A 57,671-nucleotide genomic window follows, 5' to 3' on the forward strand; every position below is an offset into this window, starting at 1 on the left:
GCCGCAAGATAGCTGCGGGCGAAACCTGCGATGAGACTGGCCTTGTCGAGACGGTTGACGATGCGGCGGGCGTTGATCCAGTCGGTTTTTCCGGCGTTGAGGTAGTCGGCGAACGCCTTGCCGGTGAAGGTGCCGAGGCGCATGCCTTCGAAGAGGATGGCGGCGGCCACGGGGCCCTCGAGCGCGAGGTCGGGATTGCCTGCAAGGTCGATATCGAGCCTCGACGACCAATCCTCGTAGTTGCGCCGGCCGGTAAGCTGCACGAAGCCGCGCCCGCAGAAGCGCGCTCCGTCGCCGGGGTGGATGTTGCCGAGCAGGCGCGCCTTGCGGGGGTTGTCGCCCTCGATATCGTACATCTTTCTGAAATAGACCGCAGAGCCGCGCTCCCTGATGGGCTGCATGGTGCGGTCAACCTCGTAGTGCACGGTGGCCAGGGCGTAGGCCAGCCAGCGGGTATCTTCTTGAGGATGGCGGCATTCCCAGTAGTCGAGCAGCAGGTTCAGCCCGTCTACCTGACCCTGCCGGAATTTTCCGTCGAAGAGGGGGCTCCGGGCATGATCGAAAAAGAAATTGCGGTCGAGTTCCATCGCAAAACACGTTCAGTCCAAGGGTACCTCTATTTTGTTTTCCATTCCTCCGGATCCACGCTCAGAAGCCAGTCAAGCGTGCGCCGGAACCCTTCGTCGAGGGAAACCTTCGGCTTCCAGCCAAGCAGGTTGCGCGCTTTCGAGGTGTCGACCATCGCGCGCGAGGAAAGCAGGGTGACAGCCTGGGTGGTCAGGAGCGGACGTTTGTCGCTGCCGGAGATACGGGCGAACCCTTCCATTGCCATAGCGATCAGGAGGGTGAGTCCGTAGGGAAGGTAGATAAAGGGAGGCGGCGAGCCGATTCCTGCCGCCAGCCGCCTGCAGAACGCTTCGAAGGTGAGGTCGCTGCCGTCGCACCCGAGAAAGGCCTCGCCGGAGGCGGCAGGATGCGTCGCGGCAAGCATGAGCAGATCGACAAGGTTGTCGATATAGACCAGGCTCATGCGGGCGTGGAAGGCCCAGTAGAAAAGCTGCCCCTTTCGAATGCCATCAGCAAGCAGGGGAAAGAGGGTGCGATCGTCCGGACCGTAGACCCAGACCGGATAGACAACGGACACAGGAAGCCCTTTTGCGGCGAACTCGCGCACCACCTGGGTGGCCCGGATTTTCGTATCGGGGTAGAGCTGGCCGCGAAGAGAAAAGGGTATCGACTCATCGATGCGCTCGAGACCGACATGATCGAATATTTCGTAGCTGCTGATAAAGACGAACCTCTTCACTTTGCTTTCGAGGGCGGCTTCGGCAACGTTGCGCGTACCACCCACATTGATGTCGGCGAAATCCTGGGGGTTCCCCCAGTCGGAAGCAAGCGCCGCAGCATGAAAGACCAGATCGCAACCCTCCACCGCCCGAGCCACGGCCCGTGCATCGCGGATATCGCCTTCGACAATTGCCACCCCCTGTTGCTGCAGCATCCCGATCCGGGGATTGCCTTTACGGACAAGCGCCCTGACCCGGTATCCCTCACGGAGGGAGCGAATGACGAGATGCGAACCGATAAATCCGGATGCTCCGGTTACGAGAACCACCTTTGACATTGAGACGCTCCTTTTGTCAGCTTCTGTTGCTGTTCTTCCCTTTCGAAAGACGTTTTGAAGGAAACTGCGACGTTACTCCTGATCGCCGATCTTGTGCATGCAGTCCCTTGAAATATTGACGACCTGCCACACCACCGACTGTTCGAAATCCGCCTGGCGGACCGTGCAGGAGTGCTTCATGCAGATACTGCACGAAAAACGGAGACAGGCGTCGGTGTGCACAAAAAGCTCCACGCTCTCCGCGAAGTTCTGCCTTATCAGGTGATGAAGCTTGTTGATCTCCTTCTGGGCCTCTCGAACCGTGAGATACCAGGGTATGGTCAGATGGCAGTCGAGATGCAGCACGCTGCCGTACTTGATGATGCGGAGGTTGTGCAGGTCTATCCAGTTTTCGCGACGACTCTGCTGCAGGAGCGCCACGATTTTCTCGAGCATTTCGGTGTCGGCCTCGTCCATGATACCCCCGAGCGAACTGCGAAGTATGCGATAACCGGTAACCAGAATGACACCGGCGAAAACAAGCGCCACGGCACTGTCGAGCCAGGCCAGTCCGGTCAGAGCCAGCAGGCCGAGACCGGCAATGATGCCTATGGTTGACCAGGTGTCGGACTGAAGATGCCGGCCGCTTGCGATGAGGGCGAGCGAACTGTTCTTCCTGCCGTTGTGCACGGCCAGCGAACCGATAAGCCAGTTGACCGCCGCGGTTATGCCAACCAGCAGGATGCCATAATCGAGCCGGCCAACAACCCGTGGATGGAGCAGGTTCCTCACAGCTTCGTTGATGATGAGCAGACCCGCCACGGAGATGAGGGTTCCCTCTATCGCCGCCGAAATGAACTCCACCTTGCCGTGCCCGTATGGATGGCTGCTATCCCTGGGTTTTGCGGAAATGTAGAGGCTGTAGAGGCCTATGAAGCCGCTGGTGACGTTGACGATGCTTTCGAGCGCATCGGTAAGAATGGCGACCGAATGGGTCAGGTACCAGGCAATGAATTTCACCACCAGGAGAAGAACTCCCGTTGCGGCGATGACCTTCTGAAAATTATAGCTGTGCCTGGCTGCTGACATGTTCGGTTTGTGAAACTGCGGTATAGCGGAGCCTTTTACCCTGGATTGCCGGAAAACCCCGTCTTTCAGGAGTATACGAAATTATTGCCAGAGAGATGCCCTGTCCTGAAGGGAGACCCAATAAAAAAAGGTCCGCCATGCGCCTGTCTGCATGGCGGACCGCAAGGGAAAACCCCTGATGAACGCTGACCCCCGGCTTACAGCACGATGTCGGAGGAGAGAAGGGTGTTCACACCCGAGAGCTGGATGGCGAACTCGGCGTCAACATCGCCGTCAGTGTTCCCGTACAGAATCCCTTCGGCGCTGTCGAAGCGAAGCTGACCCGCAGCGGTAAAGTCGTCGGAACCACAGAGAATCCTGCGGCTGAACGCCTGGTCGCCCGACCGGGAGGAGTTGGCGTCGATACCGGAGAGGTCCAGCCTGTCGTGCCGCGAGGAGAAGTCGCTGATGACATCCATGGTTTCGGCATCCAGACCGCTGTCGCCTGCAGCCATGAAGCGAAAGGTGTCGTTGCCGCAACCGCCGGTGAGCAGGTCGACTCCGGCTCCGCCGAACAGCACGTCATTGCCGTCGCCGCCAAGCAGCGTATCGCTCCCCTCTGCGCCGAACAGCGTATCGCTGCCGCCGAGGCCGCTGAGCAGGTTGTCGCCGGCGTTGCCGGTAATGCGGTTACCGAGCGAGTTTCCGGTGCCGTCGATCGCCTCGTCTGCGCTGAACTCGAGGTTTTCGACGTTCGCACCAAGCGTCCAGTCGACCGTAGAAATCACTGTATCGGTACCGAACCAGAACAGCTCCCTGACGACGTCACCCTGGCTGTCCACATAGTACGTATCGTCGCCAAAGCCGCCATCGAGGGTGTCGTCGCCTGCCCCGCCGTCGAGGATGTCGTCGCCGAGATGGCCGGTGAGGATGTTGTCTCCCTCGTTGCCGACAAGCTCGTTATCGAGGCAGTTGCCGGTGCCGTCGATGTCGTCCGTTCCTTTCAGCACAAGGTTTTCGACATTCACGCCGAGTGTCCAGTCTACCGTGGAAATCACCGTATCGGTGCCTGAGGTGCAGACGCTGAAGAGACCCTCGCTGACCACGTCCCCCTGGCTGTCCACGTAGTAGGTGTCATCGCCCTTTCCACCCTGCATGGTATCGTTGCCGGTACCGCCGACAAGAATGTCGTTACCGTTGTTTCCGGTAAGCCGGTCGTTGCCGCCCGCGCCGTAGATCACGTCGTCGCTGCCTTTTCCGGCGAGCCGATCGTCTCCTTCGGTTTCGCCGTAATTAGAGTTCGTCACGGTGAGCATGAAGATGTCGCTGACCGAAGCGCCGGCTTCGTCCGTTGCGGTTACCTCGATTTCGTAGACACCTGCATCGGCTGCCGTCGGCGTGCCCTCAAGGGTCATTTCGACAGGGTACGGCGTGGCGCCGCCCTGCGACGGATCGTATCCGATGAGCGGATCGTAGGTCTCTTCGCTGTAGGCCGCAACACCGGCTTCAGCTGCATATTTATTGTACGTCGTCACGTCCCAGGTGCTCGCATAGCCCGACCAGCCGTCCTCGTCTTCGTTCCAGCTCTGCCAGGCCAGACCGAAATCGGTACCGTAAAGGTAGCGGCTTGCGGCGATTTCGTGCTCGATGTTCATACCATCGCCAATAAAGAGGATGACGTGTTCGGCTCCGGCCTCTTTGGCGGCCTGCATCATCACCTCGTAGATCTGCGTATTGTCGACGATGTTCGTTCCTTCATAGATGTCGCCGGCGTACTCCTCGAACAGCTCTGCTCCCGCTCCTTTGGCGCTGACGGTGACGAGCTCATTCGAGTGCCCGCCGGTACCGTAGGTCACCTCGCCATCGGGATAGGTCTTGCCGTTCTGTGCGGGAAGATCACCGATGCCGAGCTCTTCCTGAGCCCGCATGTAGCTGTTGGAGTGGTCGCTGGTAACGATGACGAGCGTGTTCGACCAGTCGATACCGAAGGAACCTGATTCGACATACGCTTCAGCTGCCCTGACGGCCTGGTCGAGGTCGTAGACTCCTCCCACCATGTTCTCGTAGTCGTTAGCGTGGTTGCTCCAGTCGATATCGCCCTGCTCGATCATGATGAAGAAGCCATCCTCGTCCTGATTGAGCACGGAGAGCGAGGAGAGGGTGACTTCGGCAAGCGTCGGGTCCTCGTCGACCGCCGGTGTGGCGTCACCGGTGCTGCGGGTGATGGAGGGCGAACCGGGAGAGTCGGCCACTTCATAGTATTCGAAGTTGCCGCCGGAGGTGCCGAACAGGCCGAAGAGCTTCTCCCCGGCTGAAAGATCAACGCCGGATGCCGCCTCGGCGAGCAGATCGCCGCCATCCACGCCGGTCTCGCGCTCGACAAAGAGGTAGGAGGTGCCGTCAGTGCCGTTTACGAAGGCGTCGTAGTCATCGTTATAGCCGTTGTTGTCGAGGTCGGTATCCTGTTTCGCCGCATTCGTCGTTGCTTTGGCGAAATAGCTGCTTTCATATCCGGCGCCAATAACCACCTCCGGCTCGATTTCGAGCAGAATTTCGTGAGCGATGTCCCAGTAATTGTTGCGGTTGACGTCGTGGCTTACGAAGGTGGCCGGCGTGGCGTGCGAGAATGCCACAGTGCTTGCGACGCCGATGGCGTAGCCCATATCATCCCTGAGGGTTTCGGCTATGGTTTCGATTTCGCCTCCGGCGCTGTCGGTCCTTTCCCAGGCGATGTTGCCATCGACAGTTTTTACTCCCGTGGCTATCGCCGTACCTGCGGAAGCCGAGTCCGTGGCGGGACCGGAACCGGAACCGTTGGCGGGATTGCCGGCAGGAAGAAAATAGTCCTCCATATCCTCGATATCGTGATGCGAGGCGATGAAGCCGAGCCACTCCGGAAGAACGGAACCGTCGGCCATGGCTGCCGAGTAGGTCAGGCTGTCGCCGGAATCGGCATCGCTGAAAATATCGGTGAGCAGCGTTTCATGAAGCTCGGCACCGGCGACCACCGACATGTCGGCAATCTCTTCGGCAACCTCGGGAGTTTCGTTGGTACGGTAGATGGTGACAGTTCCGGATACTTCGTTGGTTACGAAGAGCAGCCCCTGCCCGCTGGGACTCTCCGTTTCGCTTACGAAGGTCAGCCCTTCGGGCGATTCGTCTCCGGCGTTGCGCAGATACTGCACGAATTCTACCGAAGAGGGATCAGTGACGTCGTATACCATAACTCCGCCTCCGCCCCGTTCGAGACCGATGAAGGCCAGCGTTTTGCCGTCGACCTGCGCAACCGTGACCCCTTCGGGCTCCGCGCTTTTGTTGTCGGAACGGGAATCGTCGAACAGCCCTTCTCCGTCGGCGCCGGAATAGAGGCCGTTTGCTGCGATATACTGCTCGATATGCGAACCGCTGTCGAAAACGACGGTCCCGTTTTCGTCGAGAATGCTGAACGAGCGGCCGCCGTAGGCGAGAAGCTGGTCGATGTCGCCGTCACCATCAGTATCGCCGTTGTTGCCCGGAGCATTCGAGACCGTAAGACGACCGAGCTCGGCGCTGCTTTTCAGGGCGATTTCGTCGGGGTATGCACTGTTGTCGAGGTCGAGGTCCTTGACGCGAGCGGTCTCGGCGGTTTCAAGAAAGTCGTCGCGATCGTCACCCTCGTTGGCGATCACGTAATAGGTTTCGCCGTCTGCACCGGTGAAGGAAGCTATGGCGTCGGGCATATACTGTCCGTAGACATTCCGGCCTGTCTGGAGATCGATGCCGTCCTTGTCGCTGCCGTCGAAGGGCAGGCTTGCGAAGCTTTTCAGGCCGAGCGGCACAATGCCTGTAAACTCGCCGCTCTGCATGTCGAGCACGGCGACAGCGTTGTTTTCCTGCAGGGTGATGAATGCGGTTTTCCCGTCGGGAGAGATGCTGATGTATTCGGGTTCGAGATCCTGCGACACGCTGACATCCTCAAACCCCGCCTCTCCGGCGAAGAGGCGCACGCCGGAAGCCTTGAGGGAAGCGAGATCGTCGTTGAAGGAGGCAAACGAAGCGGTCCTGACCGTTGCCGAGGCAACTCCCGAAGAGATATCGATGATGCTTACCGAACCTTCCGGATTGTTGCCCTCCGTGTCCTGCTCGCCTTCATTTGCAACCAGCACGGTTTTTCCGTCGGCGCTGAAGGTAAGCATGTCGGGCAGCGCTCCGACCTCGACACTGCCGAGCACCGTTTCTGCAGCGGTTACGGATCCGTCCGCATCGAGAAAATAGACACTGCCCGGTTCGGTCTTGTCATCGGCAGCGACAGAGACCGCCACGATACCGTTTTTCACCGCAACACTGGTGATATCGTTATCCCCGAGAGAGATCACGCCGAGCAGTCTCATTTCGAGCTTCTCGTTGACGGCCACGACCTGCAGGCCCGAAGAAGAGGTAACGAACAGCCTGCCGCTTGTGGCGTCGAATGCGGATATTTCCGCTCCATCGAGAGAAATGGTGGCTGCGTAAGCGAAGGAGCCTTCTCCCGCCTCCGTCAGGGAGAGCCGGTCGGTGACTTCGAAGTCGCGAAACGAAGCCACATCGGTACCGTTCTGGTTCTGCAGAGTGACGGCATCGTTTTTCCGGGAGAGATCGGTGTAGGAGAGCGTAACCGGCGCTTCCGCGTCAAGGGGAGAGTCGAGGGTGAGGATCACCTGCTTGCCCAGAACCTCGACGCCGGTGACTTTGTGTGCAGAGCCATTGACGACGCTGAACTGGCTGGCGGAAGGAATATTGCCGGCATCCAGCTTCTGGTCGAAATAAAGGGTCACGACATCACCCAGACCATCGACGCTGGCATTGAGCAACGTTGCCCCCGAATAACTTTTTGCTGACATGTTTTGATTCCTGTCTTGATATTTTGGGAAAAGATTTCATTCCGGGCTGAAAAAGCTTCCCCAAGTATAAAACAGTCCTCAAACAGTTTTATTGCGACTCTGCTACAGTTCTGTTGCCGTTGTGAAAATTCGGCAGTTTGACAGAAAAAACACCCCCTGCGGCACAGGAAAAAAGAAGAGGTTCAGAGAAACTCCTCATAGTAATCGAGGTCCTTGTGGAAGGTTTCCTCGAGGGCCGCAAGCGAGAAAAAGGCGGCGATGCTGCAGAGCGCGCCGACCAGAAGCGCCCCCCAGCGCAGCCCGAGAAAACCCCGGCTGAACTGAAAGAGCATGGTGATGGGCACCACCATGCCGCGCACGAGATTCGGCACGGTGGTGGCGACGGTCGCGCGGAGGTTGGTGCCGAACTGCTCGGCGGCGACGGTGATGAAAATGGCCCAGTAGCCTCCCGCAAAGCCGAGCAGCATGCAGACGCCGTAAAAGAAGGAGGCGGAACTCTCGCCCTGCAGAAAATAGAGGGCGACAGCGGCGACGCTCATCACCATAAAGAGCAGCACCGCTTTTTTCCGGCTCTGGAGAATCTGGCTCAAGAGTCCGCTCGACAGATCTCCGAAGACCAGGCCGAGATAGCAGAACATCACGGCATTGCCGGCAGATACCGGTTCCCTGATACCAAAATCGAGGGCAAATTCAGGCGAAAAAGTGATCAGCACGCCCACCACGAACCAGATGGGTACGCCGATGAGAATGGAGTTCAGGTAACGGAAAAACCGGCTTCTGTCGGTAAAAAGCGCCAGCATGTTGCCGCGGCTGAGGGAGGCTTTCTGTTCCATGGTCCTGAACATGCCGGATTCGGCGACCCTGAATCGGGCCAGAAGCAGCAGCAGGCCCAACCCTCCCCCGATGAAGAAAGCGGTACGCCAGTTGTAGCTGTTGGCGACGATATTGGCCAGGATGGCTCCGGAGACGCCGATGGAGGCGACCAGCATGGTGCCGTATCCCCGTATGCGGGTGTGCAGCACTTCGGAGACCAGCGTGATGCCTGCGCCGAGCTCCCCGGCAAGCCCAACCCCTGCGATCAGGCGCAAAATGCCATAGGCTGGAAGCGTGGTGACGAACCCGTTGGCGATATTGGCGAGCGAATACATGATGATGGAGGCGAACATGATTTTCAGGCGACCTTTTTTGTCACCGAGCCACCCCCAGAGGATACCGCCCAGCAGCATGCCGATCATCTGCATGTTCAGGAGATAGACCCCGTTGTCAATGAGCGCATGCCCTTCGATACCGAGTTCCTTGAGACTGGGAACCCTCACGATGCTGAAAAGCACAAGGTCGTAGATATCGACAAAGTAACCGAGCGCGGCCACGATGACCGGCATACTGAAAACGGCACGAATCGACGGATGCTCTGAACTTGCCACAAAAACCTCCGGACTGGTGTTTTACGCACAAAGGGCGAAAACCCTTTTTCGTTGATGCAACTGATTGAAAACAGAAGAGATAAACTACAATATGCAAAATAAGGAATAAATGAATAGGTAAACCCGGCGATAAAAACTTCCACTCACGGCATTGATGCTGCGTGTATAATGCGGTACTCATCGAGCACCGGAAGGTCGGCTTCGGGAAAGTCGTAGGCATCGATCGCCGCCGGCGAGATCCAGGCAAGCGCACGATGTTCATGAAGCACAGGCTCACCCGAAAGAAGGGTGCAGAGAAAGGGAATGAGACGAAGCGAAAAGTCCTCGTAGGCATGAATCACCGGCGTAAGCGGCCGGGTGATGGCGACCTTCACACCGAGCTCTTCGCGAAGCTCCCGGTGCAGGGCTTCAGCAGGGGTTTCTCCCTTTTCGACCTTGCCGCCGGGAAATTCCCACTTGAGGGCGAGTCGGCGACCCTCGGCACGCTGCGTTATGAGAAAAGCGCCGTCGCGCTCGATGATGGCGCAGACCACGTCGCCGATATGGGGAAGCGGATTCATGGGGCGAATATGCGTACAATTGGGTTGCGGAACCGGGTGCGTTTCGTATACAAAAACGGATTCCGGAAAAAAGCCTGTTTTTTTTACCTTGCTCTGATGAATATAACTAAATAACCGGCGCTCCGGCTCCGGAACATCTTTTCCCTGCAGGCCCCACTGGACAACTATGGACGAAAACTCGACAACCGAGGCAACCGCATTCGCCCTGAAACTGCTCTCCCTGAGGAACCACAGCCGGTTCGAACTTGCCGGAAAGCTGAGGAAAAAAGGGTACAGCCACGAGACCGGCGAAGCAGCGCTGGACTACCTGAGCAAAAAAAAACTGATAGACGACGAGGCTTTCGCCCGCGAGCTGATCGAGAGCCGACAGAGACGCAAGCCGAGCGGACGCGGCAAACTGCGCTGCGATCTGCTGAAGAAGGGGGTTCCGGAAAGCGTGGCTTCGGAGCTGCTGAAGGATTACGACAGTCTTGAGGTGGCCCTGCGGGCTGGCCGCAAAAAACTGGCCGCGCTGAAAGGGCGCGACGAGAACGAAAAGAAAAAAAAGATCGAGGTATTTCTGCGAAACAGGGGATTCGAATGGCCGGTCATAAAGGAGACTCTTGAAAACCTTTTCAAGACCGGCCAGGAAGACGAAGTGGATCAGACCCCGTCGGCATGAACAAGCGAGCCCACCTCTTCACCGCGAAGCAGGCGGGTGAAGTTCCCCTCTTCGTTCATATTCATCACCACGATCGGCAGGACGTTTTCCCTGCACAGGGTTATGGCCGTCATGTCCATGACCCGAAGGTTCTTGCGGATGACATCGAGGTAGGAGATTTTCGGGAAGAATTCGGCATGCGGATTCTTTTCGGGATCGGAATCGTAGACTCCCTCGACCCTGGTGCCTTTGACGATGACGTCGGCCTGGATTTCGATAGCCCTGAGCGAAGCCGCCGTATCGGTGGTGAAGTAGGGGTTGCCGGTGCCCGCTCCGAAAATCACCACGCGACCCTTTTCGAGATGGCGGATCGCCCGGCGACGGATGAACGGTTCGGCCATCTGTTCCATCTTGATGGCGGTCTGCAGTCGGGTAAATATGCCCTTGCGCTCCAGGGCGTCCTGGAAGGCGATGGCGTTGATGACCGTGGCCAGCATGCCCATGTAATCGGCCTGAACACGATCCATATTGGCCGCGGCCTCAGAAACTCCTCTGAAAATATTGCCGCCGCCGATTACCAGAGCGATCTCGGCCCCCATCTCTCGCGCTTTGCGGATCTCTTCGGCATAGCGGTCGAGCATGGCGGCGTTGATGCCGTAACCGTCATCCCCGGCAAGCGATTCGCCGCTCAGTTTCAGCAGGATGCGCTTGTATTTCAGCATGGTCTCCCCCTCCGTGGCAATGGTGTTGATGGAACTGAACCCTCTTGAATATGGTCAAAAAAAAAGCCTCGTACAACGAGGCTTTTTTTCTTTTCTACTGACCTAACTGATAACGCACAAAGGCCTTAACATCGACCTGAGCCTGATGCTTCTTTCTGAAGTCCTCCAGTACGTCCGAAACCCTGGCGTTGCTGTCCTTGATGAAGGACTGCTCGGAAAGCACCACCTCCTGGTAGTATTTCTCGAGCCTGCCTGTAACGATCTTGTCGACGAACTGTTCGGGCTTGCCCTGTCCCAGAGCCTGCTGGCGGTAGATATCCATCTCCTTTTCGATGTAGTCGGCCGGAACCGCGGAACGGTCGGTGACAATCGGCGAAGAAGCGGCGACCTGCATGGCGAGATCCTTTGCAAGATCGGCTGCCTCCTGAGGCTTGTCGGTAGCCAGCTGGACGAGGGCTCCGAGCTGTGAACCGGGATGGACATACGATTCTACGACTCCGTCCGGAGCCGCAAGAAGCGCAAGGCGTTTGAGTTCAAGCTTTTCGCCGAGCCTGCCGGTCATGGTTTTCATGGCATCGTCAACCGTCTCTCCGCCGTAGGCTTCACCGAGCGAAAGGGCAAGCAGCGCTTCAGTCGAAGCGGCTCCTTTTTCGAGGGCGAGGGAGGCAAGGGCGCCGGCAAAACCGGAGAAAACGTCGCCACGGGCCACGAAGTCTGTTTCGCAGTTGAGTTCGAGAATAACGCCGACCTTGCGGCCATCGGCAATTTTGATGATAACCATACCCTCGCGTGCTTCCTTGTCGGCTCTTTTGGCTGCAAGGGCGGCACCTTTCTTGCGCAGATATTCGATGGCCTTCTGCATATCGCCGCCGGTCTCTTCGAGGGCTTTCTTGCAGTCCATCATACCTACGCCGGTAGTATCTCTCAGGTCTTTGACGTCTTTAGCTGAAATCTGGCTCATTGGATAGATTCGATCCTGTTATTTATAATGATGCTGATGCAATAGTTGACTGACCATCGGCCTTATTCGGCGACCTCTTCGGTCTCGACTTCGGACTCCTCGTCCTCTGCGTCCATACCGGCAAGTACTTCCTGCTCTACCTTCAGCGCCCGTGCGTTGACGACTGTTTCGGCTGCTGCCTTGACCATGAGCTGAATCGAACGGATAGCGTCGTCATTGGCCGGAATCACGTAATCGACGGTTTCAGGATCGCAGTTGGTATCGACCATGGCGAAAATAGGAATGCCGAGCGAACGGGCTTCCTTGATGGCGATATGCTCTTTCCTGATATCGACGACGAACAGCGCCGCAGGCAGTCTGGTCATATTGGCGATCCCGCCGAGAATCCTCATGAGCTTTTCGCGCTCGCGGGCAAGCATGAGGCGCTCTTTTTTGGTGATCATGTCGAAGGTGCCGTCGGTCTCCATTCGGTCGATGGCGTTCATGCGACGGATGCTCTGGCGGATGGTGGAGAAGTTGGTAAGCATGCCGCCGAGCCAGCGCTCGCAGACGTAAGGCATGCCTGCACGCTCAGCCTCTTCGGAAATGATGTGCTTGGCCTGTTTCTTGGTGCCGACGAACATGATCTCCCTGCCGGTGGAGGCGATGGCCTCGAGGGCTTTGAGTGCTTCGTTGGCGAGCACGAGGGTTTTCTGCAGATCGATGATGTGAACGCCGTTCTTCTCCATGAAGATGTACGGCTTCATTTTCGGACACCAGCGGCGTGCGAGGTGGCCGAAGTGCACTCCTGCGCGGAGCATCTCTTCAAGCTGGAATTCTTGTGACATTGGGACTCTTCCTGTTGTGTTTAGTTGGAACCTCTACCGTGCTGCTGCTTTTCGGGATCCGGTACCTCCAGGGGCACCGGACACTTCCTTAGGGCTTCATCCGGAACTGCTCCGGAATGGCACGATATGCGGGATGTTTGCTGAAAAAAAGAAAAGCAAAAGGCCACGATATCAACGTTTGGAGAACTGGAAACGTTTGCGGGCTTTTTTGCGGCCGAATTTTTTGCGCTCGACCATACGGGGATCCCTAGTCAGGAGCTTTTCGGTTTTGAGTACCGGGCGGACCGTTTCGTCGAATTCGGTAAGTGCGCGGGCGATACCGAGGCTGACTGCGCCGATCTGGCCGCTGACGCCTCCTCCCTGAACGTTGACTTTTATATCGAACTCTTCGGTTCTTTCGGTGAGAGCAAGCGGCCTGAGCGCCTTGCTGCGTTTGACTTCGTCTTTGAAATACTCTTCGATCGGCAGCTTGTTGATGATGACCCGGCCTTTGCCCGGAGTCATGAACACTCTTGCCACCGAGGTTTTACGGCGTCCTACGGTATCGATAACCTCTTTCATTCCCTCTTTGCTTATGGTTTATTTAACTTTCATTTCAACGGGGCACTGCGCTTCGTGCGGATGCTCCGTGCCGGCATAGACCTTGAGTTTCCTGAACAGCTGGCGTCCGAGATTGTTGTGCGGAAGCATTCCCCACACCGCATGCTCGATAACCTTTTCGGGTTTTTTCTTCAGGACATCCTTGACATGGTCGAACTTGCCGCCACCGGGATAGTTCGAGTGGTGGAAGTAGGTTTTGTACTCGATCTTCTTGCCGCTCAAGGCAACCTTCTCGGCGTTGGTGACGACGATGAAATCGCCGGTATCTATATGCGGAGTGAACTGCGCCTTGTGCTTGCCTCTGAGTACCCTGGCAATCTCGGCTGCCATTCTGCCTAAAACCTGACCTTCGGCATCGATGATATACCATTTACGCTCGACTTCCGCTGGCTTTGCCGAATATGTCTTGAAACTTAACGTCTTGCTCATGCTGTACAATAGGATTAACTGGACTTTTCCGAAAAATAAAGTTTAGCAATGTAAATTATTTCATTTAATTCTACAAATTATACCTGTATCTCTTCTGGAATTTCAGGCGGTCGCACGGGCTGCCATGCCTTACAATATCTTTATTGCCTTATGAAGCCTCTAATTGCTCTGGTGGGCCGTCCGAATGTCGGCAAATCGACCCTGTTCAACAGAATCCTCCGCCAGAAAAGCGCCATTGTCGACAGTATGCCGGGCGTTACGCGCGACCGGCACATCATGCCGGGCGAGTGGCAGGGAAAACAGTTCCTCCTGATGGATACGGGGGGCTACTGCTCGGCCAACGACGTCATCAGCGCCTCGATGATCGAGCAGACGCTGACGGCCATCCGCGACGCAGACTGCGTGATCTTTGTGACCGACGTGCGTTCGGGCCTGACCTACGACGACCTTGAAATAAGCAAGCTGCTCCAGCGCACCTTCCAGCACAAACAGATATTCTTTGCCGTCAACAAGGTGGAGAGCCCGCAGCTGACCATCGACGCCGAATCGTTTGTAAGCACCGGCTTCACCCGCCCCTATTTCCTCTCGGCCAAGGACGGCAGCGGAGTGGCCGACATGCTCGACGACATTCTGGAATCGCTGCCGTCCTCGGAAGGCTCGACCGATGATGACGACAGTACCGTAAAACTTGCCGTGGTGGGAAGGCCGAACGTCGGCAAGTCGAGCTTCGTCAACGCCCTGCTCGGCGTGAACCGCCACATCGTTTCGGACATACCGGGCACAACGCGGGACGCCATCGACAGCAGCTTCACCAGAAAAAAACAGGAGTTCCTGCTGATCGATACCGCGGGCCTGAGAAAACGCACCAAGATCGACGCCGGCGTGGAGTTCTACAGCTCGCTGCGCACCGAAAGGGCCATCGAACGCTGCCAGGTGGCCATGGTGCTGCTCGACGCGAGGGCGGGGCTCGAAAAACAGGATCTGAAAATCATCAACATGGCCGAAGAGCGCAAGAAAGGAGTGCTGCTGCTGGTCAACAAGTGGGATCTCATCGAGAAGGACTCGAAAACCAGCAAGCTCTACGAGGACAACCTCCGCTCGCATATGGGCAATCTCTCCTGGATACCGGTGGTGTTCGTTTCGGCCCTGACCAAAAAGAACCTCTACCGGGCCATCGACACCGCCGAGGAGATCTGCAGGAACCGGTCGCGCAAGATCAGCACCAGCGCCCTGAACCGCTTTCTCGAAGAGGCCCTTGCGGCAAAGCACCCCTCGACGAAATCGGGCCGGGAGCTGAAGATCAAGTATATGACGCAGATCGATTCGCACTGGCCGGTATTTGCTTTTTTCTGCAATAATCCTGAGCTTGTGCAGAACAATTTCAGAAAGTTCCTCGAAAAAAAGCTCCGCGAAGAGTTCAGCCTCGACGGCGTGCCTATTTCGCTCCGCTTCATGGAGAAGTAGCGCCGCCCCCGGGAGCCCCGGCACTTCAGTAAATCTCACGATCACTCAATACACTTCACCATGCACCATGTAGAAGAAGCCCATGTTCGGGCCGCCTTGCAAACCGTTATGGAGCCGGATCTGAAAAAGGATCTGGTAAGTCTCGGCATGATCGAAAATATCCATATCGACGACAGGAACCGGGTGTCATTCAGCGTGGTGCTCACCACGCCGGCCTGCCCGATGAAAAACCACATCCGCCAGGCGTGCATCGACGCCGTCAGAACCTATGTGCCGCTTGCAGACGAGATCGAGGTAAACATGACCGCGAAGGTCACCTCGGGCGGCTGCGGCCACCACCACGGAGAGGATGAGCGCCCGCTCAAGGGGGTAAAGAACATCGTCGCCGTGGCCTCCGGCAAGGGCGGAGTCGGCAAATCCACCGTAGCCGTCAATCTGGCCGTCAGCCTTGCCGCCACCGGAGCCAGAGTCGGCCTGGTAGACGCCGACCTCTACGGCCCGAGCATCCCGACCATGTTCGGCATAAACGACGCGAAACCGGAGGTGGTCGACAAAAACCTCGTGCCGGTCGAAAAATACGGCATCAAGCTGATGTCGATAGGCTTTCTCATCGAGACCGACACCGCAGTCATCTGGCGCGGCCCGATGGCCTCGAGCGCTATAAAACAGTTCATCACCGAGGTGGCGTGGGGCGAACTCGACTACCTGATTTTCGACCTGCCTCCAGGAACCGGCGACATTCAGCTCACCCTGGTCCATACCATCCCCCTTACCGGGGCGGTTATCGTGACCACCCCGCAGGATCTCGCGCTGGCCGACGTATCCAAGGCGGTCAGCATGTTCCGCAAGGTGCATGTGCCGATTCTCGGGCTTGTGGAAAACATGTGCTACTACGAACTGCCCGACGGAACGAAAGACTACATTTTCGGCAAAGCCGGCGGCGAGAAGTTCGCAAAGGCGCAGGGTATCGCCTTTCTGGGATCCATACCGATCGGACGCGAGGTCCGCGAGGGGGGCGACAGTGGCACTCCCTTCGTGCTGGGCGCCAAGGAGTCGGTGACCGCGACGGCCATGACCCGCGCAGCGCAGGAGGTGGCCCGGCAGATATCCATCACCAACGCCTGCGGCTGCGGGGAACCATCATGATTTTTGTATTGTTTTTTTGGGGCCGGAAGTGATATTATATCACCTTGTGAATTTCAGAGAGAGCATCCGTATTTCAATCATCATAACAGCATTTCATCATGAGCACCAAGGATTATCTGCCGAACAGCGACGGACTTTACGACCGGGTTATCGCCGCACTTGAAACCGTGCGTCCCTATCTGCAGGTTGACGGCGGCGACTGCCAGCTTGTCGGCATCACCAAGGATATGGTTGTGGACGTGAAACTTCTCGGCGCTTGCGGTTCATGCCCGATGAGCACCCTCACGCTCCGTGCAGGCGTCGAACAGGCCATCAAGAAAGCCATTCCCGAAATCGCCCGCGTCGAATCCGTATAAAACATCACTCCAGATTTCTCAGCAGAAGCTCTAGGGAGTCCTCGTTGTTGACGAGGACCTCCCGTGGCTTGCTGCCGTCGGCTTCGCCGACGATCCCACTGTACTCCAGCTGATCCATCACTCTTGCCGCCCGGCTGAACCCCAGCCGCAGACGCCGCTGCAGAAGCGATACACTTGCCTGCTGGTGCATGACCACAAGCCTCGCCGCATCCTCGAACATGCTGTCGCGCCCGTCGCGGTCCTGCATGCCGCCGGGAGAAGAGCCGTTATTTTTCTGCTGCTGATCGGGCACGGGAAGCACGAACATGTTCTTCAGGGCGTTCTGGGCGCCGATGAAGGTGGTTATCGACTCGACCTCTCCGGAAGAGACGAAGGGTCCCTGGATGCGCATGGCTTTCGGCTGGTCGGAGGGCTGATAGAGCATGTCGCCGTTTCCCAGCAGCTGTTCGGCTCCCGACCCGTCGAGAATGGTGCGCGAATCGACCCGGCTTGCCACCTGGAAGGCGATGCGGGAGGGAAAGTTTGCCTTGATGATACCGGTGATGACATCGACCGAAGGACGCTGGGTGGCCACAATGAGGTGAATGCCGACGGCGCGTGCGAGCTGGGCGATCCTTATGATGGGCTCTTCAACCTCCCTTCCTGCCGTGATCATGAGATCGGCAAGCTCGTCGATCACCACGACGAGATAGGGAATGGCCTCCTCCGGAAGACGGCGGTTGTAGTCGGCGATGTTCCGGACGCCGGCCTTTTCGAGACTCTCGTAGCGGAGTTCCATCTCCTTGACGACGCATTTGAGGGCATAGACCGCTTTCTGGGGGTCGGTGATGATCTGCTCTTCGATACCGGGAAAGCGCACAAGAAAATGGTTCCTGAGCTGCTGATAGTGGAAGAGCTCGACACGTTTCGGGTCGATCATGACGAACTTGACCTTGTCGGGACTGCAGGCGTACAGCAGGCTGGAAATGATGACGTTGATGCAGACCGACTTGCCCGCTCCGGTCGCTCCGGCGATCAGGAGATGGGGCATCGTGGCCAGATCGGCGATGAATACCTCGTTGGCGATAGTTTTGCCGAGCACGATCGGCAGCGTCAGCGTGCTGTTCTTGAACTTCTCGACCTGGAGTACCGAACGGAGCCAGACGGTTTTGGGTTTGCCGTTGGGAATTTCGACGCCGACGGCGTTCTTGCCGGGAATGGGGGCGATGATGCGGATACCCCTTGCGGCAAGCGCCATGGCCAGATCGTTTTCAAGCGATTTGACCCGGCTGACCTTCACATCGGGAGCGAGCTCCATTTCGAAAAGCGTAACGCGGGGGCCGACCGTAGTTGAAATCCTCACCACGTCGATCTTGTAGATGTTGAGTTTTTCAAGCAGCTTGCGCTTGCTTTCGGTAAGATGGTGCTCGTCGATGCGGTTGTCGTCGTCGGGAACCCGCTCGAGCAGATCAATCGATGGAAAACGGTAGGGCTCGCGGTCCTTGGTCTTCACTTTCAGCCGGCGCTCGTCGAGGTCGGCCTCTTTTTCCTGAACGCCTGCACTGATCGTCATTTCCGGTTCGCCGGCGGCGCTCTCCTGCTTCACCGGAGCGACAAGGTGCGGCGGTGCGCTCTCCACGGGAAGCTGTTCATCGAACAGGAGGGGTTCGTCACGAAACGCCGGGTAGGGATCGGAACCGGGCTCTGCGCTTTCGTGAGGTTCGGGGCTTTGGGGAGAGATGATCTGACGTTCGCGTTTCAGCCGCTTCTTTTCCTCTCTCTGCTGCTGGCGCGCATCCTTCAGCCGGGCGCGCTCGGCTCTCTTCAGGCGGCGCGACTTGCGCCACTCGGCGAAGATACCCAGCGGTCTTCCGAGCGTCTGGCGTACTGAACGGGAGATCTCGGAAAACATGGCGCCAATCCCGCGGCTCATGTAAAACGTGGTGATGACGCCGGCCGCCGCAAGCAGCACCCATGCGCCGGTGTAGCCGATTAGGGTGGAGAGCATGGCGGCAAGCATGCGGCCGATGGTACCCGCCAGGTAATCGCTGAACTCCATCGAGGTCAGACCGAACATGGCGGCAAGATCGATGGCCATGAAGAGCATGTAGAGAAAAAAAAGCAGCGCCGGTTTGAGACTTTTCTGGCGGAAAAGAGACCAGCCCCAGAAAAGCAGCGCGATACCGGGCAGTATTGCCGGATAACCGAAAAACGATCGGATGAAAAACGCCGAAAGCCTCGCACCAAGGAGGCCGAAAGGATTTCCGATGCTGCCGGCGACCTCTTTGGCCACAGAGCTGGAGATGTCGTTCCACGCAAGAGCGGCCAGGAGTGACTCGTCTTCGGGATGAAAACTCAGCAGCGCCCCGATAAAGAAAAGGGCGACCAGCATCAGCACGATGCCGGCGATCTCTCTTTTCTGCTCCTCATTGCCGACCGCAACCGTCCGGCTGTTTTTTGTATTTTTTTTCAATGCCACGCCGATCTTTCTCCCTGAACATGATTCCTGTGTATTCGTTTAAAGCGCCGGACGCTGCACAAAGGGAAGCGGCCTGACGACTCCCGGATGGAGTGTCCCGCGGATTTCAACGAAAATATGGGTTCCCGGCCGGCTGTACTCCTTGAGAATGGAGCAGGTACCTATGGGTTCCTGCAGTGTTGGAGACAGCGTGCCGCTGCACACCGTGCCGATCTCCTGCCGGTCGGAGTTGAAAATCCTGAAATGCTGACGCGCAAGCGCCCGCCCGTCGATACTGAATCCGGTTACCGAGCGGCGCGGTGCGAGCTCCACCTGCAGGCAGGCCTCCCTGCCGATGAAAGGACCTTTGGCAGGCTTGACCACCCATTTGAGACGGGCTTCGAGGGGATTGACGGTACTGTCGATCTCATGACCATAAAGGGAGTAACCCATTTCGAGCCGGAGGGTGTCACGCGCGCCGAGCCCGACCGGCATGATGCCAAACTCCTCCCCTGCCGCCATCAGCGCCGACCAGAGGGCCTGTGCGGCTTCATTGGGCAGGCAGATCTCCACACCCTGTTCGCCGGTGTAGCCGGTACGAGCAACCATGATCTCGCTGCCGTTCCAGGAAATCTTCCGGAACTGGAAGGAGTGGAGCAAGGCGAGGTCGTGACCCTTAAACACCTTCCTGAGCACCTGCCACGAACGGGGCCCCTGCAGGGCGATGAGGGAGAGGGTGCCGGTAAGGTCTTCGAGCCTGACGCCCTCGAAAGCGCCGATGTGCTCTTCGATCCATGCGTAGTCTTTCTCCGCGTTGCCGGCGTTGACGATCAGAAAAAAGTTTTCGGCACCGATGCGGTAGATGATGAGGTCGTCCACGATGCCTCCGTCGGTGTAGAGCATGAGGTTGTACTGCGCCTCGCCGTCGGATACCTTCGACAGATCATTGGTGGTGAGGTACTGCAGAAACTCCCCTGCACGGGCGCCCGTGATGGAGAAATTCCCCATATGGGATACATCGAACAGACCAGCGGCTTCACGTACCGCCTTGTGTTCGGCGATGATGCCGCTGTACTGTACCGGCATGAGATAACCGCCGAAATCGATAATTTTCGCTCCGGCCTGCTCGTGCCAGGAGTAAAGTGCTGTTTTTTTCATAACCACCTGATACCGAATAGTATTAACGTGAATGGCAATTGACTGTAAAAAAGCATTTTACAGGGAAGTTCAAAGCATTTTCCCCGATACGCTTCCGTTTTTTCGGATATCCGGAGTCCATGCCCCTCTTTCGCAACTGGAATATACGCATCAGGAGGGTAAGAACGTACATTGAGCGAAATGCGTCTGCAGGAAACGGACAGGCGGTGTCGGGGGACAGCGGGTCGTGATTCATTTGTGTTTACGCCGGTTTTTTCTCCGGATTTTCAGGGGCTTGCAGAGATCGCCGCGCTCCCGGGAAGCCCTGCCGCAGAGGGTGCAGACATACTTCGGCCTGCGGCCTTCGCCGGCAAGGAGCCGGGCATGATCGAGCAGCTCTTTGCGGTCGCGCTTGCAGAGATTCTTCACGGACGGTCCGCCCGTCCCATGACGACGGCGTCAGAAAGTTCGTTCCGGTCACCGGATTGCAGCGGGAAGTGGCTGGCAAGAATCTCCCCGCAACGGTCGACGGCACCGGCTATCGCCCTGCCCTGCTCTTTGCGGCGGATTCCCGTAATGATGGTATCGACTATCTCCTGCCAGAGCTGCGGCTCGACCCTGGAACTGATGCCCTGGTCGGCGATGACGCGCACCCGGTGTTCGAAAACGGAGATGTAGATAAGAATACCGGTGCGATTTCGGGTATTGTAGATTCCCCTGCGGAAAAACGCGCCAGCAGCCGCCTCCGCAACCTCTTCCTGCATGTCGGAGGAGGAAACAAAGGGGCGTTTGAAGGCAGGAACCCGCCTGAACAGCTCGTGGAGCACGATAAAGAAGGCTGCAAAAATACCGAGAAAGGTCCACATGTCGCGGTTGCCGCTGGCGAGCATGAAGAGCAGCGCACCGAGCAGGGAAAGCATGGAACTGCCGAGCGTTGCCGCAGCAGCATAGCTGTCGCTGGAGGTAACGACCTTGACGACGATTTCGCCGGAGGTGGTCCGCTCCGCCGCCCGTATACGTTCCTCGATGACCTGTTTGTCCTGTTCGTTAAGGAATCTGTTGACCGGATCTTTCATGGCTGTTCCCTTTATGGCCGCATATTGTTTTTCCTACCAGTCGCCCGACGCACCGCCCCCTCCGAAGCCGCCCCCTCCTCCGCTGAAGCCTCCTCCTCCGCCATCGCCGAAGCCCCCGCCTCCGCCATAAAAGCCTCCGCCCGGACCGCCTCCGAAAATCATCGGGCCTCCTCCCCGGCTACCCCGTGAAATCCGGCTGAAAAAGTAGATGAAGAGGATGATGAGCAGAATGAGGGCAACAGAGGGAGATCCGCCCTTTTCTTTTGCCGGAGCCGCCTTGTACTCTCCTCGCACAGCGAGCAGAATGGCGTCAACGCCCCTCTGAAAACCGGCGTCGAACTGACCGGCCCTGAAAGCGGGAGTCACCTCGTTCTGGACGATCCGGCCTGCGAGCAGATCGGTCAGGCGGCCCTCGAGGCCGTAACCCACCTCGATGCGCACCTTGCGGTCGTCGCGCGAAACCAGAAACAGCACACCGTTGTCAACCCCTTTCTGGCCGATTTTCCAGGCTTCAGCCACCCTGATGGAGAAATCCTCGATCGGTTCCCCCTCGAGAGAGGGAACCGTAAGAATGACGACCTGCGTTGATTCGTTCTTTTCCAGATCGGCGAGTTTCGCTTCCAGAGCCGCCTCCGCCTGCGGCGAGATCATTCCCGCACCATCGTTCACCCGGCTGACAAGCGAAGGAACGTCGGGTGCCGCCACAGCTGAAAAAGGCATAAACTGCGCCAGGAGGCAGCAGAAAAAGAAAAGCGCCCTGAACTGTTTTTGCATGAATGGCGTCACCCGTCAGAACTTCACTTCCGGCACTGCCTTCGCGGCTGCATCAGCCTTGAAGTACTCCTTGGCCTTCAGCTTGAGCAGCAGGCTGTTGGTCATGGAGTTGGGAAACTGCCGGATCGAGAAATTAAAGGTTTCCACTGTCGCATTGTACCGCTGACGGGCAACGCTGATCCTGTTTTCCGTGCCTTCAAGCTGGTTCTGCAGATCCCTGAAATTCTGGTTGGCCTTGAGTTCGGGATAGCGCTCGACGGCTACCAGAAGACGCGAAAGGCTCGATGAAAGTGATCCCTGCGCACTCTGGAACTTGTTCATGGCTTCGGGATCGCTGAGCATTTCGGGAGTAAGCTGCACAGCGGTAGCCTTCGCCCTGGCTTCAATTACCGCGGTAAGGGTCTCCTTTTCGAAGTTCGCCGCGCCCTTTACGGTGGCTACCAGGTTTGGGACGAGGTCGGCCCTGCGCTGGAGCTGCGATTCAAGGTCGCCCCAGGCCTTGTTGACGGCCTCGTCGTTCTGCTGGATGGAGTTGTAGCCGCAGCCGGACAGCGAACCGAGCAGCAGAATAAAAGCGAAGAGTCTTGACAGAATCGGTTTCATGGCGTTCAGGTTCTGGTTGATGGACATGGTCTGGTGGTGGTGATAGGTTTCCTGTTTTTGAATGCGCGTCCGGCGGCATAAAGTTCCCCCGCCCGTCCTCAGCTGATGAGACGCTCTACGGTGAAGATACCCTGAACTTTTTTGAGTTTCTCCATGAGGGTGCCGAGTTTTTCGATATTTCGGACATAGACCATGAGCGTGCCGACGAACATGCCGTCGCGAGCGTGCAGGGAGATGCTCCGGATATTGGTATCGAATTTGGAGATAACGGTGGTGATCTGGTTGGTGATGCCGATCCGGTCCTCACCGACGATTTTTATACCTGCAAGGAAGTCGGTTTCAACCTTCCTGTTCCACGAGACCGAAACGATCCGCTCGCTCTTCAGGAAATTTTCGTTGCTGACGTTCAGACAGTTCTTCCTGTGGATTTTCACCACGCCTTCGGCCGTGACGAAACCGATGACGTCGTCGCCGGGAACCGGCTGGCAGCATTTCGCATAGGCGTAGGCGATGTTACTCATTCCCGCTATGATGACATCGTCCTTCTTCGATACGGGGGCATCCTGGTCGTGCCGGGCCTGCTCAAGGAAGGTTTCGACCTGCATGGCCTGGCTGGCCGGCTGTTTTGCCGTCGACTCGGCCGGCTCCTTGCGGGCGTTGCTGACGCGCTCGAAAATCTCCTCACCGTTGATCTGCTGGCTGGCCAGCGCGCTGAAAAAGTCGGCCGGAGTCTTGATGCCGTACTTTTTGGCGTGGCGGATGATATCGTTCTCGGAAAAGAGCTTTTTGCCGCCGGAAAGCAGTTTGTCCCACATGCTGCGGCCTTTTTCGATCTGCAGACGGCGCTCCTCGTTGATGGCCGAGCGGATTTTGAGGCGGGCGCGGTGGGTAACGACGAACTTGAGCCAGTCGGCCTTGGGCTTCTGGTTTTTCGAGGTGATGACCTCCACCCGATCGCCCGACTTGAGCTGTGCGTTGAGTCGCACGATCTTGCCGTTCACCTTCGCCCCGATGCAGCCGTTGCCGATTTCGGAGTGGATGGCGTAGGCGAAATCGATGGGCGTAGCGTCGGCCGGCATGGTTTTCATGTCGCCCTTGGGGGTGAAGACGTAGATCTCGTCGTGATAGAGATTGAGCTTGAACCCCTCCATGAACGAGGCTGCGCTGTCGGCGTCCTTGATGAGCTCCCTGGCCCATTTCAGGAAGGAGTCGATCGTGGCGTCGTCCCTGGATATCTTCTCCTTGTAGCGCCAGTGCGCGGCGACGCCGAGTTCGGCGAATTCGTGCATGCGCTTGGTTCGGATCTGCAGCTCCACCACATACCCCTTGGGACCGATGATGGCCGAGTGCAGTGACTGGTAGCCGTTGTGCTTGGGAATGGAGATGTAGTCCTTGAAGTGCTGCGGTATGGGCGGATACTTCTGGGTGATGAAGCCGTAGACCGCGAAACAGTCGGCCACCCGTTCGGTATCGACAATGACCCTGATGCCGTAGAGATCGTGGATGTCCTCGAAGTTCTTGTTCTTGTTGCGCATCTTGTTGTAGATGGAGAACAGGTGTTTGGCCCTGCCCTCGACCTCGATGCGGAAGCCCTGTTTTTCGAGATCGTCCTTGATGGGACCGATCATGCGGTTGAGGTAGTTGATGCGCTCGGCACGGCTCAGACGCACCTTCTGCTGCAGAAAATCGTACATCTCGGGGTCGATGTATTTCAGGGCGAGGTTTTCGAACTCGACCTTCATCTTGCCGAGACCGAAACGGTGCGCCAGAGGAGCGTAGATGTCCCTCGTTTCAAGGGCGATCTTCAGGCGGCGATGCTCGGGCAGCGATTCGAGCGTTCGCATGTTGTGGAGACGGTCGCAGAACTTGATGAGGATCACCCTGATATCCTTGACCATCGAGAGCAGCATCTTGCGGAACCCTTCGGCCTGGGTTGTTTCGCGATTGATCGTGATGCCGGATATCTTGGTAAGCCCTTCGACGATGTCGGCAACCTCGACGCCGAGTTCGGCGGCCAGATCGTCGTACGTGTAGCCGCTGTCTTCGAGCACGTCGTGGAGCAGCGCCGCAGCTACGGAGACGTCGTCGAGAGGCAGCTCTTCGAGCATGATGGTGGCCACTTCGACCGGATGGTAGAAGTAGGGCTCTCCGGAAGCGCGTTTTTCACCTTCGTGCGCCCGGTAGGACATGAAGAACGCACGCTGAACCAGCGACTCATCGCATTGCTTGAGATTGCTTCGGCAAAGCTGGAGAATTTCGTGCAGTTTCGCGTAATGCTTTTTATCTATCTGTGCCAGCATAGAACCCTGTGCTCCCTGAAAACGGCTTTAAACGGTAAACATCCCGCCCGGAATGGCGACTATTCCTGTCGCCATTCCGGGCAGCCTGTGGAGAACCTCTCCCCGTATTATTCTTATATGATTTTATTTTCCGATAACAAAGCGCCGCGGCAAGAAAAACCGCTACTCTCCCTTCAGGGTTTCCCTTGCACGCTGCTCGAATTTCGATATCTCATCGCGCAGATACGCGGCTTTTTCGTACTCCATATGCTCGGCGGCCTCCTGCATTTCAAGACGGAGTTCGGAGGCCATGGCATAACATTCGTCGACCGAAAGCGTGTCGACAAGGGAACTGAGCAGCCTCTCCGGCTTGGGTTCGAGCCCGAAACGCTTGCGGCGGTAACGCTCCTCGGAATCGGCGACACTGGTGGTGTTGAGCACCTGCTCCATCGACTTGACGATCGATTGCGGCTCGATGCCATGCTCCTCGTTGTGGCGCTGCTGTATGGCCCGGCGTCGTGCGGTTTCATCGAGCACCTCCCGGATGGAGCGGGTTATGACATCGGCATAGAGCACTACAAACCCTTCGAGATTGCGGGCTGCCCGTCCGGCGATCTGCATGAGCGATCGGGTATTGCGAAGAAACCCCTCCTTGTCGGCATCGAGGATGGCCACAAGCGACACTTCGGGAAGATCGAGACCCTCACGGAGCAGGTTGACGCCAACCAGTACATCGATGTCACCGGTTCTGAGCTCCCGGAGAATCTGGATGCGCTCAAGGCTCTTGATCTCCGAGTGCAGGTAGCGGGAGCGGATGGCCGCCTTGCGGAAATAGCCGTCGAGATCTTCAGCCATGCGCTTGGTAAGCGTCATGACCAGCACCTTGAACCCTTTTTCGGTGTGGCGGCGGATCTCTTCGAGCAGATTGTCGATCTGCCCCTTCACAGGCCGTACCTCCACCGGGGGGTCGAGCAGACCTGTCGGGCGGACAAGCTGCTCGACGATAACCCCTCCTGAAAACTCCAGCTCGAGGTCGCCGGGGGTGGCGCTTACGCAGATCACCTGCGGCACCAGCCGGGAGTACTCCTCGAAACGGAGCGGACGGTTGTCGAGCGCGGAAGGAAGACGAAAGCCGTGTTCGACAAGAATGGTCTTGCGCGAGCGGTCGCCGCCGTACATGCCCCTGATCTGCGGCAGCGTGACGTGCGATTCGTCGACCACGACCAGATAGTCTTCGGGAAAATAGTCGAGCAGGCAGTGGGGACGCTCGCCGGGCGCCCTTCCCGACAGGTGGCGGGAGTAGTTTTCGATGCCCGAGCAATACCCCAGCTCCTTCATCATTTCGAGATCGTAGCGGGTGCGCTCTTCGAGGCGACGCGCCTCGATAAGGCGGTTGTCGGCGCGAAGCTCATTGAGCCTGCCTGCCAGTTCGTTCTCGATGGCCAGCATGGAGCGGCGCATCTGCTCCTCCCCCGCCACGAACTGGCGCGCTGGGTAGATGAAGGCATAGTCGTCCTTTCCCAGTACCTCACCGCTCTGCATGTCGAAGGTCTGGAGGCTTTCGATCTCCGGTCCGAAAAATTCGACCCGTATGGCAAGCTCTTCGTGGGCGGGCACCAGATCGATGATATCGCCGCGCACCCTGAACTTTCCTGGCCCTGTAGCGATGTCGTCCCTGACATAGTGCAGGGAGATGAGCTCCTGGAGAAACTGGTCGCGGTCTTTTTCCATTCCGGGCCGCAGTTCGAGGATCTGGGCCTTCCACTCTTCAGGAGAGCCGAGGCCGTAAATGCAGCTTACCGAGCTCACAACAATAACGTCGCGGCGTCCACTGAGCAGCGAACTGGTCGCCTTGAGCCGGAGACGCTCGATTTCGTCGTTGATGCGGAGATCCTTGGCTATGTACTTGTCGAGCGAGGGAAGGTAGGCTTCCGGCTGATAGAAGTCGTAATAGCTGATGAAGTATTCGACGGCGTTGTCTGGAAAAAACTGCCGGAGTTCACCGTAGAGCTGCGCGGCAAGCGTCTTGTTGTGGCTCATCACCAGCACCGGCTTGCCGGCCTGGGCGATGACGTTCGAAATGGTGAAGGTTTTGCCCGAACCGGTCACGCCGAGCAGCGTCTGCCACCGGTCTCCCCGCTGCACCCCCTCGACGAGCTGTTCAATGGCTTTTGGCTGATCGCCTTTCGGTGCGTACGGGCTGACAAGCCGGTACGCGTTTCCTGTTATGCCGTACATTGCGTGAAAATTCCCCGCTCTTGATGGTTTCTGGTAACTGCAGCAGAAAGAACTATTAATGCCGCCTGTTCGTTCTGCAACCCAGAGAAAGGATTCGCCTGGAACCGGCGGAGCGGTATTTTTTCATCAGTTATCCCCGGGCAGTTGCAATAGTTCGCCGGAAATCCCATTATTATGTTTTTTGCGATGACTGTTTTTCCATATTCAACACAGGGAAAGCGCCCTATCCCGGCGGGAGTTGCCGTTTTCCTTCTTTTGCATCTACTATCATCCTGCAGTCCAATGATGAATGAAGTCAAAACCTACCCCTATACCACGATTCCAGGCGACTCCCTCCATACCCGCATCTACACGCTCGGCAACGGGCTCACCGTTTTCATGAGTCCCTACCGCGACGAGCCGAGAATATATACATCAATTGCCGTTCGGGCCGGAAGCAAGAACGATCCGGCCGAAACCACCGGGCTTGCCCACTATCTCGAGCACATGCTCTTCAAGGGCACCGACTCCATCGGATCGCTCAATTACGAGAAAGAGCATGCTGAACTGGAAAAAATCATCTCGCTCTACGAAGAGTACCGTTCGACGACCGATCCCGACAGGCGGGCGGCGATCTACCGTGATATCGACAGTCTCTCGAACGCTGCCGCGCAGTACACGGTGCCGAACGAGTACGACAAGCTGCTGAACTCTATCGGCGCACAGGGCACCAACGCATACACCTGGGTCGAACAGACCGTCTATATCAACGACATTCCCTCCAACAAGCTCGACCAGTGGCTCTCGATAGAGGCGGAACGATTCCGCAATCCGGTCATGAGACTCTTCCACACGGAACTGGAAACCGTTTATGAAGAGAAAAACATGACCATGGACAGCGACAGCCGGAAAATATGGGAGAACCTTTTTTCGGGGCTGTTCAGCCGTCACACCTACGGCACCCAGACCACCATCGGCAAGGCGGAACACCTGAAGAATCCCTCGATCAGGAATGTGATCAACTATTACCGTTCCTACTACGTGCCGAACAACATGGCGCTCTGTCTGTCCGGAGATTTCGATCCGGAGGAAACCATCAGGATGATCGACCGTAAATTCTCGGTACTGCAGCCAAAGGAGATACCTCCCTTCACTCCCGCCGTCGAGGAGCCGCTGAAAAAGCCGGTCGTCAAGAGAGTGAAGGGGCCGGAAGCCGAAGAACTGGTTATCGGTTTCCGTTTCAGCGGCGTCAATACCAGGGATGCAGACTACCTCACGCTGATCGACAAGATACTCTACAACCAGACTGCCGGACTGATAGACCTGAACCTCAACCAGCAGCAGAAAACGCTCGACGCGGGTTCGATGCTGGTGCTGATGAAGGACTACTCTGCGCACCTCCTGAGCGCCAAGCCGCGCGAAGGGCAGAGCCTGGAGGAGGTGCGTGACCTGCTGCTCGAACAGCTCCGGCAGCTCAAGGAGGGAAACTTCCCCGACTGGCTGCTCGAAGCGGCGATCAACGACCTGAAGATCGAGCAGCTCAAAATGTACGAGAGCAACCGGGGACGGGTGGAGGCCTATGTGGACGCTTTCGTGTGGGGCATGGAGTGGAAGGAGTACGTGCAGCAGACCGAACGCCTCGAGAAGATCACCAAGGCGGATCTGGTGGCTTTCGCAAAGGAACATTACGGCTCGAACTACGTGGCGATCTTCAAGGAGCACGGCACCGAAAAAAGCAGCCCGAAAATCCAGAAGCCGCCGATCACGCCGATCAAGGTCAACCGCGACAGCTCCTCGACGTTCGCCGGCGAGATCCTTGCCAAACCCTCCGAGAAGATCGAACCCTCCTTTCTCGATTACCGGAAGGATATCGGGTTTTACGCCGTAACCCCCGATATCGGCCTGCACTACCTGCAGAACAGGGAAAACGATCTGTTCTCGATCTACTACGTGTTCGATATCGGCAAAAACCACAGCCGGAAAATTGACCTTGCGCTCGACTACCTCTCCTATCTGGGAACATCCTCCCTGACGCCGGCGCAGTTCAGCCAGGAGCTCTACCGGAACGGAGCCAGCTTCTCGGCCTTCACCTCGGAGGACTACGTCTACCTGAAGCTTTCGGGACTGCAGAAGAACTTTCCGGCCTCCATACGCCTGCTCGAACAGCTTCTGACCGATGCCGAACCCGACGAGGCGGCTCTGAAAAAGCTCAAGGCCGGCACCATGAAGGAGCGTGCGGACGACAAGCTCTCGAAAAGGAAAATCCTGTTCGAAGCCATGTCGAACTATGGCAAGTACGGCCCATCCTCGCCCTTTAACAATGTGCTTTCCAACGCTGAACTCGAAAGCGTCTCCTCCGGGGAGCTGCTTGAGGAGATCGGCAAGCTGCTGCAGTATCGCCACCGCGTACTCTATTACGGACCGGCCAGCGCCGAGAACCTGCTCGGTGAACTCCATACCGTGCGACGCTACCCGGAAAAGCTCTCTGAACCGCCTGCGGCAAGCATCTACCCGGAGCTCGAACAGAAAAACAACCTGGTCTATGTCGTCGATTACGACATGACCCAGGCCGAAGTGATCATGCTCTCCAGGGACGACCTGTTCGATGCGTCGATGCTTCCGATGATCACGCTCTTCAACGAATATTACGGCGGCGGCATGTCGTCGGTGGTTTTCCAGGAGCTTCGCGAAGCAAAGGCGCTGGCCTACTCGGTGTTGTCGGTCTACCGGACCCCGAAACTGCGCGACCGGCATAACTACATCTTCAGCTATATCGGCACGCAGGCCGACAAGCTGCCCGAAGCGCTCGAAGGAATCAGAAGCCTGATGCTGGAGCTGCCGGAATCTCCGGAACTGTTCGCTTCGGCAAAAAACGGTATTATGCAGAAAATAGCCTCCGAACGGCTGACGAGAACCGAGGTGCTTTTCAATTACGAAGACGCCAGACGGCTCGGCCTCGGTGAGGACATCAGAAAGGAGGTTTTCGACAGGGTGCCCGGCATGGGGCTCAAAGACGTCCAGGCCTTTCACCGGAAACATTTCGGCAACAGGAACCATGTTATGCTGGTGCTCGGGGATACAGCAAGGCTCGACATGCAGACGCTCCGCAAATACGGAGAGGTCCGGGAACTGAAGCTGGAAGAACTTTTCGGATACTAAGAACAACCAGAGAAAACGATCACGAAAACGGATGCCCCAGGCATGCAAAGGAGAGAAAAATACCCATGAAACTCCTGGACCGCTATATATTCAGGCAGTTCGCCTTCTCCTTTCTCTTTGCATCCATCACTTTCGCCGCGCTCTTCACCCTGATCGACATGGTGGAGAACCTCGACGGGTTTTTCGACCGCAGGGTGGGAGCGGCGGGCATAGCCTGGTACTATCTGCTCTCCCTGCCGGCAACCTTTCAGGTGACCGCGCCGGTATCGACCCTGCTTGCCTCGATTCTCACGGCAGGCCGGCTTTCAGCACAGAGTGAACTTGCCGCAATCCGCTCCTCGGGCATAAGCCTGAACCAGCTGATGCGCCCGTTTCTGCTCGGAGGCGTCATCATTGCAGTTGTCAATATCTGTAATGCCTCGCTTTTCGAACCGGTCGCAGCTTCGGCGAAAATCGCCTATCAGCGCGAAGCGCTCAACGAAACCAGGCCAGGTCTGCACGAGGGCGCCAACATCCACATCCTCGAACCGGACAACCGGGTGGTAACCATCGGCTCGTTCGACCCCGCAGGGTCCAGAGCCATGAACGTCACCATCGAGGATTTCGACGGGCCGCATCTCCGATCGAGAACCGACGGCCCTGTGATGGTATTCGACGGCAGGTCAAAAAAGTGGATCATGCCGAAAGCAACCATCCGAACATTCGGCGCAGCTCCCGGCGAAGTCGTATTCAGATCGGTACGCGACACCCTCGATCTTGCCCTGACAGCCGAGTCCCTGAAGGAACTGAACGTGCTCCCCGAAGAGATGAACCTCGTGCAGCACTATCGGTACATAAGGGAAAAAATGCAGGCCGGCTTCCCCAATCTGGAGCGTGCGAGGGTAAAACTGCACGCGAAGCTGGCCGTGCCGCTCGCATCGATCGTCGTCATTCTGATCGGCGTACCGCTCTCGGCAGTGAGAAAACGCAGCGGACTTGCTGCAGAAATAGCGCTGGCGCTCTTTATAGGTTTTCTCTTTCTCGGCATGCAGAGAACGGTTGCGACCATGGGGTACAACGCCATGATCGAGCCGTGGGTAGCCGCGTGGCTGCCGCTGCTGCTTTTTCTCGGGGCGGGCCTGTTCCTCTACCGGAAGGCGGAAAAGTGAAGGGCGGAGAAGGAAACCCCGACCCGGTGGTGGTGCTGATGACCGATTTCGGCGTCGATGACACCTATGTGGGACAGATGAAGGGGGTGATCCTTTCGATCTGCCCGCACGCCCGCATCGTCGATCTCACCCATGCCATCGCTCCGCAGCATATCGAGCTGGGGGCTTTTTTTCTCGAGCGAGCCCTGCCGTTTCTTCCGCAGCGTTCGATCGTGGTCTGTGTGGTCGATCCGGGGGTGGGGACATCGAGAAAACCACTTGCCCTCAGAACCGGTCACCATACCTTTCTCGGCCCGGACAACGGCCTGTTGACCCCGGTGCTCGACATGAACGGCCTCAGCGGGTGCGTAAGCATCACCAATCAGGACATCATGCTTCCCCGACAGAGCGCAACCTTTCACGGGCGGGATCTCTTTTCACCTGCGGCTGCACATCTGGCCGGAGGGTTTCCATTCGGGAGGCTTGGCGAACCGGTCGCCCCGTCGTCGTGCGTGAGGCTGCCCGCCAAGGGGTGCCGGGTTCAGAGTGACGGTTCGATAGCGGGCCATATCCTCTTCGCCGACCGTTTCGGCAACCTTGTCACCACCATCGACACAAGCCTCTGCGCGAACCCCCGTGAGTGGCGGATAGAGACCGAAGGAATCCCGCCGCTTTCGGTCATGGAAACCTACGGCGACAAACGGGAGGGAGAGCTGCTGGCTTACGGTGGAAGTTTCGGAACCGTGGAAATCGCCGTACGCAACGGCAGTGCCGCTGAACGTACGGGAGTTCGGGAGGGAGCGGCGGCAAGACTCGTCAGAGTAGCCGGAACGACGGCAGAAAACAGGGAAGCAAAAGCCTGACGCAGACTTTTCAGCTGCCGATATACTCCTTGAGAATCTTGCTGTAGGCCGACTGGCGAAGCCTTCTGATGGCTTTTTCCTTGATCTGGCGCACCCGTTCACGGGTCAGCTTGAACTTCTCGCCGATCTCTTCGAGGGTAAGCGGGTTGTCCATGCCGATACCGAAGTAGGAGCGGATGACATCGGCTTCGCGCGGCGCGAGCACCGAGAGCGAACGCTCGACCTCAAGGGTGAGAGAGTCGCGGTTCAGGCCGTGATCGGGCAGGTGCCCGTCGTTCTGCAGCACGTCGAGCAGGCGGTTGTCGTCTCCCTGGGCGAACGGAGCGTCAACCGATACATGACGTCCGGCGATTTTCAGGGTGTCGGCGACGTCCTGCGAGTCCATATCGAGCAGGTTGGCCAGCTCCCGAGTATTGGGATCGCGCTCGAACTCCTGTTCGAGCTGACTGTATGCCTTGCTGATCTTGTTGAGCGTGCCGACCCGGTTGAGCGGCAGACGTACAATTCGCGACTGTTCAGCCAGAGCCTGGAGAATGGACTGGCGAATCCACCAGACTGCGTAGGAGATGAACTTGAACCCTCTGGTTTCGTCAAAGCGCTTTGCCGCCTTGATGAGACCGAGGTTGCCTTCGTTGATGAGATCGCCGAGCGTCAGTCCCTGATTCTGGTACTGCTTCGCAACGGAAACCACAAAACGCAGATTGCCTTTGATGAGCTTGTCGAGCGCACGCTTGGCGCGCTTGTACTCAACGGTATCAACCGGCATGTCGTAGCCTTCCTTGATAGCCATGGTCAGTTTGACCTCGTCATCGGCGGTGAGAAGATCGTACTTGCCGATCTCCTGCAGATAGCGGTCGAGCGAAAGGCTCTCCCTGTTGGTAATTTGCTTGCTGATTTTCAACTGCCTCATTGTCTAATAAACTCCTTCTAGAACTCACAGGTATGTCTCCTGACCTTATGGTTCGGATTAACCTGAACCGGTAAAATATCATTTCAGGACAAAATGAAAAAATCCGTTTTAAATGCCGTAACATCCGGCGCTCTCCGGAAACCGGACGACCCGGTGCGTTCCCGGCGCCTGAAAAGCCTCAACCTGCAAGCACATCGAGGTTTCCGGAAAGTTTTTCAAGGTTGCCCTGGGCTTCGGAAAGTTTCGAACGCTCTTTTTCGATAACATCTTCAGGCGCGTTTGCCACGAATCCCTCGTTGGAAAGCTTCTTTTTCAGCGAGGCCACATAGGATGAAATACTGCCTATCTCTTTCTGCAGGCGCGCCCGTTCTTTTTCGAAGGAAATCAAACCCTCGAGCTGCACAAAAAGTTCATTGCCTTCAACCACCGAGGAGGCGGCATGAGACGGACGGACAGCGTCCGGAGATACCGTTACGGAGCACCTGGTGGCGGCGGCGATAATGTGCGTATTTTCCGAAAGCACCCTGCAGGCAGCCTCGCCGGCAGGTTTGAGGGTAAGGGGCGCCATACCGGAAGCGGGCACGGCGAAAAGCGAGCGAAGGCTCCGCACCTCGGAGATGACCGCGCGGGGAAGCGCATGGATGGCCGCGTCAATGCCCGTCCAGTCAGCCGAGGCCTCGGGCATCGGAGAGAGCGCGACGGTAAGGCCGTGAGGTCGCCTGACGATACAGTGCCATATCTCGTCGGTGATGAATGGCATGACCGGATGCAGCGCCTTGAGGGTGCCCTCCAGCACATGCACGGAAAGCAGCACGGCCCTGCGGGCCGCATCGATGTCAGACGATGCGGAAAGGCTTGTCTTGAGGGCCTCGAGATACCAGTCGCAGTAATCGCCCCAGAAAAAGTCGTAGAGATTCCTGACGATGTCGTTCACCCGGAACTGGCCGAATGCCGTGTGGTAGCGTTCGATCATGGCATGATATCTGGCCATGAGCAGATGCTCTTCGGCAAAGGTGAAGTCGTTCCGGTCGGGAACGAACATGCTGTAGGCAGCCTCGAACTCCTCGGGGGATTCGAAATACTTTTCGCGCTGCATGAAAACCAGTCTGGAAGCGTTCCAGAGTTTGGTTGCGAAGTTCCTGCCAAGCTCGCACTTCTCTTCGCCGAACAGCACGTCCTGGCCGAGAGGCGCGATGTAGATGATGGTGAAACGCAGGGCGTCGGTACCGTAGGTGTCGATCACCTTGAGTGGATCGGGAGAATTGCCGAGCGACTTGGAAAGCTTGCGCCCTTTCATGTCCCTGATGATGCTGGTAAAGTAGACGTCGCGGAACGGCACCCCGCCCTTGAAGTAGAGGCCGGCCATGATCATGCGCGCCACCCAGAAAAAGATGATATCGGGGCCGGTAACCAGCGTATCGGTGGGATAGAATGCCCTGAGATCGTCGTTGTCGCTGTTCGGCCCTGTCCAGCCAAGCGTGGTGAGCGGCCACAGCCACGACGAGAACCAGGTATCGAGCACATCCTCGTCCTGGACCAGCTTGTCGGTTCCGGCAAGATGACAGGCCTCCTCGTACGACGAAGCGACCCATACACGACCCTCGGAATCGTACCATGCGGGAATGCGATGTCCCCACCAGAGCTGCCGCGAAATGCACCAGTCCTGGATGTTCTCCATCCAGTGGCGGTACGTGTTGACCCAGTGCGGCGGATGGAAACGGATTTCGCTGTCGTTGACCACCTGCAGGGCCGGCCCGGCCAGCGGCTGCATGCGAACGAACCACTGTTCGGAAAGATAGGGCTCGACAACCACGTCGGCACGTTCGGAATAGCCGACATTGTGTTCGTACTCCTCTACCCGTTCGAGATTGCCAAGCTCCTCCAGATCGAGCAGAATTTTCTCGCGGGCGTCGAAACGGTCCATGCCTCCGTAACCGTATTCGTCGGTCATTTTCCCGTCGCGGCCGACAACGGAGATGACCGGAAGATTGTGGCGACGGGCAACCGCGTAGTCGTTTGGATCGTGTGCGGGAGTGATTTTCAGGGCGCCGGTTCCGAACTCGATATCGACATAGTCATCGGCGATAACCGGTATGTGGCGTCCTGCCACCGGAACCGCCGCAAGTTCCCCGACAAGATCGCGGTAGCGGGGATCGGCCGGATTGACGGCGATGGCCACGTCGGCAAGAATGGTTTCGGGCCTGACCGTCGCGATGGTGATATACCGGCCCGGACGGTTGACCAGCGGGTAGCGGACGTAAACAAGTTTGTCGCGCCGGGGCTTCATGATCACCTCTTCATCGGACAGGGCGGTCTGCGAAACCGGACACCAGTTGATGATACGCGTTCCACGGTAGATCAGTCCATCGCGGTAGAGGGCTATGAAGGCGTTGATGACTGCTTCCGAAGCCCGCTCGTCCATGGTGAAAAGATTCCGCCGCCAGTCGCAGGAGATACCGAGCCGGCGGAGCTGGCGGAGAATAAGCCCTCCGTACTCCTCGCGCCACTCCCACACCTGGTCGAGAAATGCCTTGCGCCCGAGATCATGGCGGGTCACTCCCTCTTTTTTCAGCTTCTTTTCAACGACCGTCTGGGTCGCGATGCCTGCATGATCGGTTCCGGGAAGCCAGAGAGCCTCCTTTCCCCGCATGCGGCTGTAGCGAATGAAAATATCCTGCAGGGTGTGGTTGAGTACATGGCCGAGCGTGAGGCTTCCGGTTACGTTCGGTGGCGGCATCAGCACGCTGTAGGGAGTGCGGCCTTCCGAAAGCACACGGCCGCTTTCGGCATGAAAACTGCCGAGAGCCTCCCAATGGGCGCTTCTCCAGCGGTCTTCGACCTCCTGATGATTATAGGTTTTTTCGAGATTGAACGGCGTTCTCTCTTCACTCATGGCGACGTCGGTTACAACTGTGGGAATTACGGAATATGACTTCTCAATCGGCCTTTTCAGGTGCCGGACGCTTCTCGAAAACCTGGTCGATAATACCGTACTCAAGCGCTTCGGCTGCGTTCATCCAGCGATCTCGCTCGGAATCCTCCCTGATCTGCTGGACGTCCCGACCGGTATGTTTGGCCAGAAGCTCTTCAAGCAGCTTGCGAATCTTCTCTATCTCACGTGCCTGGATGATGATGTCGGTCTCCTGCCCCTGAGCGCCGCCGGAAGGCTGGTGGATCATGATGCGCGAATGGGGAAGCGAGGCGCGTTTGCCTTTGGTGCCGCTGGCAAGGAGAAAAGCGCCCATGCTTGCCGCCATGCCTACACAGACCGTGGCGATATCGGGCCGGATGTACTGCATGGTGTCGTAAATGCCAAGACCGGCTGAAACACTGCCGCCGGGCGAGTTGATGTAGATATAGATATCCCGTTCAGGATCTTCGGATTCAAGAAAGATCAGCTGGGCCATGACAAGGCCGGCCACATGTTCGTCTATGCCGCTGCCGAGAAAGATGATCCGCTCGCGCAGAAGGCGCGAAAAAATATCGAATGCACGCTCTCCCCTGCCGGAGGTTTCGATGACCATGGGAACAAGCGTATTCTGAATACCCTCTTCTATAGCGCCCGAGTAGAGTTTGCGGGCATGGTGGTCAAATCCGAAATTGATATTTGCCATAACTGGATCGATGGGTTGAGTGGGTGTAAAAGAAACACGTAAAATACATAGAGCTAACAACAATGCAATCGTTCCGGTTCCAATAAGTAAAAAAGAAGACGATAAAACAAACCGCTCACTGCAGGATAAACCTCATCGTATGCTTATATTTCAGGCCTCTTGAACCAAACCACAGCTGACTATGCAGGTCCGTCTCATTTCGGTAACCACTCCGTGTTTCGCCATTGAAGACCGTCCCCTCACCGCGGAAGGGCTCATGGCTTACTGCGCAAGGGTTTCGAGCCCCAATCAGGAAAACCTCGACTTCGGAAAACTGCTGGCTTACTGTATCGCCAACAGGCACTGGAGCATTTTCGAGATGGCGGACATGACCGTCGAAATCGTCACCTCCAGAGCCATCGCGCCACAGATTCTTCGCCACAGGAGTTTCCAGTTTCAGGAGTTCAGCCAGCGTTACGCCAGGGCGCAGTCCGTCGAGAAGTACCGGCCGCGCAGGCAGGACAGCAAAAACCGGCAGAACTCGCTGGACGACCTCGACGAGGGGATTGCGGTCTGGTTCGATGAGGCGCAGGAGAACATTTCCCGCATATCGATGGAGATGTACAACGATGCCCTTGAAAAGGGCATCGCCAAGGAGTGCGCAAGAGTGCTGCTGCCGCTGGGCACCAGGACGAAACTCTATATGAAGGGTTCGGTGCGAAGCTGGATCCACTACATCGAGGTGCGCACAGACATCAGCACGCAGAAAGAGCACCGGGATATCGCCGAAGAGATCCGGGCCATATTCTGCGCCCAGTTTCCCGTCACGGCCGGCGCACTGGGATGGACCGGGCCGGAGCCCTCAGCCGGAGAGCATGCCTGAAAGACGCACGATGTGATTTTTCAGCTCCTTGCGGTGAACTATGGCGTCGATGAAACCGTGTTCAAGAAGAAACTCCGCACGCTGAAAGCCTTCGGGCAGATCCCTTTTGATGGTGTCCCTGATGACCCTCGGTCCGGCAAAGCCGATCAGCGCCTTGGGCTCGCTCAGGTTGATATCGCCGAGCATGGCGAAGGATGCGGTAATGCCCCCCATGGTGGGGTCGGTCATCAGCGAAATATATGGCAGTTTTTTCTCTCCGAGCAGGGTGAGGCGCGCGGCGGTCTTGGCCATCTGCATGAGACTGAAGGCCCCCTCCATCATGCGGGCTCCTCCCGATTGTGAAATCACCAGAAGCGGCGCCTGCAGCTCGATTGCCCTGTCGACGGCGCGGGCGATCTTCTCGCCCACAACGGAGCCCATCGAACCGCCGATGAATCCGAAGTCCATGGCCGATACCACAAGAGGCTTTCCTCCTGAATCCCCCCAGGCGTTCCGGCACGCTTCGGTCTTGCCGGTCTTTTCAATGATGTCATGAACCCTGTCGGTATATTTCTTGGTATCGGCAAAACCAAGCGGATCGGCAGAGCGGAGGCTGTCGCCGAACTCCTGGTAATTCTCGTTATCGAACAGAATGGAAAAATAGCGATAGGGAGAAATCCTGAAATGGTAGCCGCATTCCGAACAGGTGTAGACGTGGTCTTCGAGCTGTTTTTTATGAATCATCGCGCCGCAATCCTCGCACTTCCACCAGAGTCCCTCCGGCATGTCGAGTTTGTCGGTTGTGCGTATCGAAGGCTTTACCCGTTTGAACCAGACCATCTTTCTTAATTAGTACTAAAGGTTATACATTAGACCTTAAGATATGAAGTCACCGGCAGAACTCAAAAATAACCCGGAAAGAGTGACCGGAAACCGCGCAATGAACAGGAAGAACAGACCATCGCTCTTCAGGGGAGCACGCAGGACAGCAGTGATGATGCTGGCGGGACTCATGCAGCTGATACTCCAGCATGCCCCGCTTGCAGCGGCTCCGGCCTCCGTAGTCTACCCTGACACGCTCGCCATGCCTTTCAGGCGCTACGCCGTCATGCCGTTCATGAGGCCGGCGCGCAAAACCGTAGGCATAGCCTTTTCAGGCGGCGGGGCAAACGGCATAGCCCAGATCGGCATACTCAAGGCTCTCGACGAGGAGGGCGTTCCGGTCGATTACATTGCGGGAACCAGCATGGGAGCCATTATCGGAGGCCTCTACAGCTGCGGCTACAGCCCGGCAGAGCTCGAAGAGATTGCCTCCACCCTTCCCTGGCAGTCCATTCTGGCCATCAGGGAAGAGTCGCCGCGCTCGGGCTCCTTTCTTGAGCAGCAAAGAATACGCGACCGGGCGACCATTGCGATCCGGTTCGAGAAGCTGAAACTGCTGGTGCCGAAATCGCTGAGCTCCGCGCAGGCACTCACCGGAACGCTCGACCTGCTGGTGCTCAACGCGATCTATCACGGCTGGCAGGATTTCAGCACCCTTCCCGTTCAGTTCAGGGCCGTCTCCACCGATCTGCTTTCGGGAAAACGCATTTCACTGGCCTCCGGGTCGCTTTCGGAAGCCATGAGGGCAAGCAGCACGGTACCGGTACTTTTCGAACCGGTTGAACGCGACGGATACAGGCTTGTGGACGGAGGGCTTGTTGCCAACCTGCCTGTCGATGAACTCGACTATTTCAACGCAGCGTATAAAATAGCCGTCGATACGCACGGCAGCATGTATTCCAAAAGCGGCGACCTTGATATGCCGTGGAAAGCCGCCGACCAGGCCATAACCATTCTGACAGGACTGCAGTACCCGGCGCAACTCGAAAAGGCCGATATCGTCATCGCACCGGATCTGAGCCAGCACAGCGCCACCGATTTTTCCGATATCTCGGAACTTGTCCGAACCGGTTACGCCAAGGGAAAGGTGCTGGCCGGAACGATCCGCAGGGGAATCGAAACCGCTCCGAAACGGGATACCCGGATCGGCGGCTTCTCGAAATCGTTCAGGATCGACACCGGCAGGCCCATGAGTCCGGAGCACAGCGGAATCGTGGCAGGAATCGTCCGCAACGGACAGTCGCTGTCGAGAACTCTCCGGGAACTGCTTGAAACCGACCTGTTCACCTCGGTATACGCCACCTTCGACTCCGCAGGAAAAACCGTGGTATTCCATCTTTCTCCGCTTCCCCGGATAGGAAGTGTGGTGGTGTCGGGCGGCCCTGAGGAACGGCTCCCTTCGGGAGAGATCGAAAGCTGCTTCAGACCGATCATCAACAGCCTGTATACCAACAGCGCCGGAACGGCGGCCATTGAAGATCTGGTCCGCCTCTACCGAAGCCGGGGATACAGCCTGGTGGAACCGGAAAGCATCTCCGTTTCAGAAGGAACCCTCTTCATCGGCATGTCGTCGGGCAAGGTGAAAAACATCGAAATCGTCCAGAACAGGAATGTAACCGGCCTGACTCCGATCAGAAGGGAGATCAAGATTGACACTGCAAAAGCCATACAGCTCGAAAAAGCGGAAGAATCAACAGGAAACCTCTATGAAACCGGCATTTTCAACCGGGTTTCGGTGGCTGCCGAAAAGTCTTCGTTTCTGGAGGACAGCCGTGAAAGAACCCTGACCTTCTCGCTTATGGAAAAACCCTCATCGGTGCTCAGGCTTGGGGTGCGTTACGACGAAACCAGCAACGCCCAGTTCCTGCTCGACTTCCGGAACGAGAATCTCGGAGGAACCACCGGTTCGCTCGGAGGATGGTTCAAGGCCGGACAGAACAACACCGTGGCCAACATCGAGTACACCATACCCCGGATCGGCTCGACACATTTCACCCTTTTCTCGAAACTCTTTTTCGACCAGCGTGAATTCGATACAAGGGAGCTGCACTTTTCAAAAGAGTTCAGCGGCTACTCCTACGAAAACGTCTCCACCTACGGCATTCAGCGATACGGCATAACGGGTGCATTCGGAACGAGAATCAGAAAAAACGGACGGCTGTCGCTGGACGCCACCCTGCAGAATGCGCAGTCGTACCACGAAACCGGGCCGGAACAGCCCGCGCTCGCCACCGATAACAGAAACCTCTTCTCGGTGGGAACGTCCCTGACCATCGACTCGCGCAACAGCGCACAGATCCCCACTTCGGGCCGCCATACCCATCTGAGCTACTCGGCGACTCCCGCGGTGCTGGACAACAACGCCCTGTTCTGGCAGGTTACCGGACTGCACGAGGAGAACATACCCCTCGGAAAACATACCACGCTGCAGCTCTCGGCTGCCGCAGGCATAAGCAGCAGCTACCTGCCCCTTTCCGAGCAGTTCTTTCTCGGCGGCCCTGGAAACAGCTACAGCCGAAGGTTCGTCGGCCTGAAAGAGAACGATCTTATCGGCAGCAATATGGCCGTGGCGGGTGTGCAGTTCAGCTACACGCCTCCATTCGAGGTGATCTTCCCCGCGTCGTTCCTGCTCTGCTACAATACCGGCAATGCCTGGCGGCAGCGAAGCGACATGTCGCTCGCACGGCTCATACACGGCATCGGCACCGGACTGGTATGGGATACTCCGGTCGGACCGGCCCGGCTGATCGTATCGAAAGCGTTCGCGTTCCTCCACGAGGAGAAGGACACGGAGGCTTCCACGCTGAGATTTTCCGATACCGTCTGGTATTTCAGCCTCGGACATGATTTTTGAGATGAACTTTCTTAATTTTACGCCCGCCTGAGGGGAGTTTTGTGAACAAACCGAGCAGTTTTGTGACTGAGCTGAAAAAACCGCATATCCTGGTCTGCAACGACGACGGCATCGAGGGTGAAGGCCTTCATGTGCTGGCGGCTTCGATGAAAAAAATCGGAAGGGTCACGGTCGTGGCCCCCGCCGAACCCCACAGTGGCAAAAGTCACGCCATGACTCTCGGTGTTCCGCTGCGGATAAAAAAGTACGCGAAAAACAACCGCTTTTTCGGTTATACGGTATCGGGAACCCCGGTTGACTGCATCAAGGTGGCGCTCAGCCATATTCTCGACGGGAAACCCGATCTTATCGTTTCAGGCATAAACTATGGCAGCAACACGGCAACCAATACACTTTACTCGGGAACCGTTGCCGCCGCGCGAGAAGGTGCGATACAGGGCATCACCTCTCTGGCTTTTTCGCTGACCACCTACGAGAATGCCGATTTCACCTATGCGGGAAAATTCGCCCGGAAACTTGCCCGGAAAGTGCTGCAGGAGGGGCTTCCCGCAGATACCATTCTTTCGGTCAACATTCCCAACCTCCCCGAATCAGGGATAGCGGGAATTCTGGTCACCCGGCAGGGCAGCTCCCGCTGGGAGGAGGATGCCATAGAACGCAACGACATGTACGGCAACCCCTACTACTGGCTAAACGGAACCCTGAAGTTGCTCGATACCTCCCTGCTCCACGACGAGTATGCCGTGCGGCGCAACTATGTATCGGTGACGCCGCTCTCCTGCGACCTTACCAACACGGCTTTTCTCGACAGCCTGAACCAATGGAACCTGCAAAAATAAACGGGTGAACACATTTCTACTTGACTACCGGACCATCCTGACCCCGAAAAAGGGTTTTCCTCCGCTCTTCAAAGACTATACCACCGAGGGCGAGGAGAGAAACCGCCTGATCTCCTCGTGCTTTCACCTCGACTATCTCAAAGAGGCCGATTATTACCGCCAGCTCCATACGCTTGAGTCGAGAAGCTTTGACAGGAGCCTCCTGGTGGAGATCCTTCGCCGCCAGAATATCCGGTATGGATGTTCCGATCTGCACCTGAAGGAGATCGAAAAACTGCGCTCTCCGCGGTGTATGGCCGTGGTTACGGGTCAGCAGCCAGGCCTGTTCACCGGACCGGCCTACACCGTCTACAAGGCCCTGACCGCCGTGGTGTTCGCCGAACAGCAGAAATCACTCTTTCCGGAGTACGACTTTGTACCGGTTTTCTGGATCGAAGGAGAGGATCACGATTACGACGAATCCGCCCATGCGGCTACCTGGCAGCAGGGGGACGTGGGGCATTTCAGACCGGAACCCTTCAAACGGCTTCCGGACCAGATGGTGGCCGCATCGTGCTTCGGCGAGGATATCCGACAGATCGTCGAGAGCTTTCTGGACAGTCTGCCGGACTCTCCTTCAAAGCCGGCCATTGCCGACACTCTCCGGGAGAGCTGTTTTCCGGGCAACACGCTTGAAATGAGCTTTGCCCAGATCATGATGCGGCTTTTCAGGAACCAGCCGCTTCTGCTGCTCTCAAGCCAGGACCCGGATTTCAAGAGGCTCTCGCTGCCGGTGTTCCAGCGTGAGATCTCCACCTGTCCGGCATCGTCCTACAACGTTATCGCACAAAGCTCGACTCTGGAACATCTCGGCTACAGCGCGCAGTCGAAACCGAGATCGGTAAACCTCTTTCATATCAACCACCTTGGCCAGCGGCAGAAGATCGAGTATCCTGAAGAGAACATCTTCGTCATCACTCCCGACAACGTGCGGCTTTCGCGCCACCAGATGCTCGAGCTCACCGAAGACCATCCGGAGCGGTTCAGCCCGAATGTCGTGCTGCGCCCGATCGTACAGGACAGCGTACTGCCGGCATTCGCATCGATCGCCGGACCGGGAGAGATCAGTTATCTGGCTCAGTTCCGCAGGAACTACGAGCACTTCGGCATAAGCATGCCGTTTATCATACCGAGAGGCAGTTTTACGCTGGTCGAACCCAAATTCAGCCGGATCATGGACAAGCTGCTGCGGGTTTCCGGACGACCGGGCTTTTCAAGAAAACAGATCTACCACGCTGTCTTCAGCGATCTGCAGGCCCTGAAGCGAAATGCCGAAGGGGTGGGCGAGAATTCCGAACTCAACGGGCTGTTCGCCAGAAGCAGAACCGATATGCAGAAAGCGCTTCAGGATCTCGGCCCGGCTCTGGCGAAAATCGACCCGACACTTGAACCGGTGCTGGCCGCCTCGATCCAGCAGGCAGTGAAGATCGTTGAATCGATCGAGCAGAAAACCCGCAAGGCGGGACGGCGCAAAAACGAGGAGCTGATCGAACAGATACTGAAAACCGAAACCGCTTTCTTCCCGGAAGGGATGCCCCAGGAACGGCTGATCAACATTTTCTATTACCTTGACAAGTACGGCATGGAGCTGATCGACACCCTGAAGAACCTGCTTGCGGGACATTCGACCGAAGCCCATCTCATCGTCGAGCTTTAGGCTTCGCCGGGATTCGGGCAGCGGCAGCTAATTCGGCTGGTAGCTGTGCACGCTGTTCTGCGCCGAAGGAAGGTAGTTCACACCGAACCAGCAGACCAGCAGCACGAGAAACGAGAGGGCCAGATACCACTGCAGTCTGCCGGAGCCGGTCTTGTTGGCCGAAAGATGCAGATAGCCGAGATAGGCCAGCCATGATATGAAGGCCCAGGTCTCCTTCGGGTCCCAGGTCCAGTAGTGCCCCCATGCCTCCTTCGCCCAGAGCGCACCGAACACGAGGCCGAAGGTGAGCAGGACAAAACCCAGCAGCGCAAGATAGTGCGACAGCGAAAAGTCCTGATGGTCGGTCTGAGAGCGGAGCCCGGTGAAAATGTTGTGCCATGCGGCGGCCGAGGAGGCCGCAAGCAGCACGTAGCCGATAAGGTAGACAACCACATGGGGAATGAACCAGACGCTCTGCAGGGCTGGCATGAGAGCCTTGTCGAACACATCCGGGGTAGAGAGGTTGATGACGAGAAAAAATGCGGCGAGCGACATGCAGTAGTATTTAAGCCAGCCGACCTTCCAGCGGTATTCCACAAGAAATCCCACAACGGGAATAAGCGCGGCATACCACAGCCTTGTCTCGCCAAGCGTTCTGAGCGGCGGACGTTCGAGGGCGACCCAGTAGGCGGCGATAAACCACCCGAGCAGGACGGTTCCGGCAACCATGACGAGATAGGATGGAATGCGCAGCGCCGGAAAGCGCCGCGAGGCAAAGCGAAGGATCGAACCGGCAGCCCAGCAGACCATAGCGAGCGTGGCGATCAGTGGAAAATCGGCAAGTGTCATACGCTCCCTCCCCGTTTCATTCCCTTCCAGAAAAACATGGCGTTGCCGGCCATGATCATGAAAAAACCGCAGTATACAGCGGGAAGCCAGGGATCCCTGACTGCCTCGATCAGACTGAGCTGCGACCACCGCCCTGCCTTTTCGTCATACCCCATCTGGTACAGTTTCCATCCGTCGAACTCCACCGGCTTGTTCACCTCGAGTATCGCAGGTTTTCTGCCCCGACTGCCGCTGAGCACCACCCCGGAACGGAAGACTTTCGGCGTACCGGGAAACATGACCAGAAAATAGCGGCCGAGCTGCACCACTCCGGGACGTACAGAAGGACTTCCGGTGTTCAGCCATCGATCGACGCTTTTTCCGGCAGCACTGATCCTGACCCTGGCGTAGGGGATCCCGTTTTCCGGGTCCGCCGGACGGGGATTTCCGCTGCTGTCCGGAAGCGCATGCCCCAGATATTCGAGCACCTTCACCTCGAAGCCGGGCCATACCGCCCGGTATCCTTTGCCGACCTCGGCAACGCTGCCGGATTTTCCGGGTATTACCCGGTCGGACCCCGGATCGTAGAGCACCAGCTGAGGGCTGTACTCTTCAATGGAAAAATCGTCGAGATAGACGGAAAAAGGAAGCTGGACCATGCGGTTCTCCTCCGGAATGTACGCCCTGCTGTTCTGGCGTCCCTCATAGACCGGAATGATGAGACGCTGCAGGTCGGGTGCTCCTGCAAGCCCGGCGGCAAGGGCGATCCAGAAGCCGCCGTGAAAAAGCATGAACTGGAGGTTCGAAGGTCTGAACGGAATGGTCTTCCAGACAACCGAAAGGCCGAGATTGGAGAGAAACAGAAGCACCGTCAGCAGAAAAGGCCACCCGGAAAAAATACGGTTGAGGCCCAGGCGTGCGGGCAGCGAAGCGCCGGTCACCCCCCCCTGGGGAATGACGCCCCCGAGGAGGGAAAGAAAGGCGATCCCGAAAATAAGCGAGAGACCGAGCGGAATGCCGCCCAGCCAGACAACAAAGGGTTTGTTCCTGAATGCGACACCCAGCAAAACAAGCAAGGCGGCGAAAACGGCGAGAAACACGCCATTGAACGGCCAGGAGAGTACCGGCACGCCCACCCCGCCGGCAAGATACTGGATTGCGAATCCGGTGCTCACAACCAGAATCGTAACGATCGACGACAAACGGAAACTCCGGACATCTTCAAACCATCCACAGGAAACTTTACTCATAACTTCTTCTTTATGAACACTGACGTCCTTCTGCTGCCGTAGCGGTTTCACCCTCCTTTTTCAGAAGCTGGCAGCATTTGCAGACGATGAAATGAAGCTCCTCGACCGATGCCTCGTCGCATATTTTCTTGACCGCAGCCTTGATTTCCTGGCGATAAAGCTTGGTTCTGGGCAATTGCAGACCTCGCTTTTTATGAATATACTGCGACACGGCAGCCGGAGTCACTCCGAGCCTTTTTGCCGCCTGGGACTGCGTCAAGCCGGTTTTGACCAGCTCGATGGCCAGATCTGCACGAATCTGCGGAAGATAGTACCAAACTGCCTTTTCACAGGGAAATATCACTATAGTTTCCGGTTAAACGTTTAAGATAAAAAAGGAAATTCCTGAAAATTCTTCTAATCGATGTCTGCATATTCCTTCAAAAAAGCTGCAAGCAGGCTGGTGGTTGGCCTCATGATCGTCCAGTTCATTCCACTCGACCGGATCAATCCGCCGGAAACATCGCCGGTAAAAGCACCGGTCAAGATTACGGCGATTCTGGAAAAGTCCTGTTTCGACTGCCACTCCTTTCGTACAAAATGGAGCGCTCCGGCATATATCGCTCCGGCCTCATGGGCGGCTTCGGCAATGGTGTCCGGGGGACGCCGTGCGCTGAATTTTTCAGAGTGGGACAACGCCAACACGACGATTGCCGTGCACCGGATGCGAGCTGTCAGGAAAACCGTTCTTGAGGGCAGCGGTCATCAACCGCTCTACTATGGCCTGTACCCGCAATCAAGAATGAGTACAGAGGAACGCACTCTGCTGCTGAACTGGATCGACTCGTACGACAGGAAACAGCTCACGGGATTTAAAAATTCAGGGAGTACCCTTCGGGATAAAAGCTTCTGATTATCGGCACCACCCGGTCCAGATCGTCTTCAAGATAAATAAAATCCAGGTCGGATGTGTCGATATAACCATGGCTGCCGCACATGGTGTCCCGTACCCAGCCATAAAATCCGTCCCAGTAGGCCCTGCCGATGAGGATAACCGGAAACCGGGCGCTTTTTCCGGTCTGGATCAGGGTGATCGCCTCGGAAACCTCGTCGAGCGTACCGAAGCCGCCGGGAAGAGCGATGAATGCCTGAGAGTATTTCAGAAACATGACCTTACGGACAAAAAAATACTGGAAGGTGACCAGACGTCCGTTATCGATATACCGGTTGGGCCGCTGCTGGTTGGGAAGGCTGATATTGAACCCTATCGAAATACCTCCCGCTTCCTGGGCCCCCCTGTTGGCCGCCTCCATGGCCCCCGGACCGCCTCCGGTAATCACCGCAAACCCTTCGCGCGCCAGCAGCGCGCCGGCATTGCGGGCGAGAGCGTATCCGATGCTGCCGGGCGCTTCCCGCGTAGAACCAAAAACCGTAACGGCCGGGCCGGTTTCGGACATGGTTTCGAAACCGCTGACGAATTCCGCCATGATTTTGAATACCCGCCATCCGTCGACCATGAAATCGGTATCCCGGCCTGAAACCGGCTTAACCGGCAGCGCATCGGCGGGTGTTTTTTCGCACCTTTGGTCTGAAGAAAGCGGTTTGTTCATGGAAATCCGGAGGTCGGCTCCGCCTTAAGGCTGCAGTTCCAGAAAGTTTCTGATAATCTTCTTTCCCTCTCCCGTCATGATCGATTCAGGGTGGAACTGCACTCCGTAGAGACGCATTTCCACACAGTCCATGCCCATGATGGTGCCGTCTTCCGTCCAGGCTCTCACCTTCAGCGCAGGAGGAAGCGACTCCCGTTCGACGATGAGCGAGTGGTACCTTGTGGCGATGAACGGGTTCTGCACTCCCCTGAACAAGCCGGTGCCATCGTGATGGACCATTGAGGTCTTGCCGTGCATGATCTGGCCGGCCCTGATGACCCTGCCGCCCAGCGCCGCGCCAATTGACTGATGCCCCAGACAGACGCCGAGAAGAGGAATGCTGCCCTGAAGTTCCCTGATAAGCGGAACCGATACGCCTGCATCATCGGGAGTTCCCGGTCCGGGCGAAATGACGATTTTATCGGGAGCGCGCCGGATGATCTCTTCGACACTTATCCCGTCGTTTCTGAAAACTTCGACCGATGCGCCGGATTCCCCGATGTACTGGACAAGGTTATAGGTGAACGAATCATAATTATCTATAACGAGAATCATGCGGAAACAAACATTATACGGTTAAAGAAAAAATTTACGGCCCTGTTCCCTGCCGGCGACAAAACGGAACATCTCTTCATAAGCGGCGCTCATGACGACCTGCCTTCGCTCCATGACCTTCCGGGCGGTTTCAACCGCCTTGTCGATCATATAGGGCCCGAATCCATCGGCAGCGCCCCCCCAGGTAAAGGGATATACCTCTCTGGGAGGAAATCCCCCGCCGAAAACATTCGCCGATGTGCCTACGATAGTGCCGGTATTGAACATCGAGTTGATCGAGCATTTCGCGTGATCACCCATCAGAAGACCGAGAAACTGCAGTCCGGTGGAAATCTCCATGCCCTCCATAAGCAGTTTGACGCTGCCGTAGTTGTTCTTCAGATCGGAGGTATTGGTGCCCGCACCGAGGTTGCACCATGACGAAATATATGAATGACCCAGGAAGCCGTCATGCTGTTTGTTCGCAAACGGTTCGACAAGGGAATCTTCAACCTCACCGCCGACTTTCGAGGCTGTACCGACAAACACATTGCTGTATACCCTGGCTGAGGCCTTGACCTTCGCCCAGGGAGCCAGAAAGACATTGTTCATAAGAAGAGCATGGGATTCGACCACCGCCCCACTCCCGATGCTGATGAAACCGTCCTCCGCATCGAGCACGGCTCCGGCTTTGACTACCGCTCCCGGTGCGACGTAAATATTCGAACGGTTCACGATGACCGCGGAAGGGTGAATGTCGCCGGCAAGCACGCCTGCCTCGATATATCTGCCGTCCAGCTCCATTTCGTCGGCATGAAAAGCTATGACATCCCAGAGATTGTCGACAACCCGGAATCCTTCGACCTGCCGGACCGAAAGGCACTCCGCAAGCACGTCCGTATCGATCAGGCCCGCCGGACGACCACCTGAGAGTCCGGGAAACCGGGAACGAGGCATGCGGGCGAAGAGGAGATTGTCACCCTGCATAAGCGCGCAACCGGGATCGAGAGCGGCATGGATGATGATTTCGGCGGCAACGTCGTCAGAGACCAGCCTGCCGTTGATGAGGAAAAGCTCATCCCCGTCGATTCTGTTGAGAATTCTTTCCGGGTGCTGTTCGCCATAGAACGGTGCGAGGTACTCTCTCAGGTGCCATGTCAGCCGCACCGAGCCTGCCGTTGCATCCTCAAGTTTTTCGGCAAGGGAACGAAACCCGGTATAGAGACCATAAACGGGTTTGAAATTAACCAGCGGTTTCAGGCGCGAAACCTTCTCATCTTCAAAAACCAGATACTGCATCGTTTTATCGGTGACTATCGGATTATTCGCTTAAGGGGAGACAACCGTAAGCGCGGCAGGAGCGACAGATATGATGATCCTCCCTGGCAGGCTCTCGAAAACCTCTCCGTCCATGTGCATGACATCAGGCTCCGCCATGATTATCTCTATGGAACTAGCCTTGCAGTAAACCACCTTCGGGTCCTGAATCTGGCTGCCGCGAAGATACTTCACAACATAGCTCAAAAATGCAAGTTTCGGTATGGATTTCAGAATACAGACATCAAGCAGCCCGTCTGCCGGATCCGCATCGGGAGCGATACGGAACCTGCCTCCCTCGATTTTACCGTTCGAGACGGAAAACGCGAAAACAGGCTCATGCATTTCAAAAACGGCATCGGGAGCAGTGATTTTAATATGCATTTTTAGCGGCGCATAACCTACGAGGACACTGAAAAGTGCATGCGCGTAACTGAGTTCGCCCTTGAGCCAGGTCGTGCGCTTGACTGCTTCGGCAATTCTTCCGGTCAGCCCCATTCCGAGGGAGTTCACAAAAAAACGCCGTTCTCCGCCGTTGAAGGAAACATAGCCGAGATCGACCTTACGCCGTTGACCGGCAAGACAATCCTGCAGTGCGGCGCCGGCATCTCCGCTGCCCCCGAGCGTCTTGACGAAATCGTTTGCCGAACCGAGAGGAAGCACCCCGACGGCAATATCGCTGCCGGCAACGGCATTGACCACTTCATGCAGCGTTCCGTCACCTCCGCAGGCAACGAGACAGTCGCTCCTGACACTCGCATCGAGAGCGATTTCGCTGGCATGACCGGCGTGGGCGGTTGTCATGAGGGAGGCGCCGTCAAGACTGCAGACCCTGCCCCGAAGCCAGGGTTCAAGGCGCGCAGCCCTGCCCTTGTCAGCCTCGGGATTGAAAATAAAGGTAAAACGGCACCGTTCAGGCATCACCAACCTCCGGAAAACGATGATGCTCCGCAAGAGAGCTGAGGATATGGGCGGAAGCCAGGAACAGATCGTCCATAACCCGCATAAAATCCTTTTCCGTTCCGTAGTAGGGATCCGCAATTTCCTCGTGATCGCGACCGGACACGAACGACATGGCGAGCCGCAGCCTGGGCTTCCCGGCAAATCCCGTGATCCGGCCGATATCCTCGTAATTTTCGTGGTCCATCGCGAATATCCAGTCGTACCGGTCGAGATCGAGATCGTCGACACAGCGGGCTCTGATCTGCGCGATATCGATACCGAAACCCCAAGCCGCGGCTACAGCCCGCTCATCGGGAAATGAGCCTCGCTGATAGCCACAGGTGCCTGCGGAATCCACCATAACACGGTGACCGAGCCCTTCGGCGATGGCATGCCGGCGAAACACGCCTTCCGCCATGGGAGAGCGGCAGATATTTTCATAACACACAAAAAGTATGTTCAGCGACAAATCGATCACGCTATTCAACTCCTCTGAAATTATTCACTGCATACTACTGCCTTTGCGTAAAAAAATAACTATTTTTACGGCTGGCGGATTTTACTGCCGGACAGAACACCTCACAATACCCGCATTAATGCATCAGATAATACGGCGGATGCTGCATACATGAAAAATAAAGGATATATTTAATCCGGATAATTCAAATAAAAACCTTTATGAAACGCTGTCCCGTATCGCGTCTGCCGATCAGGGAAAAGCCTGAATGGGTAGCGCCTCACGCCGAAAACGGTTACGACACCGTGTTCTGTCTGATTGGCGACGACATCATTCATTTTGTACACCGCTCCGCAAAACCGGAAATCTCGCTGGCAGGAATAGACTCCCGCCGGTTCCTGACAATCCTCAAAGATCTCAATCTTTCCGGAATTCCGCTCTACCTGATAGTCAATTTCGAAAAGGTAACGGACATCGAATACCTGTACAGCAAGAATTTCCTGAATTTCGTGTTCAACTGGGGGAGAAACATCCGGGTGATCGTCCTGTACAACGTAAACAACGAAATACGAAACGATCTTGACCGCTTCTGCCTGATCGCTCCGGAAAACGTCTGCATGACCAGCACCGGAAGCTACCGGGAGGCTGTCGAAAAGATCCTGGACATGAAAAAGAGAAAAAGCTGGGTCACGGTGGAGGAGAACCCGTCATCCGGATCAACGGAACTGAAAAAGGAGCTGCTCGCTTCCATGACCCGGATATCCCTGCTCCATATTCTCAACCAGCAGATGCATCCCCCTGCCCCCGACCACGAGTTTTACCCCTATTTTCTTGCCGTCGAGGAGTTCCGCAAGGACATGATAGCGAAGGACGCAATCTACAGGAAAAAGAAAATAAAACTGCAGGAGGAATCAGAGCGGCGGCGCTGCGAAACGGTCAGCCGTCTGCAGCAGCAGATCTCCCTGCATACCGGATCGGCAAAAGAGCACGAAGGGCGGGTAACGGCGCTCAAGAAAGAAATACAGCGGCGCGACGAAGAACTGCAGCGGCTGAAAATCGTCGAAGAGAAAAAAAGCCTTTCCGCCGAAGAGATCTGCCGCCGGATATCGGCACTTGGCCGTGATGACCTTCTTGAAAACATTCGCCAGAGCCACTCCGGCAAAAAAAGCATCGGAGATATTGCGGATCTGAAGCTGAGTGATGAAGACTCGATCTTTATCGAAAAGCTGAAACGCCTGCACGCGAACCTCACCGAAAACGAACTGCACCTATGCCTGCTCGTACGTAAAAAGCTCACCACAAAAGCGATTGCACAGATGTACGAAACCTCTACGAGAGGAATGGAAAGCATCCGGTACCGCCTGCACACGAAACTCGGCCTCGGCAAACACCTCTCGATCAAGGCATACCTCACCGGACTCCAATAAAAATTACAAACGACAGTGTATTTTTTAAAAATAAGTGCGACAAAAAATTGAATACTTCAAAAAAATTCGCCATATTACTTTTGTTATCACGTCATAACACACTTAAGCCGTGAATAAGTTACACTTTATGAGTAAAGAGATCGCAGCAATTCTTCCGGATTCAGAGCAAAAACACTGGGAAACCGAACATTTACAGGCGGGGTTCACGAAACACATCAGGCTTCTTGGACGAAATATCCTTGAAAGCTCCGTAGAAGCACGTTACGATATTACGCTCGACGCCATGGATATCGACCTTTTCGATACCGTGCTTCGCGAATGCGGCCTTACCGATGAACCGGTTTTCTGCCTGTGGGATTTCTCTCATGTAGCCGACGTATCGTATCCCTACAAAAAGTCCATAACCAAACTCCTCTACAACCGGAATCCGCAATTCAAGCTGATCGTTTTTTACCATGTACAGCCGTCTGTGAGTATTCTTGTGGAGTCCTTTGCCGCCGTCGTTCCCGAGGGCCTTCGCGTACTTGTTACCGAAGACCGCCAGCAGGCTCTGGAAGCGATTATGGAGTTCGAAAAGGGCACTCTTCCGGAACCCCCTCCCGAAAGCCATGCTGAAATAATGAAAAGGAACTTTCTTGCCTATCTGGTAAGGATGTCCTGGTTCGATATGTTCGACGAACATATTTCCGTACCGCCTTTCGACGATAACTACTACACATTTTTTAAAGCAATTGAAGCAATGCAGACAGATCTGCGGGAAAAAGAAAAAGAAAAAGAAATGGAACTCGAACAACTGAAACAGGATTACGAGCAGAAAATAACCGATGCGGTTATAAAGCTTAACGCTCAGATTGAACTCAACAGGAAGCAGGCAAGGGAGAGCGAGAAAGAGATGGGCGAACTGAAAGCGCGCATAGCCAACCAGGATATGGAACTTACGCGCGTATCAACGGCCATCGCCGAAAAAACAACCGCCCTGCGCAATCTTCTCGACCAGATTTACGCCCTTGATATCGATCAGGACCAGAAACGGCAGATGACCGATTCCTGCCTGAGCCTTATCGAGACGGAAACCATCGAAAAAAGACTCAACATCGAACTGACCGAATCGGATTCGGTTTTCCTTTCGAAGCTGCAGAAAAAGCACCCGCATCTCAACCAGCGGGAACTTCGCATCAGCCTTCTGGTAAAACTCAATTACGATACCAGGGAGATTGCCCGTTCCGTAGGGATTTCGACCAGAGGCATGGAAAGCATCCGTTACCGCATGCATAAAAAGCTGGGACTCGGCAAGCACCAGTCGATCAAGACCTACCTTTCGGACCTGGCTGCCACTTTTTAATACTGCAAACCCTGCCGGAAACATCCCTCCTGCCGGCAGGATAAAAGCATGGTCAGGCCTGTAATTCAACCGAAATACAGGCTCCTGATATTGGCAAATTCCCTGATTCCATAGCTGGAAAGCTCACGACCATAGCCGGAGTGCTTGACCCCCCCGAAGGGCAGGCGAGGATCGGACTTAACCATCGCGTTGATAAAGCAGTTTCCGGTTTCGAGCCTTGAGGCTACCGCAAGGGCGCGGCCATGGTCCGCCGAGAACACCGCCGAACCGAGACCATACTCGCTGTCGTTGGCTATGGCGACGGCTTCATCGTCGTTTGCTGCTTCAATAACCGTCGCTACCGGTCCGAAAGTCTCTTCCCCGTAAGCCGCCATACCTTTTGTTACGTCGCTGAGAATGGTGGGCGGATAAAAATATCCTTTCCCTTCCGGCAGAGTGCCGCCACAGAGCAGCGTAGCTCCCTGCGTGACGCTCCGGGAGACCTGACGGTGGAGCTCCATGCGGAGATCGGCTCTTGCAATGGGTCCCACTTCGGTTGCGGGATCGAAGGGGTCCCCGGTTATGGCGCCGAGCATCCTCACAAGAAGAAGCTCCTCGAACCGTCTCCTGACCGAACGGTGCACGATAAAGCGCTTTGCGGCAATGCAGCTCTGGCCGCTGTTGAGCAGACGGGCGGCGGCACAGACCGCAACGGCCTTTTCAAGATCGGCGTCGTCAAGCACGATGTAGGGATCGTTGCCTCCAAGCTCCATCACGCTGCGCTTCAGCGCCCGGCCGGCCCTTGTGGCCACGGCACGGCCAGCGGCGGTGCTTCCCGTTACCGAAACCGCCTGTACACACGGGTGAGCGATAACGGCTCCGGTCAGCGTGTCCACATCCTGCAGCTCGATGTGCAGAGTACGGTATATGTTTTCGGGAAACCCGGCGTCACGGAAAACGCTCTCGATGGCGATTGCGCAACCGGTGACATTCGGAGAGTGCTTGACGATGGCTCCGTTGCCGGCCATAAGGGCGGGTACGGCAAACCGGAATACCTGCCAGAAGGGAAAATTCCAGGGCATGACCCCCAGCACCAGGCCAAGAGGCTCGAACACCACCATACCCTTTGCCCCGTCCATATCGATCTCTTCGGGCTGCAGATACCCTTCTGCATTCGCGGCGTAAAAGTCGCATACCCATGCGGATTTCTCGATTTCCGCCATCGCCTGTGCCAGCGGCTTTCCCATTTCCCGGGCAACAAGGACGCCATACTCCGCCTTCCGTTCGCGCAGCAGGGCGGCGGCACGCAGCATGAAGCGCGAGCGGTCGAGCATTGGAGAGCGGCGCCAGTCGGCGAAATCGCGGTATGCCGCGTCGAGAATTCGTTCAATGTCACTCTGCGACATCGAGGGATATTCGGCAAGCACCTCTTCGGTTGCCGGATTGATGGTTGCAATCATGAATTACTGTAACGTAGTTTTGTGAGACGGTAAAAAACCCGGTGCTCAGATTCCATCGTCAAAGGCATCGAAAAGTGCAAGGTAGCTTTCATACCTCCCGGCATCGATCGAGCCCTTCCCGACTGCGCTCCTGACCGCACAGCCCGGCTCAACGGTGTGGGAACACGACGAAAACGCGCACTCCGGCATAACATCAAGAAACTCCCTGAAGTAAAACCTGAGATTCTCTTTCGTAATATCGGCCAGACTGAACTCCCTGATACCGGGTGTGTCGATGACGTAGCCTCCTCCCGGGAGCGGAAGCATCGTCGCATTGCTCGTAGTATGAACGCCCTTGCCGCTCTTCCAGCTGGTTCTGGAAGTTTTCAGCCGGACCCCGGTCAGCAGGTTGATAATGGTTGATTTGCCGACACCCGAATGGCCGCTGAAAGCCGAAATCCTGCCTTCGAGGGCATCGACAAGCTCCCCGATACCGGTATTGCCGTAAACGCTGACGTAGCAGACAGGGTAGCCGAGTTCGTGATAAACCTCCATCATCCTGCGTACTCCAGCGTCCCTGTCGAGATCCATTTTGTTGACGACCAGCAGCACGGGAAGCTGTTCGGATTCGGCAAACACCAGATAGCGGTCGATAAGACGGGTCGTAAGCGGCGGTTCGTAGGCCGAAACGACCGGCACCAGCAGTTCGATATTGGCCGCGATCACCTGCTGTTTTTCACGGCTCCGGTTGCGGCGGGGGTCTCTTCTGCGGATGAGGGCGCTCTTTCTCGGCTGTACCTGCATGATGATGCCCTCAAGGGCTTCGGTTCCACTCAGGGTAAGCTGAACTTCCACCTCATCGCCGACGGCGGCCAGCGAGGAGTCGGGGTTGGCGCCCTGCGTTCCCGGAAAGGTCCTGCAGCGCAATACCCTGGCGTCCGGGGTCGTCACCATATATGCCGCACCGGACGTTCCGGTTATGCGGCCTGTGCAATATAACTCATTTGTTTTTTTTTCTCTCATGACTGAATACCGTGTTAACCCTCCCTGAACCGCCGCTCACCCGATATCGGCAAGCGAGGAACGGTCATGATAATGACGCAAATAACAGCTTCTGATCATAGCGTGTTCCCGTTTTTCCAGTCCGGGGTCTTCGGAGGCAAGCGCGAAAGCCGCCTTGCGGGCCGACTGCATGAGCGGAGCGTCAAGAAGCGGATCGGCGATCTTCAATCCGCTCACCATGCCGGCCTGCTCCCTGCCGAGTACGTTGCCGGCGCCCCTTATTTCCGCGTCGATTTCCGAAATCCGGAACCCGTCGGGAGTCGAGGCCATGGCCCGCAGCCGTTCGGCAGCTTCACCGGAAAGCTGCGCATGGACCAGAAAACAGCTCGATGCATGCCTGCCGCGTCCGACCCGACCCCGGAGCTGATGAAGCTGCGCAAGACCGAACCGTTCGGCGTGCTCGATCACCATCACCGTGGCGTTGGGCACATCGACACCTACCTCGATCACCGTTGTGCCGACCAGCACGTCGAGATCGCCGATTCTGAACCGGTCCATAACCGACTCTTTAAGCTCGGGGGTCATCTGGCCGTGAATGAGGCCAAGACGAAGACCTTCGAGTACTGTGGCCGAGAGTTCCTGAAAACTTTCAACGGCCGAGCGCAAGTCGATTTTTTCCGACTCCTCTACAAGCGGATAGACAATATAGGCCTGCCGTCCCGACTCCACTTCGCGCCGAAGCGCTTCGTAGACACGGTTTTTGGCATTTTCAGGTACAAGTGCGGTTTTTACGGGCACTCGGCCCTCCGGCATAGCATCGATAACGGAGACATCGAGATCGCCGAACCCTGCCATGGTAAGGGTTCTGGGAATCGGAGTGGCCGTCATGAGCAGCACATGCGGACTCGCTGCCTTCTCCTGCAGGGCTTTCCGCTGCAGAACGCCGAACCGATGCTGTTCGTCGATGATCACCAGCCCGAGGCGTGAAAACGAAACTCCTTTCTCGATCATGGCATGCGTACCCACCGCGACCGTCACCGAACCGCTTTCAAGACCGGCCAGCACGTTCTCCCTTGCTTTCTTCGGCTGACGTCCGGCAAGCAGGGCGACATCGATACCGAGCGGAGAGAGCCAGCGCTTCAGTGAAAGATAGTGCTGAACGGCAAGTATTTCCGTCGGCGCCATGAAGGCCGACTGCAGGCCGTTATCGGCGGCCAGCGCCATGGAAAACATGGCCACCAGCGTTTTTCCCGACCCCACATCGCCCTGCAGCAGGCGGTTCATGGGACGACAGCTTCTCAGATCCCGATAGATATCCCTGATTACCGCCTTCTGGGCCTCGGTCAGGGTAAAGGGCAGTCCGGCGTAAAACAGCCGGGTAATCTCGCCCGAATGGGTAAGAGCCGGGGCGCTCCGGTTCTTTTCAAGCTCTTGGTGACGAAGTGCGAAAAGCAGCTGGGTGTAGAACAGTTCGGTCCATTTCATGCGCGTCCGTGCGGCCTCGAGCCGCTCATGAGACGAAGGAAAATGCATTTCACGATAGGCTTCGGCAAGCGGCAGAAGGGCATGCATGCCGACGA

At 56.7% G+C, this 57,671-nt stretch carries 48 protein-coding genes (1 of these 48 running past the window's edge); 14 read left to right on the forward strand and 34 right to left on the reverse strand.

The features are described from left to right. The 6 genes from WBP50_RS00520 to WBP50_RS00545 form a co-directional block, all read right to left on the reverse strand. The coding region (locus WBP50_RS00520; RefSeq protein WP_423931105.1) for a hypothetical protein at positions 1-587 on the reverse strand (587 nt) is incomplete at its 3' end. 29 nt (positions 588-616) lie between these two features. Beyond that, positions 617-1,624 carry an NAD-dependent epimerase/dehydratase family protein gene (locus tag WBP50_RS00525; protein WP_423931106.1) on the reverse strand — a complete coding sequence of 336 codons (1,008 nt, stop codon included), beginning with the start codon at positions 1,622-1,624 and terminating at the stop codon, positions 617-619. Between the two features lie 72 nt (positions 1,625-1,696). Beyond that, positions 1,697-2,692: a cation diffusion facilitator family transporter gene (locus WBP50_RS00530; RefSeq protein ID WP_423931107.1), complete on the reverse strand. Its 996-nt coding sequence runs from the start codon at positions 2,690-2,692 to the stop codon at positions 1,697-1,699. Between the two features lie 197 nt (positions 2,693-2,889). Beyond that, the gene (locus WBP50_RS00535; protein WP_423931108.1) at positions 2,890-7,530 is read right to left on the reverse strand and encodes a choice-of-anchor I family protein; all 4,641 of its coding nucleotides are present in this window, start codon (positions 7,528-7,530) and stop codon (positions 2,890-2,892) included. Between the two features lie 182 nt (positions 7,531-7,712). Beyond that, the gene (locus WBP50_RS00540) at positions 7,713-8,912 is read right to left on the reverse strand and encodes an MFS transporter (RefSeq protein WP_423931150.1); all 1,200 of its coding nucleotides are present in this window, start codon (positions 8,910-8,912) and stop codon (positions 7,713-7,715) included. A 185-nt stretch (positions 8,913-9,097) separates the two neighbouring features. Continuing rightward, positions 9,098-9,514 carry a (deoxy)nucleoside triphosphate pyrophosphohydrolase gene (locus WBP50_RS00545; protein WP_423931109.1) on the reverse strand — a complete coding sequence of 139 codons (417 nt, stop codon included), beginning with the start codon at positions 9,512-9,514 and terminating at the stop codon, positions 9,098-9,100. A 166-nt stretch (positions 9,515-9,680) separates the two neighbouring features. On the opposite strand from WBP50_RS00545, the gene recX reads away from it, so the two are divergent. Then, complete coding sequence (recX, locus tag WBP50_RS00550; protein WP_423931110.1) at positions 9,681-10,175, forward strand: recombination regulator RecX; 495 nt, start codon at positions 9,681-9,683, stop codon at positions 10,173-10,175. On the opposite strand, the gene pyrH is transcribed toward recX, so the two are convergent. From pyrH to rplM, 5 genes are all read right to left on the reverse strand, one after another. Further along, the gene (gene pyrH, locus WBP50_RS00555; RefSeq protein ID WP_423931111.1) at positions 10,157-10,876 is read right to left on the reverse strand and encodes a UMP kinase; all 720 of its coding nucleotides are present in this window, start codon (positions 10,874-10,876) and stop codon (positions 10,157-10,159) included. The two genes, recX and pyrH, sit on opposite strands and share 19 nt — an antisense overlap. A 94-nt stretch (positions 10,877-10,970) precedes the next feature. Further along, positions 10,971-11,837, reverse strand: a complete 867-nt coding sequence (gene tsf, locus WBP50_RS00560; protein WP_423931112.1) for a translation elongation factor Ts — start codon at positions 11,835-11,837, stop codon at positions 10,971-10,973. A 62-nt stretch (positions 11,838-11,899) separates the two neighbouring features. Then, the gene (rpsB, locus tag WBP50_RS00565) at positions 11,900-12,664 is read right to left on the reverse strand and encodes a 30S ribosomal protein S2 (RefSeq protein WP_423931113.1); all 765 of its coding nucleotides are present in this window, start codon (positions 12,662-12,664) and stop codon (positions 11,900-11,902) included. A gap of 171 nt (positions 12,665-12,835) precedes the next feature. Further along, positions 12,836-13,225 carry a 30S ribosomal protein S9 gene (gene rpsI, locus WBP50_RS00570; RefSeq protein ID WP_292003389.1) on the reverse strand — a complete coding sequence of 130 codons (390 nt, stop codon included), beginning with the start codon at positions 13,223-13,225 and terminating at the stop codon, positions 12,836-12,838. A gap of 18 nt (positions 13,226-13,243) precedes the next feature. Next, positions 13,244-13,693 (reverse strand): 50S ribosomal protein L13, encoded by a 450-nt coding sequence (gene rplM, locus WBP50_RS00575; RefSeq protein WP_423931114.1) that lies wholly within the window; start codon positions 13,691-13,693, stop codon positions 13,244-13,246. Between the two features lie 150 nt (positions 13,694-13,843). On the opposite strand from rplM, the gene der reads away from it, so the two are divergent. From der to WBP50_RS00590, 3 genes are all read left to right on the forward strand, one after another. Further along, a complete protein-coding gene (der, locus tag WBP50_RS00580; protein ID WP_423931115.1) occupies positions 13,844-15,157 on the forward strand; it encodes a ribosome biogenesis GTPase Der in 1,314 nt (437 codons plus the stop codon). Positions 15,158-15,217: 60 nt separating this feature from the next. Continuing rightward, positions 15,218-16,303: an Mrp/NBP35 family ATP-binding protein gene (locus WBP50_RS00585; RefSeq protein ID WP_423931116.1), complete on the forward strand. Its 1,086-nt coding sequence runs from the start codon at positions 15,218-15,220 to the stop codon at positions 16,301-16,303. 98 nt (positions 16,304-16,401) lie between these two features. Continuing rightward, positions 16,402-16,659, forward strand: coding sequence for a NifU family protein (locus tag WBP50_RS00590; RefSeq protein ID WP_331561806.1), 258 nt, complete (start codon positions 16,402-16,404; stop codon positions 16,657-16,659). Positions 16,660-16,663: 4 nt separating this feature from the next. On the opposite strand, the gene WBP50_RS00595 is transcribed toward WBP50_RS00590, so the two are convergent. The 8 genes from WBP50_RS00595 to uvrB all read right to left on the reverse strand — a co-directional run bounded on the left by WBP50_RS00595 (position 16,664) and on the right by uvrB (position 27,203). Beyond that, the gene (locus WBP50_RS00595) at positions 16,664-19,030 is read right to left on the reverse strand and encodes a DNA translocase FtsK (RefSeq protein WP_423931151.1); all 2,367 of its coding nucleotides are present in this window, start codon (positions 19,028-19,030) and stop codon (positions 16,664-16,666) included. Between the two features lie 126 nt (positions 19,031-19,156). Further along, complete coding sequence (gcvT, locus tag WBP50_RS00600; RefSeq protein WP_423931117.1) at positions 19,157-20,254, reverse strand: glycine cleavage system aminomethyltransferase GcvT; 1,098 nt, start codon at positions 20,252-20,254, stop codon at positions 19,157-19,159. A gap of 231 nt (positions 20,255-20,485) precedes the next feature. Continuing rightward, a complete protein-coding gene (locus WBP50_RS00605; protein WP_423931118.1) occupies positions 20,486-20,662 on the reverse strand; it encodes a hypothetical protein in 177 nt (58 codons plus the stop codon). Beyond that, positions 20,659-21,309: a TPM domain-containing protein gene (locus WBP50_RS00610; protein ID WP_423931119.1), complete on the reverse strand. Its 651-nt coding sequence runs from the start codon at positions 21,307-21,309 to the stop codon at positions 20,659-20,661. The genes WBP50_RS00605 and WBP50_RS00610 overlap by 4 nt, the downstream gene beginning before the upstream one ends. 33 nt (positions 21,310-21,342) lie before the next feature. Then, positions 21,343-22,083 carry a TPM domain-containing protein gene (locus WBP50_RS00615; RefSeq protein WP_423931120.1) on the reverse strand — a complete coding sequence of 247 codons (741 nt, stop codon included), beginning with the start codon at positions 22,081-22,083 and terminating at the stop codon, positions 21,343-21,345. A gap of 15 nt (positions 22,084-22,098) precedes the next feature. Then, positions 22,099-22,686, reverse strand: a complete 588-nt coding sequence (locus tag WBP50_RS00620; protein ID WP_423931152.1) for a LemA family protein — start codon at positions 22,684-22,686, stop codon at positions 22,099-22,101. Positions 22,687-22,784: 98 nt separating this feature from the next. Beyond that, the gene (locus tag WBP50_RS00625) at positions 22,785-24,986 is read right to left on the reverse strand and encodes a RelA/SpoT family protein (protein ID WP_423931121.1); all 2,202 of its coding nucleotides are present in this window, start codon (positions 24,984-24,986) and stop codon (positions 22,785-22,787) included. Positions 24,987-25,148: 162 nt separating this feature from the next. Beyond that, entirely contained in the window at positions 25,149-27,203 is a 2,055-nt protein-coding gene (gene uvrB / locus WBP50_RS00630; protein ID WP_423931122.1) for an excinuclease ABC subunit UvrB, read from the reverse strand. 285 nt (positions 27,204-27,488) lie between these two features. Between uvrB and WBP50_RS00635 the strand changes: the two genes are divergently transcribed. The 3 genes from WBP50_RS00635 (at position 27,489) to WBP50_RS00645 (ending at position 32,331) form a co-directional block, all read left to right on the forward strand. Beyond that, positions 27,489-30,341, forward strand: coding sequence for a M16 family metallopeptidase (locus tag WBP50_RS00635; protein ID WP_423931153.1), 2,853 nt, complete (start codon positions 27,489-27,491; stop codon positions 30,339-30,341). A gap of 65 nt (positions 30,342-30,406) precedes the next feature. Beyond that, on the forward strand, positions 30,407-31,489 hold the full coding sequence (locus WBP50_RS00640) for an LptF/LptG family permease (protein ID WP_423931123.1): 1,083 nt from the start codon (positions 30,407-30,409) through the stop codon (positions 31,487-31,489). Continuing rightward, positions 31,486-32,331 carry an SAM hydrolase/SAM-dependent halogenase family protein gene (locus WBP50_RS00645; RefSeq protein WP_423931124.1) on the forward strand — a complete coding sequence of 282 codons (846 nt, stop codon included), beginning with the start codon at positions 31,486-31,488 and terminating at the stop codon, positions 32,329-32,331. The genes WBP50_RS00640 and WBP50_RS00645 overlap by 4 nt, the downstream gene beginning before the upstream one ends. A 10-nt stretch (positions 32,332-32,341) precedes the next feature. Here WBP50_RS00645 and WBP50_RS00650 read toward each other — a convergent pair whose 3' ends face one another. The 3 genes from WBP50_RS00650 to clpP all read right to left on the reverse strand — a co-directional run bounded on the left by WBP50_RS00650 (position 32,342) and on the right by clpP (position 36,855). Further along, positions 32,342-33,241 (reverse strand): sigma-70 family RNA polymerase sigma factor, encoded by a 900-nt coding sequence (locus tag WBP50_RS00650; RefSeq protein ID WP_292003402.1) that lies wholly within the window; start codon positions 33,239-33,241, stop codon positions 32,342-32,344. A gap of 178 nt (positions 33,242-33,419) precedes the next feature. Continuing rightward, positions 33,420-36,134 carry a valine--tRNA ligase gene (locus tag WBP50_RS00655; protein ID WP_423931125.1) on the reverse strand — a complete coding sequence of 905 codons (2,715 nt, stop codon included), beginning with the start codon at positions 36,132-36,134 and terminating at the stop codon, positions 33,420-33,422. A 43-nt stretch (positions 36,135-36,177) separates the two neighbouring features. Further along, positions 36,178-36,855: an ATP-dependent Clp endopeptidase proteolytic subunit ClpP gene (gene clpP / locus WBP50_RS00660; protein ID WP_423931126.1), complete on the reverse strand. Its 678-nt coding sequence runs from the start codon at positions 36,853-36,855 to the stop codon at positions 36,178-36,180. Positions 36,856-37,036: 181 nt separating this feature from the next. On the opposite strand from clpP, the gene thyX reads away from it, so the two are divergent. Next, on the forward strand, positions 37,037-37,717 hold the full coding sequence (gene thyX / locus WBP50_RS00665; RefSeq protein ID WP_423931127.1) for an FAD-dependent thymidylate synthase: 681 nt from the start codon (positions 37,037-37,039) through the stop codon (positions 37,715-37,717). On the opposite strand, the gene accD is transcribed toward thyX, so the two are convergent. Next, a complete protein-coding gene (accD, locus tag WBP50_RS00670; protein ID WP_423931128.1) occupies positions 37,697-38,536 on the reverse strand; it encodes an acetyl-CoA carboxylase, carboxyltransferase subunit beta in 840 nt (279 codons plus the stop codon). The two genes, thyX and accD, sit on opposite strands and share 21 nt — an antisense overlap. A gap of 100 nt (positions 38,537-38,636) precedes the next feature. On the opposite strand from accD, the gene WBP50_RS00675 reads away from it, so the two are divergent. The 3 genes from WBP50_RS00675 to bshC all read left to right on the forward strand — a co-directional run bounded on the left by WBP50_RS00675 (position 38,637) and on the right by bshC (position 43,967). Then, a complete protein-coding gene (locus WBP50_RS00675) occupies positions 38,637-41,432 on the forward strand; it encodes a BamA/TamA family outer membrane protein (protein ID WP_423931129.1) in 2,796 nt (931 codons plus the stop codon). A 62-nt stretch (positions 41,433-41,494) separates the two neighbouring features. After that, positions 41,495-42,271: a 5'/3'-nucleotidase SurE gene (gene surE / locus WBP50_RS00680; protein ID WP_423931130.1), complete on the forward strand. Its 777-nt coding sequence runs from the start codon at positions 41,495-41,497 to the stop codon at positions 42,269-42,271. Positions 42,272-42,275: 4 nt separating this feature from the next. After that, on the forward strand, positions 42,276-43,967 hold the full coding sequence (bshC, locus tag WBP50_RS00685) for a bacillithiol biosynthesis cysteine-adding enzyme BshC (RefSeq protein WP_423931131.1): 1,692 nt from the start codon (positions 42,276-42,278) through the stop codon (positions 43,965-43,967). A gap of 27 nt (positions 43,968-43,994) precedes the next feature. Here the strand turns inward: bshC and ccsA are convergent, their stop codons facing one another. The 3 genes from ccsA to WBP50_RS00700 are packed head-to-tail and all read right to left on the reverse strand — an operon-like array spanning position 43,995 to position 46,367. Beyond that, positions 43,995-44,795 carry a cytochrome c biogenesis protein CcsA gene (gene ccsA / locus WBP50_RS00690; RefSeq protein ID WP_423931132.1) on the reverse strand — a complete coding sequence of 267 codons (801 nt, stop codon included), beginning with the start codon at positions 44,793-44,795 and terminating at the stop codon, positions 43,995-43,997. Continuing rightward, positions 44,792-46,024 carry a cytochrome c biogenesis protein ResB gene (locus WBP50_RS00695; RefSeq protein ID WP_423931133.1) on the reverse strand — a complete coding sequence of 411 codons (1,233 nt, stop codon included), beginning with the start codon at positions 46,022-46,024 and terminating at the stop codon, positions 44,792-44,794. Before WBP50_RS00695 ends, ccsA begins: the two co-directional genes overlap by 4 nt. A gap of 10 nt (positions 46,025-46,034) precedes the next feature. Further along, a complete protein-coding gene (locus tag WBP50_RS00700; RefSeq protein WP_423931134.1) occupies positions 46,035-46,367 on the reverse strand; it encodes a transcriptional regulator in 333 nt (110 codons plus the stop codon). A gap of 60 nt (positions 46,368-46,427) precedes the next feature. On the opposite strand from WBP50_RS00700, the gene WBP50_RS00705 reads away from it, so the two are divergent. Next, a complete protein-coding gene (locus WBP50_RS00705; RefSeq protein ID WP_423931135.1) occupies positions 46,428-46,916 on the forward strand; it encodes a heme-binding domain-containing protein in 489 nt (162 codons plus the stop codon). Here WBP50_RS00705 and WBP50_RS00710 read toward each other — a convergent pair. From WBP50_RS00710 to WBP50_RS00730, 5 genes are read right to left on the reverse strand one after another with little or no spacing between them, the layout of a single operon-like run. Next, positions 46,876-47,613: a TIGR00730 family Rossman fold protein gene (locus WBP50_RS00710; RefSeq protein WP_423931136.1), complete on the reverse strand. Its 738-nt coding sequence runs from the start codon at positions 47,611-47,613 to the stop codon at positions 46,876-46,878. The two genes, WBP50_RS00705 and WBP50_RS00710, sit on opposite strands and share 41 nt — an antisense overlap. Before the next feature lie 24 nt (positions 47,614-47,637). After that, positions 47,638-48,207, reverse strand: a complete 570-nt coding sequence (locus WBP50_RS00715; RefSeq protein ID WP_423931137.1) for an aminodeoxychorismate/anthranilate synthase component II — start codon at positions 48,205-48,207, stop codon at positions 47,638-47,640. Between the two features lie 21 nt (positions 48,208-48,228). After that, positions 48,229-49,485, reverse strand: a complete 1,257-nt coding sequence (locus tag WBP50_RS00720) for a GlmU family protein (protein WP_423931138.1) — start codon at positions 49,483-49,485, stop codon at positions 48,229-48,231. Positions 49,486-49,515: 30 nt separating this feature from the next. Continuing rightward, positions 49,516-50,424 (reverse strand): diacylglycerol/lipid kinase family protein, encoded by a 909-nt coding sequence (locus tag WBP50_RS00725; protein ID WP_423931139.1) that lies wholly within the window; start codon positions 50,422-50,424, stop codon positions 49,516-49,518. Beyond that, on the reverse strand, positions 50,417-50,893 hold the full coding sequence (locus WBP50_RS00730; RefSeq protein WP_423931140.1) for a low molecular weight protein-tyrosine-phosphatase: 477 nt from the start codon (positions 50,891-50,893) through the stop codon (positions 50,417-50,419). Before WBP50_RS00730 ends, WBP50_RS00725 begins: the two co-directional genes overlap by 8 nt. A 230-nt stretch (positions 50,894-51,123) precedes the next feature. On the opposite strand from WBP50_RS00730, the gene WBP50_RS00735 reads away from it, so the two are divergent. Both WBP50_RS00735 and WBP50_RS00740 read left to right on the forward strand, forming a co-directional pair. Beyond that, positions 51,124-52,329, forward strand: coding sequence for a hypothetical protein (locus WBP50_RS00735; protein ID WP_423931141.1), 1,206 nt, complete (start codon positions 51,124-51,126; stop codon positions 52,327-52,329). A gap of 127 nt (positions 52,330-52,456) precedes the next feature. Further along, entirely contained in the window at positions 52,457-53,671 is a 1,215-nt protein-coding gene (locus WBP50_RS00740; protein WP_423931142.1) for a helix-turn-helix transcriptional regulator, read from the forward strand. Positions 53,672-53,736: 65 nt separating this feature from the next. Here WBP50_RS00740 and WBP50_RS00745 read toward each other — a convergent pair whose 3' ends face one another. The 3 genes in view from WBP50_RS00745 to recG are tightly spaced (at most 45 nt apart) and all read right to left on the reverse strand, a layout consistent with a single transcriptional unit that may run on beyond the window. Next, entirely contained in the window at positions 53,737-55,110 is a 1,374-nt protein-coding gene (locus tag WBP50_RS00745) for an NAD-dependent succinate-semialdehyde dehydrogenase (RefSeq protein WP_423931143.1), read from the reverse strand. A 45-nt stretch (positions 55,111-55,155) separates the two neighbouring features. After that, positions 55,156-56,112 (reverse strand): ribosome small subunit-dependent GTPase A, encoded by a 957-nt coding sequence (rsgA, locus tag WBP50_RS00750; protein ID WP_423931144.1) that lies wholly within the window; start codon positions 56,110-56,112, stop codon positions 55,156-55,158. Between the two features lie 36 nt (positions 56,113-56,148). Continuing rightward, on the reverse strand, positions 56,149-57,671 hold the 3' portion of the coding sequence (recG, locus tag WBP50_RS00755; protein WP_423931145.1) for an ATP-dependent DNA helicase RecG. It continues 598 nt past the right edge of the window; the window shows 1,523 of its 2,121 coding nt (coding positions 599-2,121); its start codon lies beyond the right edge, outside the window; the stop codon is at positions 56,149-56,151.

The organism is Chlorobium sp., assembly GCF_049593655.1.
Classification (GTDB): Bacteria; Bacteroidota; Chlorobiia; order Chlorobiales; family Chlorobiaceae; genus Chlorobium.

Coding starts and splice junctions, on each gene's coding strand:
- WBP50_RS00525 (WP_423931106.1), bottom strand. CDS start 1,624: ATGTCAAAGGTGGTTCTCGTAACCGGAGCATCCGGATTTATCGGTTCG.
- WBP50_RS00530 (WP_423931107.1), bottom strand. CDS start 2,692: ATGTCAGCAGCCAGGCACAGCTATAATTTTCAGAAGGTCATCGCCGCA.
- WBP50_RS00535 (WP_423931108.1), bottom strand. CDS start 7,530: ATGTCAGCAAAAAGTTATTCGGGGGCAACGTTGCTCAATGCCAGCGTC.
- WBP50_RS00540 (WP_423931150.1), bottom strand. CDS start 8,912: ATGCCGGTCATCGTGGCCGCGCTCGGTTACTTTGTCGATATCTACGAC.
- WBP50_RS00545 (WP_423931109.1), bottom strand. CDS start 9,514: ATGAATCCGCTTCCCCATATCGGCGACGTGGTCTGCGCCATCATCGAG.
- recX (WP_423931110.1), top strand. CDS start 9,681: ATGGACGAAAACTCGACAACCGAGGCAACCGCATTCGCCCTGAAACTG.
- pyrH (WP_423931111.1), bottom strand. CDS start 10,876: ATGCTGAAATACAAGCGCATCCTGCTGAAACTGAGCGGCGAATCGCTT.
- tsf (WP_423931112.1), bottom strand. CDS start 11,837: ATGAGCCAGATTTCAGCTAAAGACGTCAAAGACCTGAGAGATACTACC.
- rpsB (WP_423931113.1), bottom strand. CDS start 12,664: ATGTCACAAGAATTCCAGCTTGAAGAGATGCTCCGCGCAGGAGTGCAC.
- rpsI (WP_292003389.1), bottom strand. CDS start 13,225: ATGAAAGAGGTTATCGATACCGTAGGACGCCGTAAAACCTCGGTGGCA.
- rplM (WP_423931114.1), bottom strand. CDS start 13,693: ATGAGCAAGACGTTAAGTTTCAAGACATATTCGGCAAAGCCAGCGGAA.
- der (WP_423931115.1), top strand. CDS start 13,844: ATGAAGCCTCTAATTGCTCTGGTGGGCCGTCCGAATGTCGGCAAATCG.
- WBP50_RS00585 (WP_423931116.1), top strand. CDS start 15,218: ATGCACCATGTAGAAGAAGCCCATGTTCGGGCCGCCTTGCAAACCGTT.
- WBP50_RS00590 (WP_331561806.1), top strand. CDS start 16,402: ATGAGCACCAAGGATTATCTGCCGAACAGCGACGGACTTTACGACCGG.
- WBP50_RS00595 (WP_423931151.1), bottom strand. CDS start 19,030: ATGCTGGTCGCCCTTTTCTTTATCGGGGCGCTGCTGAGTTTTCATCCC.
- gcvT (WP_423931117.1), bottom strand. CDS start 20,254: ATGAAAAAAACAGCACTTTACTCCTGGCACGAGCAGGCCGGAGCGAAA.
- WBP50_RS00610 (WP_423931119.1), bottom strand. CDS start 21,309: ATGAAAGATCCGGTCAACAGATTCCTTAACGAACAGGACAAACAGGTC.
- WBP50_RS00615 (WP_423931120.1), bottom strand. CDS start 22,083: ATGCAAAAACAGTTCAGGGCGCTTTTCTTTTTCTGCTGCCTCCTGGCG.
- WBP50_RS00620 (WP_423931152.1), bottom strand. CDS start 22,686: ATGAAACCGATTCTGTCAAGACTCTTCGCTTTTATTCTGCTGCTCGGT.
- WBP50_RS00625 (WP_423931121.1), bottom strand. CDS start 24,986: ATGCTGGCACAGATAGATAAAAAGCATTACGCGAAACTGCACGAAATT.
- uvrB (WP_423931122.1), bottom strand. CDS start 27,203: ATGTACGGCATAACAGGAAACGCGTACCGGCTTGTCAGCCCGTACGCA.
- WBP50_RS00635 (WP_423931153.1), top strand. CDS start 27,489: ATGAATGAAGTCAAAACCTACCCCTATACCACGATTCCAGGCGACTCC.
- WBP50_RS00640 (WP_423931123.1), top strand. CDS start 30,407: ATGAAACTCCTGGACCGCTATATATTCAGGCAGTTCGCCTTCTCCTTT.
- WBP50_RS00650 (WP_292003402.1), bottom strand. CDS start 33,241: ATGAGGCAGTTGAAAATCAGCAAGCAAATTACCAACAGGGAGAGCCTT.
- WBP50_RS00655 (WP_423931125.1), bottom strand. CDS start 36,134: ATGAGTGAAGAGAGAACGCCGTTCAATCTCGAAAAAACCTATAATCAT.
- clpP (WP_423931126.1), bottom strand. CDS start 36,855: ATGGCAAATATCAATTTCGGATTTGACCACCATGCCCGCAAACTCTAC.
- thyX (WP_423931127.1), top strand. CDS start 37,037: ATGCAGGTCCGTCTCATTTCGGTAACCACTCCGTGTTTCGCCATTGAA.
- accD (WP_423931128.1), bottom strand. CDS start 38,536: ATGGTCTGGTTCAAACGGGTAAAGCCTTCGATACGCACAACCGACAAA.
- WBP50_RS00675 (WP_423931129.1), top strand. CDS start 38,637: ATGAACAGGAAGAACAGACCATCGCTCTTCAGGGGAGCACGCAGGACA.
- ccsA (WP_423931132.1), bottom strand. CDS start 44,795: ATGACACTTGCCGATTTTCCACTGATCGCCACGCTCGCTATGGTCTGC.
- WBP50_RS00695 (WP_423931133.1), bottom strand. CDS start 46,024: ATGAGTAAAGTTTCCTGTGGATGGTTTGAAGATGTCCGGAGTTTCCGT.
- WBP50_RS00705 (WP_423931135.1), top strand. CDS start 46,428: ATGTCTGCATATTCCTTCAAAAAAGCTGCAAGCAGGCTGGTGGTTGGC.
- WBP50_RS00710 (WP_423931136.1), bottom strand. CDS start 47,613: ATGAACAAACCGCTTTCTTCAGACCAAAGGTGCGAAAAAACACCCGCC.
- WBP50_RS00715 (WP_423931137.1), bottom strand. CDS start 48,207: ATGATTCTCGTTATAGATAATTATGATTCGTTCACCTATAACCTTGTC.
- WBP50_RS00720 (WP_423931138.1), bottom strand. CDS start 49,485: ATGCAGTATCTGGTTTTTGAAGATGAGAAGGTTTCGCGCCTGAAACCG.
- WBP50_RS00725 (WP_423931139.1), bottom strand. CDS start 50,424: ATGCCTGAACGGTGCCGTTTTACCTTTATTTTCAATCCCGAGGCTGAC.
- WBP50_RS00735 (WP_423931141.1), top strand. CDS start 51,124: ATGAAACGCTGTCCCGTATCGCGTCTGCCGATCAGGGAAAAGCCTGAA.
- WBP50_RS00740 (WP_423931142.1), top strand. CDS start 52,457: ATGAGTAAAGAGATCGCAGCAATTCTTCCGGATTCAGAGCAAAAACAC.
- WBP50_RS00745 (WP_423931143.1), bottom strand. CDS start 55,110: ATGATTGCAACCATCAATCCGGCAACCGAAGAGGTGCTTGCCGAATAT.
- rsgA (WP_423931144.1), bottom strand. CDS start 56,112: ATGAGAGAAAAAAAAACAAATGAGTTATATTGCACAGGCCGCATAACC.